The organism is Oceanospirillum sp., from assembly GCF_982874595.1.
In genome coordinates, this window is record NZ_CEYNZH010000024.1 from 1 (window position 1) to 46,472 (window position 46,472).

Consider the following 46,472-nt stretch of genomic DNA (forward strand, 5'->3'; position numbering starts at 1 on the left):
TGCCTTTATTTGCCTCTTCGTGGCTTCTAATGGCACTGTAAAGCGCCTTTAACAGGAAGGTCTTGCCGGTACTATTTTCCCCCATAATAAGGTTGATCTGACCAAGGTTTTGTCCCTTAGCGTTCAGTATTGGCCCATAATTGTCTAAATTGAAATCTTTGATCATATCTCCACCCTATAATGGCTGCGCTATTTTTCAACTCACACACCAACGCCCAATAGCTATCACATTTATTTTTAAGTTGCTGGTATTTTAACAGGATTACTTCACCTTCGGCGGCAACCTGCTCACAAATCCCAACACCTGATCCAGCCACCATTTAAGATCGGTATCTTCCGCAAAGCCCTGTGCTTCTACGATCAGCATGCCTTTCATCGGTTTGCCGGTGAAATCCATCTCGCGGGCGTTGGGCTTACCCAACAGCTCTTCGTAGAGATCAGGGCCAGTGCGTAGCATCAGCTCATCTTTGACAACGCCACACAGCATATTGCCATCATGGAGAAAACACAGCCCGCCGAACATCTTCTTCTCGGTGATATAGATATTGCCCGTCAGTTGCTCGCGAATACGTTCCGCCAGGCCTTCATCGTATGCCATAGTATTTTCCCTCAGAGATCAGATCCAGCGATGTACCTGCTGACAATAGGCCGGAAACTGATCCGGAAATTTCTCCCGCAAAATGCGTTCTTCCGGTTTGATCTGAAACAGGGTCACATAGGCGATAAACAGTGGCAGATCAATCAGCACCGCTGACGATGCCCAGTAACAGCTCCAGGCCAGTAGCAGAAACGCCAACCCCAGATACATAGGATTACGGGTAAAACGGTAGATGCCCGTTGTCACCAGCACCGACGACTTTTTTGGTGCTAACGGGTTGATGGTGGTATGGGCTTTTCGGAAGCTATAAAGCCCCGCTAGATCACAACTGATACCAACAGCGCCAAACAGAATAGCCAGTATCAACCGCCACGGGTCATTCAAAGGTAAGGCGGGGAATACCGGTGCCGCGTAATAGATAGCAGCGGCAAGAAGCAATGCAACAACCGGTGGCGGGATTTTCAGCTCAAGGGCTTTCATAGAGTTTCTCTCAGCAGTCAAAAAATCACGCCGGATAAGCGTGGTAGAAGCCATCCTGAACCATCAGTTTCAGCTTAACGCCGTACAGGTCGCTCAGATGCTCGGCAGTCAGCAAGGCGGCTTTATCACCATCTGCGATAATTTGTCCGTCTTTCATAAAGATGATGCGTTCGATCTCCGGCACCACCTCCTGAACATGGTGAGTGGCGATCAGCAGATTCGTGCCCGACTGCACCAGCTCACGCATAGTCGCGATCAGTTCAAATGACGCCTGCAGATCCAGACTGTTGGTGGGTTCGTCAAAGATCAGGGTAGACGGGTTATGGATCAGCGCCCGCGCCAGCAGAAGGCGACGCTGCTGCCCCGTGGAAAGCCGCTGAAACATAGTGTCATTCAGGTAAGCCAGCCCTAACTGTCCGATCACCTCGTCTACCCGTTGTTGCTGGCTCTCGGTCAGCTGCAGATGATCATGCGCGCCAATGGCTCCCAATAGGCCGGAAGCCACCACATCCCGTCCCTTGGTATAGGGCGTGTAAAACTCCTGCAGATCCTGAGAGACCACACCCAGCCACTCCCGCAGCTGCATCAGGTTGATACGATCCTGACCTTTAATGAGCAGGCTGCTTTCCGGTTTATCAACGTGATAGATCTCACGGGTGAGCAGTTTTAACAGGGTGGATTTTCCGCAGCCGTTCGGCCCCAGAATGGCAACACTCTCCCCTTCATGCAGGGTGAGGTTGAAGTTTTGGAGAACCTTACGGCCCCCGCGAAATGCTGTGATATTGTTCAGCTCTGCCAGTGGCGTTGAGGGCATATCCGTACCGCCTCTTCCGGTGACTTACTATTCTGGGGTTGGTGTTCAGTTTTAGTGTGCTTTTAAGCGATAACAGGCTGATATTTATACCAAATATCTTACCCAACACTTTATATTGTACCTAAAGCGTCACTGCGCACGATGCCGGGTTTACGGTTATTCTTCGGGTGTTGTCCAGACCGCAAACTCATTACCGGAGGGTTCTTTAAAGTGAAAGCGCCGCCCACCGGGGAAATCAAAGACAGGTTTAACGATCACACCACCAGCGGCCTGAACCGCTTCCAGAGTCCCTTCCAGATCCGTGCTGAAAAACACCAGCAAGGCAGAACCTGTGGCAGAATCCGACGCCATCTCGGCCTGATAAAAACCACCATCCAACCCCTGATCAGAGAAAGCGGTATATTGCGGGCCATAATCGACAAACTGCCAGCCAAAAACCTGCTGAAAGAAGACTTTGGTGGCTACCAGATCTTTAGCAGCAAACTCCACATAGTTCAGCTTGTGGTGCTGATTCGCCAACGTCTGTTCCATCTTTTGTTCACTCATAATCTATTCCTTTTATGCTCCATGTCGGTTTAACCCTCAGGCTCGGTTTTAGCTGGCTTCAATGGGTGTCTTCAAGCGCCGAAAGCAGATCCCGCAGGCTCTGATTCAGACTGGCCAGTGAATCACCATCAAGGCCGGCAATCAGATTCAGGCCATTCTCTACATGATGGGGCAATACCTGCTCGATCAGCTCAAAGCCCTTATCACTCAGCTTCACCAGTTTACTACGGGCATCGTCCGGATTGGGCAGACGCTCAATCAGACCTTTCTTTTCCAGCTGGGTCATACGGTTGGTCATGGTACCCGATGTTACCATCAGGGTGGAGAACAAGGCTGTCGGTGCCAGACAGTATGGCGCACCGGAACGCCGCAGCGTTGCCAAAACATCAAACTCCGGCTGATTCAGACCATGCTCCAGAAACACCTTATCCACTTTTGGTGCCAACACCGCTGAAGCCCGCTTCAGACGCCCCAGAACCTCCATCGCGGTCAGATCAAATTCCGGCTTCTCCTGCTGCCACTGGGCAATAATTTTATCGATGGCATCCGTGTCGTGACTCGTTTTTTTACTCATAGCTATGGGTTTCCTTTTAAATTTATCTTGACCTCAAGATAAATTATCGCCAACCTAATAATATCTTAACTTCAAGATAAATTGTTTTTCCCCCTGTGTCGATAGCTGCCGCCTCCCTGTCGGCAACCGCAAACCTTGCACGCCACAACGGGGATAACCGAGGTGAATTATGAATCCATTTGCATTGCTGTTACTCACAGCACTTGGCCCCGCCAGCTGGGGCAGCACCTATCTGGTGACATCCGAGTTTCTGCCGGAGGGGCTGCCCTTCACTGCAGCGGTGATCCGCTGCTTACCGGCGGGTTTGATCCTGATTGCGTTAAGCCATCTGCTCAGTAAGGGGCCAGCATCAAAAACAGGCAACGCCCAAGTTATACCCGCCAGAGGGTTATTGCCGACCAAAGAGCAATGGCCAAGACTGTTGTTGCTGTCGGCACTGAATATCGGTTGCTTTCAGGCGATGCTGTTTGTCGCTGCGTACCGTTTGCCCGGTGGTTTGGCTGCGGTGATCGGTGCGGTACAACCTCTGATTTTGCTGCTGATGATCTGGGCACTGCAAAAACAGCCACCAGGAAAAATCGCACTTATCGCCTGTATCACCGCCATTGTTGGCATGGCGCTGCTGATTCTGTCACCGACAGAGGGCGAAGTAAGCGGTGAACAAGTCAGCTGGGATCTGATCGGTATCGGCGCGGCTTCATTGGGGGCTTTGAGTATGGCGCTGGGGGTTTATTACTCCCGCTATGGTCAGCGTTCAAATCAAAACAATCAGAAAACACCCAACAGCACAGAACTCCCCCTGATTGCCCTCACCGGCTGGCAGCTGGCCCTGGGCGGTCTGATGCTGCTGCCCTTGGCGCTGATTCTGGAGCCTGCCCTGCCAGCCCTGACCACTGAGAATCTGCTGGGTTATAGCTATCTCGCTCTGTTTGGCACCCTGATCGCTTATCTGCTCTGGTTTCAGGGCATCCAAAAGCTGCCTGCGGTAATGGTTTCCACACTGGGGCTGTTAAGCCCGCTGACTGCAGTGGCGTTGGGCTGGGTCTTTCTTGATCAGGAGATTGAAGGCTGGGCACTGGCAGGACTGGTTTTAGTGGTACTCAGTATTCTGGCGGTGCAGCTCTCTCCCTGGCTACCGGAGCTCTTTAAAGCACTCAGTTCAGCACATAAGCACAGCAACAAGAACACAGTAAACGAGCACTAATAACGTCTATCAATACAGGCTAAAGAGGTAAGCACGATGACTTCGGTACAGGATGCAATTTTACAGCGCCGCTCTACCAGTAAATATCAGCCGGACTATGTGATCGGTCAGGAAACACTGACACAGCTGGTCAATCTGGCGGGGCATTCACCCTCAGCCTATAACCTGCAGAACTGGCGGTTTATCGCCGTCACCACACCAGAAGGGAAGATCCTGCTAAGAGAAGCTGCCTACGGTCAGCCTCAGGTAGAAGCGGCATCGGCCACCTTTATCGTATGCGGACAACTGGCTGCCCATAAAGCCTTGGAGCAGCGCCTGAGTGAGTCCGTTAGTGCCGGCATTATACCTCAGTCCATCGCGGATGGCTGGGTTGGCGCAGCCAGCCAGAGCCATGAGGGCAACGACCCGCTGCAGCGGGATGAAGCGATACGCTCCGCCTCTTTAGCGGCAATGACGCTGATGCTGGCAGCAGAAGAACTGGGACTGGCAACCGGTGCGATGGGAGGCTTTGACGGGGGGCAGCTGAAACGCCACTTCCCGCTGAATGAAGAGGATCTGCCGGTGATGCTGGTCACCATCGGCAAACCCGCCGAAGGCAACTGGGCACAGAAGGCCCGTCGCCCTGTCGATGAGATTCTTACCGTGATCTGATCCGTTTCGTCTCAGAACCAGCTACTAGAAATAGCTACTCCGACAGCGGCGAGATCTGATACAGCTCGCCACTGTCGGTAACAAAATAGAGCCAGCCTTCCGGACTTTGGGTCACATCCCGAATGCGTTCATTCAACGAGGTCAGCATTCGGGTTTCTCCGATAATGGCTCCTTCTTCACTCAGATGGATGTGATTCAGATGCTGTTTAGCCAGCGCTCCGGCAAACAGGTCTCCCTGCCATTCAGGAAAGGCTTCACCGCTGTAGACCATCAGGCTTGAAGGTGCAATGGAGGGAATATAGACGCGAACCGGATCAACCATCCCTTCTTTATGCTCGACACCCACGGAGATGGGCCCCCAATACTCTTTGCCCTGAGAGACTTCCGGCCAGCCATAGTTATTGCCCGGTTCGATCACATTCAGCTCATCACCGCCTCTGGGGCCGTGTTCAATCGCCCAGAGTCTTTCCCGATAGCTGTCATAGGCTAACCCCTGCGGGTTACGGTGACCGAAACTCCAGATCTCCGGCTGCACATCAGACTGACCGTAGAAGGGATTATGCCGGGATGGTTTTCCTGTAAAAGTCACACGAAGGATGCTTCCGGCATGATTCCGGCGGTTCTGCCCATTAGGACGCTCCCCCCGATCTCCTACAGAGAAGTACACATAGCGCCCCGGATCAAAAGCGATACGACTGCCAAAATGGTGATTCGCTGAAGTCGCAGATTCTGTCTCTACTAATACCTGCCACTGCTCAATCTGATACTGGGTAAACGTCTCGCCGGTCAACAGAAAGCGACTCAGCACCGTCACGGGACGATCATCATGTTCAGGCGATGCTTTCTGCGGGTAAGCGCTGTAGGTCACGTAAATCCAGGGTTCCTTCTCAAACTCGGGACTCGGCTTAATATCCAGCAGTCCTCCTTGCCCCTCAAAGTAGATATCCGGTAACCCTGTGAGGTAACGGGTTTTATCTTTAACACGGTAATACAAGCCGATGCGTCCGTCACGCTCGGTAAAGATCAGTGTATCCTGATCCACAAATTCAAACGCCCAGGGAAAGCGAATCCCCTCATGTATCTTCTCAACCTGATACGCTTGCCCGCGACTCCTATCGCTTAGCGATGGTGCCGCAAAAGCGATCGCAGAGAAGAACAACAGTAACCAACCCCCTGACTTTAACCTGCTCGCCATAAATCAGCCTCCTCCGGTACTCAATAACACCTGCCTGTCGACAACGTTTCCCAGAAATCATTCCAGTAATACCCTTACTAACCTTAGCAGATACTGTTATACCTTTTCAGGATGACACATTAACAGACGCTGCTACCCAGATGTCATTTGTACCCTGACAATCCAACCCGATCGCGCACCAAAAAGATGCACCAAAACCCGACAAAACACCAAAATAGACCACTAAAACCCAGTCAACCAGTAAAAACATCTAAAAAATCAGGCATAGGACTTGCATTTAACTGCTTACAACGTGACTATCGTTGCTCCTTATTACCCACCCCGGCGATCCCGGTGGTGGGGTTTTTTACGAGGCGGGCAATCCCTGCTAAGTGAGGTCATTATGTTATCTGCTTTGATGCGCCCTATTCGTCATACGGACACACTGTCTGTATTCAAACGTTATTACAGTCTTTTTGAAGGCTGCTTTCTGGTCGCCTTAGGTATCTGGTTTCTGAAAGCTGCCGGACTCATGGTCAGTGGCACCGCAGGTTTATCCCTACTTCTGATGCGCTGGGTTCCCGAACTGAGTTTTGGCCTGTTGTTTTTTATTATCAATCTGCCATTTTTTGCACTGGCCCTGAAAACCAAACCTCTGGCGTTTGCACTGAGAACCCTGCTGGCCATGACACTGGTTTCCGTACTGACCGACCTGATGATTCTGCATATTCAGCTGGAAACCCTGCCTGAGGTGATTGCAGCCTTTGCAGCCGGTGGGCTTGTGGGTGTGGGTTTGCTGGTGGTCTTTCGGGAAGGCAGTTCATTGGGGGGTATTAATATTCTTGCTCTCTGGCTTGAGGACAAATTCCAGATTCATACCGGTAAGTCTCTAATGTGGTTTGATATCGCTCTGCTACTATTGGCCGCTGCGACGATTACGCTGGAACAGATCGGCTATTCTCTGCTTTGTTTTGTGGTGATGAGTTCTGTACTGCGTCGTTACCATAAGATGAACCACACCTCAGCAAAGAATGTGAAAAAGCCGGTTGGAGAGCAGGCCTAAAGCCTGAACTCATGTCAGCCAGCACAAGAGAAACTAAATGCCAGAAATAAGAAAGCCCGTTGCAGTGTTTTACTGCAACGGGCTTTTTAGTAGCGGTTTGAGCTGCCGGTTAAGCGGCTACTAAACCTTTCTCCTGAATCAGAACACTTGCTGCAGCCAGTACCGCATTCAGGTTAGCAGCTACAGTATCTTCACTGATGGCAACACCCGCATTCACCGAATCACCAATCTTCACCTGTACGTAAGTGACCGCTTTCGCGTCGCTACCGGCAGACAGTGCATGTTCGGAGTATTCTGCGATCTGAACCGGCTGATCGATGTAAGCGGACAGCGCTTCGGTCAGCGCATGGATCGCACCCTTACCATCACCAGACAGTTCAATGGTCTGATCACCACAACGGATCACCGCATTCAGGAAGTCGTTATCGCTACGCTCCAGTTTGTAGGTTACCAGTTCAAACTGGTTCGCAGTATTCAGATAGTGCTGCTGGAACAGTTCAACAATCTCACTCTGCTTCAGCTCACGGGCTTCCGCTTCGGTGTGCTTCTGTACCTTACCGGCGAACTCAATCTGCAACCAGCGCGGCAGTTTCAGCCCCAGCTCAGCTTCCAGAATATAAGCCACACCGCCTTTACCGGACTGGCTGTTGATGCGGATAACCGCTTCGTAGCTGCGACCCAGATCTTTCGGATCAATCGGCAGATACGCCACTTCCCACGGTTTGGAGGCATCGTATTTGCTCAGACACTTCTTAATCGCATCCTGGTGACTACCGGAGAATGCAGTGTAAACCAGCTCACCGATGTAGGGGTGACGCGGGTGAACTTCCAGATTGGTGCAGGACTCATAAACCTGAATAATCTCGGTCACATCCGCCAGATCCAGCTCAGGATCAACGCCCTGACTGTACAAGTTCATCGCCATAGTGATCACGTCCATATTACCGGTACGCTCACCATTGCCCATCAGAGTACCTTCAACACGGTCAGCACCGGCCATAACACCCAGCTCGGCGGCCGCTACCGCACAACCCCGGTCGTTGTGGGTGTGCATGCTGATCTCCAGACACTCACGGTGTTTGATATTGCGGCAGAACCACTCGATCTGGTCGGCGAATACGTTTGGCGTCGACATCTCAACGGTAGCTGGCAGATTCAGAATAATCTTCTGCTCCGGGCTCGGGCCCCACTCTTCAACCACGGCATCACAGATCTCTACGGCAAAATCCAGTTCGGTGCCGGTGAAACTCTCAGGTGAATATTCAAGACGCCATTCGGTATCGGTGTGCTTCTCAACACGCTCTTTCACCATACGCACGCCGTTAACAGCGATGTCGATGATCTGGTCACGCTCCAGGCAGAAAACCTGCTCGCGCTGTACGGTAGAGGTAGAGTTATAAACGTGTACGATCGCTTTCTTAGCACCTTTCAGCGCTTCAATGGTACGGTCGATCAGTGCTTCACGGGCCTGAGTCAGAACCTGAACCGTGACATCGTCCGGAATCATGTTCTCTTCGATCAGGGCGCGTACAAAATCAAAATCTGGCTGAGATGCAGCCGGGAAGCCTACTTCAATCTCTTTAAAGCCCAGTTTAACCAGTAGCTGAAACAGTCGCTTTTTCTGCTCAACGGTCATCGGATCGATGAGCGCCTGATTGCCATCACGCAGGTCAACGCTACACCAGGTCGGTGCTTTGTCGAGAACCTGATTTGGCCACTGGCGGTCAGGCAAGTTGATGGTTGGAAAAGGACGATATTTCTTATGGTCAAAACGGCTCACGGTGAGCTCCTTACATAGGTTTGTCTGGTTATCGCGCCTTACAGTGTTGGCGGATTCCAGCCGTTCTTAATTCAGTTATCACGGGTTGTTTTGTAATCACTTTTTCGCTTTCAGGTTAAAAAGCGTTGGCAGGTGCAATACGCTGCCCTTAATCAGCTGGCTCTTGTGAAGCGCTGCATTGCACAAGGTGAGTTCCCTTTTGAGGTAAGTTCCTGATACGCCTAGCAATAAACGCTTAACAATAACAGAACGAGGCCCAGTGCTGCCAACGGAAACCAGTATATAAAAATTGTTCTGCATCAGGATTGCGAAAACGCGTCAAAAACTTTATATTTCGCAATATTATTCCAAATAAAACCAAAAGTGAGCAATTTTATTTTTCCAGCTAACTTTCAGGCTAAACTGAACATCAAGATTTACAATAACTCTGCAATTTTGCAGCACATTATTTAATGTGGGCATCATCTTTTAGCTACGCAACATTAAAGGAACACCCGAATGATCAAGCTCGACCGAACTGACCGACGTATTCTGGAAGCCCTGCAGGAGGACAGCCGGATCAGCAATCAGGATCTGGCAGAGAAGGTGGGCCTGTCGCCTTCCCCCTGCTCCCGCCGGGTGAAACAGCTGGAAGAAGCCGGTTTTATTGATCGCTATGTGGCGCGCCTGAACCGCTCCAAGCTGGATCTGAAACTGACCGCCTATATTCAGATCGCGCTGGATCGCCACACACCGGATCGCTTTGAAGCCTTCGATAAGGTGGTCAGCCGCTGCCCCGAGGTGGTTGAGTGCTATCTGGTGACAGGCCAAAGTGCGGATTACACCGTTAAGGTGGTCGTGCCGGATATGGAGTATTTTCAGGAGTTTCTGCTTAACACCATCACCCAGATCCCTGGGGTTACCGGTGTGCATTCCAGCTTTGTTATGAAGCGCGTGGTGGATACCACGGCTGTCTCCCTGCGGCATTTAGGCTGATTTTAAGGATCAGTAGGCTAACGGTAAGTAGCAACAGGCTAAAGGTAAGTACTAGGGATATCGAGCGCTGGGCTTGTGTTTGAGTACGGTTTTGGGTTTGAGTGCGGGAGTGAGCGCAAACGTCTTTGGCTCAGGCTTTTCTGGGGCAGGCGTGCAATTTAAGGTAGAATGCGCAGCCTTTTTTACACCCGCGTTTATGCTGTATTGATCAGCACTGTTTTATTTTCTTTTATCGTCAACGGAATCTGTCATGCCTGCATCCAAAAGCTCCGCCCCGTCTAAAAAAGTGAATCCCTGGCAGCAGGCTAAAGCCGCCAAAGAAAAAGCCATTAAAAAGCATCAGAAGAAGGTCTCCGGGCTGCACCCGCGTAATCCGCACCGCGGCACTGAAGGTAAAAGCGACAAGTACGACTTTGACCGCCTTTGTCAGCTGATGCCCGGCCTTAAAGAAAAGCTGACCACAACGCCCCGTGGCGATACCTCCATCGATTTCAGCGATCCGGAAGCGGTGAAGATGCTTAACGCCGGTCTCCTGTATCAGTTTTATGGCATTCAGTTCTGGGATATTCCACCGGGTTACCTCTGCCCTGCCGTTCCGGGTCGTGCGGATTATATTCATAACGTCGCGGATCTTCTGATGGCCTCCGGTCAGCGTAACGAGCCGCCTAAAGGTAAAAAGATCAGCGTGCTGGATGTTGGCACCGGTGCCAACTGCATCTATCCGATTATCGGCAGTCAGGCCTATGGCTGGTCGTTTGTCGCAGCAGATTCCAGTGATATCGCCTTTAATACCTCGAAACAGCTGGTGAAGATGAACCGTAGTTTGTCCGGCCGTGTGCGTTGCCGTAAACAGCAGGACGACGCCCATATCTTCCATGGCATTATCGGTAAAAAAGAGGTGTTTGATCTGACGATCTGCAATCCTCCTTTCCATGCCTCGGCCGATGACGCTCAGGCGGCCAGCCAGCGTAAGGTCGACAATCTGGCTAAGGACGATGCCGAGCTGAACGAAACCGGTAAAGCCTCGCTCAACTTTGGCGGCCAGCAACCGGAGCTGTGGTGCGAAGGCGGTGAAGTGGGCTTTCTGAAGACCATGATCGAAGAGAGTAAAGACTTTGCCGGTCAGTGCCTCTGGTTTACCAGTCTGGTATCCCGCAAAGAGAACCTACCGGAGCTGCAGCAGATGCTGGCGGATGCCGGCGTAGCGCAATCCAAGGTACTGGAGATGGCGCACGGCAATAAGGTGAGCCGTATTCTGGCCTGGAGCTACCTGACACCGGAAGAACATCTGGAATGGTCAGAGATCAGCTGGGATGTACCGGCGGATCAGGCACAGCTGCCCCGGGCAGAGGTTGAATCTGACGAGGACGCTGCAGATACTGAAGTACTCAGTGGCGCTCTGGACGACAATCTTGATGATGACCTGAATGACCAAACGCCAGAGGAGCTGGCAGATAAAGATCAGGATCAGAGCAAAGAGTAAGCATAGAAGTAAGAAGAGTAGACGCAAGAGTCGCCCTCATATCCGGGCGCTTTGATCGCACCCGGTTGATCCATTTCAGACCTGTTTCGTAAGCAGCTGAAATAAGATCAACCGGAGCGACACCCACCATGCAGGATACATCCTCAACAACTTCCCGCACTCACGACACATCAGAAGTAGTGTCTTTCACCCTCAGTTTCTGGCATCGCTGGGGCGGTTATACCGGCCTGATCCCCTTCGTGGGTCTGAGTCTTCTGAGTATTGCTGGTTTTAGTTTTGCGCCAGCAGCGCTGATCAGCTATGCCGCCCTGATCTTCAGCTTTCTTTGTGGCGTGGTCTGGTTTGTCAGCCTGAAACGCCCGCAAACCGGCCATATCGCATTAGTGGCGCTGGGTGGTATGCTCTGGAGCTGGTGTTGGATTCTGTTTCCCGCCATTGATTGGACCGCAGCCGCTGGCTTATCCTTCGCCCTGCTCTGGCTTTATGAACGTCGGGTGCTGAGTCGCGATTATGGCGATCAGTTTATACAGTTACGTCTCTGGCTCTCCTCCGGCGCAGCTTTAAGCTTACTGCTGGCTTTTATCCTGACCGGATAGCACCTCCACCATCTTCAGAAAGGGATATCGATGTCTGATCTGCAACTGCGTTATTTTCTGGCCTGTGCTGAAGAAGGCAGCTTTACCGGCGCTGCAGATCGACTGGGATTGTCTCAACCAGCGCTAAGCCAGCAGATCCGCAAGCTGGAACAGGAGATGGGCATCGCGCTCTTCTCCCGTATCGGCCGGGGCATTCAGCTGACTGCAGCAGGCCGTCAGCTCTGGGGCAAGGTTTACCCCCTGTTCAGCGACGTGGATCAGGCGATCCGTGAGCTGCAGTTTCAGGAAGGGGTTATCGAAGGCACCATCGCCATCGCAGGCCCACATACTGCCCTTTCCTACCTACTAACACCGCTTATCAGTCAGCACGCCTCAGAAAAACCGGATGTACGCTTTCAGCTGCATGCCCGCAGCAGTCAGGAAGTGATTCAACTTACCTATAACCGTACTGTGGATTTCGGACTGGTGCACAGCACCATGGTCTTGCCGCCAGAGCTGGATGGAGAACTGATCCACGATGAAAAGCTGGTGGCGATTTTTGCGGAACATCATCCCGCAGCTAAGACGCTGCTGAATGATGGCGAACTACCGGCCAACACACCAACCCTGCTTTTCCCCAAGGGCTATGCCCTGCGCCGGGCCGTCGATATCGCCTTTGCCGACCAGCCGTTACATGTCGCTATGGAGGTGGAAACCGTCGACGCCATGCTCAATCTGGCTCGCCGCGGATCTGGGGTCTGCTTCGCGCCCCGTTACGTAGCTGAACAGCAACCGGGACTGGCTTTCGCCGAGGTCAACAATCTGGATATCACCCTGTCGCTGATGCTGGTTACCCGCTATGGCAAAGCGATCCAACCGATCACCCAGTGTTTTATTGATCAGCTGAAAAGCTACTGTAACCGAAGCTAACGCCACTCCTCTTACACTCCCCTCCATATTCATAAGCTTGACTTATAGTTTATATAGTTTGCCCCGTCTACCTTCCCGCGGTTCTGCTCTCTAAACTGATCGTCAATTGGTATCCCCCATTCGCCATCAAGGACACTTTATGATCGATGATCCTCTGTTTTATCTGGTTGCTATTCCTGCGGTGCTGATCGTCGGTATCTCGAAAGGGGGAATGGGTGGTGGGCTTGGTATGCTGGCGGTGCCGATTATGTCACTGGCGATTCCGCCCTTTCAGGCAGCGGCGATTATGCTGCCGATTCTTTGCGCGATGGATCTGATTGGCCTTTGGGGCTTTCGGGGAAAATACGATAAGACCAACCTCAGGATTCTGCTGCCCGCAGCAGTGCTGGGGATCGTGCTGGGAGCACTCAGTTTCAGCCACCTGACCGAACAACACATTAAGCTGATGATCGGCCTGATCGCGACCCTGTTTACCCTGAACTACGCCTGGCAGAAACTGCACCGTAAACCGGAAAAGATCACTCAGGCAGATGCGGTAAAAGGCTCTTTCTGGGGGGCTTTGGCAGGTTTTACCAGCTTTAGTGTTCACGCCGGTGGCCCACCGATGAATATCTACATGCTGCCCCAGAAGCTGGACAAAACCCTTTTTGTCGGCACCACCATTATCTTTTTCGCGGTGGTGAATTTTACCAAGCTGATCCCCTACGTCTGGCTGGGTTTGTTTAACCCGACCAACCTGATGACCTCATTGGCTTTGGTGATCTTTGCCCCGGTCGGGGTTTACTTTGGCATGTACCTGCATAAACGGATCAACGATTTCTGGTTCTATCTGGCCTGTTACGGCCTGTTGTTTGTGACCGGAGTTAAGCTGATAGCGGAAGGGATTGTGGGAAGTTGATAATCCAGCAATCCATTGAAGTGAACGACTATTTTTTCACCCTATGACTACCCACCAAAAATGCCCACCAAAAACGCCCGCCAGTCATTATCTAGCGCCTGCATATTACTATGGCGGCGCGATTCAAGGTGTCCCTGACGATCTTCGGCTGAGGCAAACGGCCCGGTTTTGCACCAGTTGCAGTAGTGTTCGGATACCGGCTCACCGACGGGGTGGCTTGGCGGAATTAACTGCTCAATCAGCTGCTGATCGGGGTAGGAAGCCGCAGGCTTCACACTCCAATAGTAAGTGGTGCCTTTGGTGCCACGGATCTGTTTATCACGATCGACATTACGAATCCGGTAGCCATCAAAGTCGCTTTGCAGAAACGGCCGCATGCCCAGCAGCTGAACCGGCTGGCCTTCATGCTCCAGATCCAGATGGATACCGCATTCCAGATCCCACTGACTGTAGGGTTTCAGGTCTTTAGAGCTGATCAGCGCCAGTTGCGCCCCCTGGGGGTCAAGAAAGAAGCTGAAGGCGTGTTGCAGATAAAGGCGCAACAGACGACGGTTGAGAAGATTGGTCGTCAGGCCACCAGCCTGTTCAAATTCTTCTTTGCTGGTAAAGGAAGGGATCAGGGGAAACTGGAAAATCAGCGCATCAAAACGGCCTTTCAAGCTTTCAGGCCATGTCTCACTGTTGGTGATATCCAGACCGGTTACCACCTCACTACCCTGCTGTTTCAGCTCATGAAAGGCACAATCCTGATATTTACCAAGCAGTTCCGTCTCCTGATCCAGCACACTGGCCGTCACAGAACCCTGACAACCGGTGGTCTGCGCCTGCATCTGATTCAGTGACAATGAAAAGGAGAGATCGCCATCCCCTACGGTGAGAATGCGCCAGTTTGGATCGAGATACATGAAAGAGCCCTTGCTGAAAACCCCGCGCCCGTCAAAGTTATGACGTCAACGGACACCCGAAAAGGGCGGGATTCTAACAGCTATCGGGCAACGATGGGATAAAAGCGGATGTCCCAATCAGTAATATCTCCCTGCCAGTAGGGTAGCCATTGCTGATCGGCTTCGATCCAGCCAACTTCAGCGCGGTGAGGCAACAACATACCCTCAACATACTGATAGTCCGAGAAGCGCCCCTGCCAGGGCGCATAAATTGATTCGCCATCAGGGTTCTGACGGTAACGTTTTTCAGCCCGGACAGTGTCAATCAGTCCCTGATCGTTGAAGCTAAAGGTTAGCTCCACCCTCTGCCCCGCCACCTCAATACTTGCCAAAGCCTGGGTATCACCCAGGGCTTGCCAGGTCACCCCCTGAGAGGGTAGCAAACGGGTAGGATACCAAGGGCTTTCTGCCAGAAAACGCATCAGTTCACCTTCAGCAATGTCACCACGACCCTCTTCTTCCGCAACAGTAATCAATCCCATCACCTTAGCCTGTAACCGACCATACCCCTGATTGTAGCTGTCAATCACATAGGCATGGATACCGGGAGCCATAGCAACCTCAGCCTGCCAGATAAAACGCGGTGCATGCATCACCGCATCCTGCTGAGCAGAAAAACGCTTCCAGGAGCCCTGCTCAGGAGACAGATTGATCTGTCCTTTTTGCTTAAACGTGATATCGGAAACGAGAGCCTGTTGCGGAGTAAGAGCCGTCTGAAAAAAACGCTGAACGGGTTCCGGCAGGCCCTGCAGCTCTTTTTCGGGATCATACCGGATCGGCTTTGAGAGGGTTGCAGCCGACTCTGCCTGCAGTGTCGCGTCGGACTGATAAAAATCCTGCACCAGTTGCTGAGTTCGCCTTTGCCACTGAGACTGACAGCCCAACACAAATACGAAAACAACAAACACAATGGCAAAAAATATTCCCGCTGCCTTAACCCACATCCTTTGCGTCCTTATGATCCGTCACATAACAATCGAAGGCAGGCCAGAGCCTGCCTTCAGGTAGAACAATGATAGTTCAGATTAGCCAGTGGCTATCGGGACAACCTGAAACTTTTTGTAGCTTTTCGTGAAAAAGTTCTGCGGAACAGCCTGAAAACACGGTTATTCGCAAAACCATCACCTAACACCAACATACAAGGCGTCAGGAACAGCGTCAGTACCGTGGCGAAAGCCAGTCCACCGGCAATGGCACTGGACAACTGAGTCCACCATTGTGTCGATGGCGCGCCCCAGCCCAGGCTGTGTTCCACCAGATTAACGTTCACGCCCAGTACCATCGGCATAAGCCCCAGCACCGTCGTCAAAGCCGTTAAAAGTACAGGTCGCAGACGCATACAGCCGGTTTCCAGGGCCGCTTCGAAGGCTGAGAATCCTTCTGAGCGAATCCGGTTATAGGTATCGATCAGAACAATATTGTTGTTCACCACGATACCGGCCAGAGCGATAATGCCCATACCCACCATCACGACACCAAAGGGCTGACCATTAACCAGCAACCCCAGCAGAACACCCGCTGTTGAAAAGATAATCGCAGAGAGCACCAGCAATGTCTGATAGATATTATTGAACTGAATAATCAGAATCAGCATCATCAGCAGAATCGCTACAACAAAGGCACCGATCAGAAATACCATGGACTCTTTCTGATCCGCATCCTCACCGCCAAAGGTGACAGATACTGTATCCGGTAGTTCATCCAGACGACCTTTCAGGGCGATCAGGCGCTCGTTGACCTGTTCACCTTCTGCCACATCACCGGAAATAGTAATGGTTCGCTTACCGTCCAGACGACGGAGAATACCGGTCTTAGGTGCAGGTGTCAGAGTGACAAAGTTACTCAGCGGTACCTGACCGTAGGGCGTGTTCAGACTCTGACGATTCAGCTGATCCAGTGTACGGGCGTATTCCGGCAGGCGGATACGAATATCCACTTCATCGCTGGCATCTTCCGGCCGATAACTGGCCAATTTCAGACCGTTACTCACCAACTGAACCGCATTGCCGACGCTGGCAACCGTTGCCCCGTATTGTGCAGCCTTGGCACGATCCACTTCGAAGCGCCATTCGATACCGGGCAGGGCACGATCATCATTAACATCGGCAAAACCGCCCAACTCATCCATGATCTCACGGGTTTGCTCAACGGCAGAATTGATCTGTTGAGGGTCATTACCACTGATACGCAGCTCTACCGGCTTACCGGATGGCGGACCGCCCTCCTGCTTGCGGAATTCAAAAACCACACCGGGTATATCCTTGGTACGCTCCCGCATATCGTCCAGAATCTGATTCGCCGGACGCCGGGTTTCCCAGTCCGTAAAGCGGAACTGAATCACCCCGATCACATCTTCGGCCAACTGGCCACCAGCGGCAGCAAAGGAGCGGGCGTACATCGCTTCAACTTCCGGCATACCGTACAAACGACTCTCGATCCGCTGCAAAAGGGCATCTTTCTCATAAACCGAGAAGTCTCCCAGAGTACGCACCTGTAGCTGTGCGGATTCCGGCTCAACCGCGGGGAAAAATTCCACACCATGATTAAACTTATTATAAGCGGCATAGATGCCCCCCATCAGAGCCAGCATCAGTACCAGCGTTGTTCCGGGGAAGCGCAAACAGCGATTTAATACCTGACGATAGGCCTTACCTCCCGCAGACTGATTCTGAACGTGATTCATATCGATATCACTGACCGCTGGGCGCTCTTCTGCATTCAGTTTTTCACGCTTACCAAACACCTTACCCATCACGGGCAGAAAGATAAGAGCCATCGCCAGAGAAGCAAACAGACAGATCATCACCGTAGCAGGCAGATACTTCATAAACTCGCCCATCACCCCCGGCCAGAACAGCAGCGGCAGGAACACCATAATCGTGGTCAGGGTCGATGCGATGATCGGCCAGGCCATACGACTCGCCGCATGTGCCCAGGCATCTTTACGGGAGAAGCCCTCTTTCTGATGACGATCCGCCAGCTCTGAAACCACAATGGCGCCATCCACGAGCATCCCCGCAACCAGAATCAGAGAGAAAAGCACGATAATATTCATGGTAAAGCCCAGGGAGGACACCACCAGAATACCGGTCAGGAAAGCACCGGGAATCGTTAGTCCCACCAGGAAAGCCGCACGCGCCCCCATCGCAGCTAACATGATAATGAGCACCAGAATCACGGCGGTCATCACGTTGTTCAGCAGATCCGACAGCATGCTCTTCACTTCCGAAGACTGGTCCATCAGATAGCGGACTTCCAGATCCGGTGGCAACTGAGATTCTGCTGCTTTAAAGAGCCCGCGTACCTTATCTATGGTGTCAATGATATTGGCACCGGCACGTTTTTTAATCTCCAGCACAACGCCCGGTTGGCCGTTAATACGGGCAAAACCGCCGGGGTCTGTGAAGGTACGGCGAATAGTGGCAACCTCTTTAAAGGTCACAACTGTCTGATCAGACACCTTGATTGGCATATTCATAACATCGTCAAGGTTCTCAATAACACCTGGGATTTTCAGGGTCATACGACCCGCACCGGTATCCAGACTCCCCGCAGCGACCAGTTTGTTGTTATTGCTCACCAAAGCATACAGATCAGAGTAATCCAGGTTATAGCTGTCCATCGCCTGGGGATCGACGACAATCTCCAGCAGATCTTCGCGATCACCGGCGATATCCACCTCCAGCACTTCGGGAATACCTTCAATCTCCTGTTGAAGACGACGGGCGATATAGACCAGCTGTTTCTGGTTAATCGGCCCGGAAAGCCCCACGGAAAGCACCGGGAAAAGCGCTACGTTAATTTCATGAACGGTTGCTTCATCCGCCTCAGCGGGCAGCTTGGCCTGAGCGCTGTCAACCTTCTCACGAACATCCTGCAGAGCAGTTTTAGGATCAAAGCCCGCATCAAACTCCAGTGTTACAGAGGCATGTCCCTCACCGGCGATGGAGGTCATTTTCTTGATGCCTTCCAGCGAGCGCAGCTCCTGCTCCATAGGCCGCGCCAGAAGGCGCTCAGAATCTGCCGGGCTGATACCGCTAAGCCCCATAGAGACATAGATAATTGGAATAGTGACGTCTGGGTTCGCTTCTTTGGGGATCGTCTGATAGGACGCCAAACCACCAACAATCAGCATGATAAGCACAAAGAGCGTGGCCCTGCTTCGGTCCATCGCTGCCCGGATAATGGTTTCCATATCAGTTAGCTCCGCTCACTACCGCAGCAACAGGTGTGTCAGAAGCTTGCTCTGCCACCGGGTGGTCAGCACCATCAGCACTGATCACCGCCACTTTCTGTCCCGGCTGAACAAACCCACCACCCAGACTGATTACTGCAGCATTGTCTGGCAGGCCAGTTACCCAGGCCCCATCGGTACCCGTGCTCAATAGCTCAACAGGCTGGAAAACCACTTTATCCTGAGTGTTAACCCACTTAACGCCCAGCTCACCTTTGTCGTTGAGGCTTAACAATGCCGGTGATAATTTATGGGCAGAAACATTACCCAAATGCACATTCAGAGTCGCACTGGCACCCGCAATTCGCAGGTGCCGCGGATTTTCCAGCGTCACTTCAATCGGAAAACTACGGGTCGCAGCATGAGCGGCACTGGCGACAAAGCTGACACGCCCTTCCATCTGGCGACCATCAAGCAGAGTAATCTCCACGGGTTGGCCCACAGCAACATTAGCGACATCCTGCTGAGGCACCTGAGCGGTTACTTTAAGACGATCAATGTTGACAAGGCGACCCCAGACCTCACCGACCGTCATATACTGACCCAGCTCTGCATCCAACTGATCCACCACGCCATCAAAAGGCGCTTTAGGTACCGCATGGTTCAGCTGCTGCTGCGCCATCACGAGGCTGGACCGGGCACTTTCAAGCTCACTTTCAAGACGAAGAACAACTGTTTCTGTTTGCAGGTTGGTCTTGTAAAGCTTACGGGCACCTTTCAGCTCAGACTCTTTCAGACGCACACTGGCTTTAGCGCTTTGCAGCTGCGCCTGATATTCATTCTGCGACAGACGGATCAGAGGCTGACCCTGAGTAATTCTCGCCCCTTGCTCCACCTGAAGGGATTCGACAGTACCGGCAACCTGCGACCGAAGCTGAATACTGCGCCAGGGCTCAATCTGGCCCTGCAGAACTGTTTGACGCTCATAGAGTGTTGCTTTTGAGTGCAGAACCTCAACCTTAGGCACACTAATCGAAGGTTTGGAGTCCTCAGTCGCTTCAGGGGCTTCTGCCAAAGCCTTATCCACCCGGGCACTTGACGCCCAGCCAACGAAACCAACTACAGCAACGGCTGCAGCGACTTGCGAGAATGTAATTTTCACAGAATGCCTCTATCGTCCATAAATCGCAGTGTTATACCCCCAAAGCAGGGTATGAAAAAGATAACAAAGATTAACAAAAGCCAGTGACAAGCGTAACCGGATCAAGCTGATTTTTAGAGCAATTCATCCAGCCAGATCCGGAATAACTTTCAGGTAGATCATGACAAATATCACATGATCCGCCTGACCGGTTTTGCTTTTATTCCTCAATAAGAGCCGAGCAATAAAATTGCACCATTGCAGCCTCTTCCCAGAACGACCTATCATTCAAAAAATCGATAACCAATATAGATTTAATCCACTTTTCAGATTTTATTGCAGCGCCATAATAGCCCCACATTTCTTGTGATTCAGGGCGCTACTCATGCTACATCTGCTGATCATTACCTTGTTAGCGATTGTTATCGCAAAACAGCCACTCTTCGCTGAAATTGGCCTTGGCAGTCTGCCATTGGCGATTTTGATCGGCATGATCTCAGGCGCTTTTTTTCGCGGTCTCGGTTTTGCCGGAACCGACACAGCCCCCTCCAAAAGCAGCCTTTTCTGTCAGCAGAAACTACTGCGCCTTGGCATTATTCTGCTGGGTTTCGGGCTCACATTTCAGCAGGTGATTCAGCTGGGCTGGCAGGCTCTGATGATCGATCTGGTGGTGATCAGCCTGGTTCTTCTGATCGGTATTAACGTGGGGATTCGTTTTCTGGGAATGAGTCGGGAACTGGCAGTACTGACCAGTGTTGGCAGTGCTGTGTGCGGAGCAGCCGCCATTATGGCCACTGAACCAGTCGTTAAAGGTGGCCACCGGCAGGTATCCGTTGCCGTCGCAACGGTGGTGCTGTTTGGCAGCCTGTCCCTGCTGCTTTATCCGGTGCTTTTTAATGTTCTGCATATCGCACCGGAGCAGTTCGGTATCTTTATCGGTAGCACCGTGCATGAAGTGGCTCAGGCCGTTGCCGCAGGTCAGACCATCAGCCCTGAAGCTTTACAGACGGCCATCATGACCAAGCTGATCCGGGTATTGTGTCTTGCACCTGTGGTGATCGCATTAGGTTTGCTGCTGTTCAGGGACAAACTGACGTGTCATGAAGGTGCAGACCAAAGACGAAAGCTACCGGTGACCTTCCCTCATTTTATCGGTTTTTTTATTCTGGCGGTGCTGGTTAACAGTTTTTTCCAGCTTCCTGAAACAGCGCATCAGGCAATCAGTTTTATCAGCCAGTTCAGTCTGACCATTGCGATGGCAGCAATGGGCTACAACACCCGCTGGAGTACCCTACGACAAGCCGGTATCAAGCCCATTCTGTTGGCTTCTATCCTCTTTGTCGTCTTGATCGGAACAGGGCTGGGGTTGAATCTTCTACTGTATGTCTGACGGTCTGTTCATAGGCCTGACGCTAACCGGCATCAGCTGAGAATATGCCTGATCGGCTGCAAGGCTTCCGGAGGCTCTTCTCCAAGGGCTTCCGCCACTGAGATCTCATTGACCCGACACATCGCTTCCAACGGCAAATGATTTGCCCCTTCTTTGGTGAAGGGGTACTCCAACTCTTCAGACAGAGCATCTAACCCAAAAAAACAGTAAGCCACCAACGCGGTAAAAAAAGGCGTCAGCCAGAGTGCATTACTCACCAACCCCAAGGGCAACAGGAAGCAGTAGATGTATGCCGTGCGATGTGCCAGCAAAGTGAATGCAAAAGGTAAGGGTGTATTCGACAACCGTTCAAGCCCCGCCTGAATACCAGCCAGAGAAGTCAGATGCTTATCCAGCATACTTACAGCAACGGTATCCAACCCACCTTGTTGATGCACTTTGGCGATAATTGCGGTCATCTCCCTGAGAATCGCATCTGATGGATTCGCTGTCGCCATGAGCCGGGCGGTGGTCTTTGCATCAAGCAGATCTGCGATAGCCGGGCCGGAATCTGAGCCAGGGCGTAAACTCTGGCAAAGCGTGTGCGAAAAGGCAGCGGTCAGTTTCAAGAGAGGTTTACGGGATTCTTCCGGCAGCAAAAGCAATTCTGTGGCCCTGCCAATCGCGCGGGTTTCATAAACAAGACTGCCCCATAATTTACGCCCTTCCCACCAACGATCGTAGGCTGCGTTATTGCGAAAGCCCAGAAACAGCGACAGTGCGATACCCAATAAGGTAAAAGGAGTCAGGCTGAATTCAGGCAGTTCAACGGTGTGATACTGATAGATCAGAACGATGCCGGATGAAAACAGCGCTAATAGGATCATCTGCGGCAAAACCCGGGGAACAACAGAGCCCCGCATCGTCAGCAATAACGTAAGAAATCCGGCTCTTTTATGAATAATCACGACGCATCCTCAACCCGGCAGTAACCTAAAGAGCCAGCATCTTAGCACTAAACACAAGGTAGCCCTATGTCAGACGCTGAAGCAGTTTAACCTTCAGGAAAGATGCTGTACCGTGAGCCAACACTTTTATCATTAAGGCTGACTATGCCACGGATTGCTATCTTTGCGGATATCCAGAATATTTATTACACCACCCGACAAGCCTACGGGCGCTCTTTTGATTACCGGCGCTTCTGGCAGAAGATACAGCACGAGGGCGACATTGTGCACGCCACCGCTTACGCCATCAGCAGTCAGGATATCGGCCAACAAAAATTTCAGCAGGCGCTAAAACATATTGGCTTTGAGGTTAAGCTCAAGCCCTTTATCCAGCGTAGTGATGGTTCAGCCAAGGGTGACTGGGATGTCGGTATCACCTTAGACCTGTATGAACAGGCATCCGACGCGGACAAGGTGATTCTGCTTTCCGGTGATGGTGATTTTGATCAGCTGCTGGAGCGGGTAAAGCACAGATTTGGCACACAAACAGAGGTTTATGGTGTTCCATCCCTGACCGCGAACAGCCTGATTCAGAGTTGCGACCGGTTTAATGGGATAGATAATCACCTTCTTGTTGGTGGGTAATAGGCCGAAAAAAGCCCTGTTACCTCAAGTGATAACAGGGCGCTTGTCAACCAAGCGAGGACACCACCGACTACCGTAATCCACTCAGCTGGCGTTCAATATCAGAGAACACCTGATCATAAATACCGACAAGGGCTTCCCGGTCTCTACTCTCTTTTGACCAGCGTCCCTCTTCAGCTAAATCGATCGCTTTCTGTTCAATATCCGACAGGTTACGAATCTCAATCGGTTTGCCGTTCAGAATCGCATTAACATCAGCACGAGCCTTCTGCGCGCTACGCAGAAGTTTCATAGAGCCGCTCATCACATCCGCCAGCTGATTGATCTGATTAGCCTGATGATCAACGGCATTAGCCGACTCTGCAGACTGTTTCAGTGTTTCACCAAAGATACCCGAAGTCTCTCGCGCCTCATCAACTGCCACGCGCAGAGCTTCAAATCGGGTTGCCATGGAAGACAGCGTATCCATCATAATTTTAATGGAAGAGGATATCTGCTGAGCAGTCCCCTGAGACTGATCCGCGAGACTTCGTACTTCATCTGCAACGACAGCAAAGCCCCGTCCGACTTCTCCGGCCCGGGCTGCTTCAATGGCAGCATTCAATGCCAACAGATTGGTCTGCGAAGCCAGTTCATCAATCTGTGAACTTCGATTACGGATATCTGCCGCGGCATCTGTCAGAGCCTGCAAGGCTGAGAAACTCGATTCCGCCGACTGCCCTGCTTCCATCAAAGCCTGCGACATTTTCTCTGCAGCATCCACCATCTCTTGCGCTGTCTCAGAGAAATTGTGCGAGAAACTGGCGATATGCCCCGCTTGCTCATTCACATTCTCCAGTGTTGCATTGGTGGTATCCATTGCCGAAGACATGCCCCGCTCTGACCGAAGAAAGATACGTGACAGCAGGGATTCCCGGTCGACAATCTCCTGAGTTCTGTGTACCTCATCCAGTACCAGCTGGATTTCTGACAACACACTCCGGAAGGTGCCATGCAAGCCGGTCACCTGAAGTTTACGAAAATAGTGACCGTTGCCCGAGGCCTGAATCGCCCCGAGAATCTCACGGAAGGCGGTTTCGGTCTGATCCAGTGCAGAATTAATACTAATGCGTAGCTGGTCCAGTTCAGGATCAGCCATAGACTGCGGCAAACGCTGCTCCAGTTGCCCGTCAGCAACCTTTTCAAAAAGTGTTCGGATCTGGGTGACTTCGGGATTCTTACGGGGATTAAATGCCAGACCAACTAGCCAGACTGCAGCCAGAAGGCCGGAAATCATGGCCGCTGACGAAAACCATAACGAAAGCACACTGCCCGCAATCAGAAGAATTGCCGGTAAAAGATAACGACTAGATTGTGAGAACCAGTTCTTCATAACTTTTACCCTCCTGTTTCAATACATTGTTCAGCAGCTGAAGACCAGCATCCAAAGCACTTTTGGAACCCGCAGCCTTCTCTGCAGCGAGGAGCTGCTCATAAACAGGTTCAATAGCCTCTATCGCTTCACGACGGGGACAACGGCGTACAGAGGTATAACCGTTAGGCTGCCCATTCGGGCCAATATCCGGTGTCATATGGGCAAGCACCCAGTAGAAACTGCCGTCTTTACTCATGTTCTTCACATAAGCAAAAAACTCCTCACCGTTCTGGATTGTATCCCAAGCCAGTTTGAAAGTTGTTCGGGGCATATCGGGGTGACGAATGATGTTGTGCTGAACACCTAACAGTTCCTGCTCGGTGTATCCGGAAAATTCAATAAAGATCGGATTGCAGTAGGTAATTCTGCCTTTAGCATCAGTTTTAGAGACAATAAAATCTTCCTGACGCATTTTTCGTTCGATCTGTGTGGGCTGGATCGATTTCGATTTCAAAGTAACCTCACTTCTTTTACCCGACTCTTAGAATCGGTCCTGATTGGTCGCCTGAAGGGTTGTACTGAATTAGGGGGCCGAAGCTGGAGCCACGGAAAGTCATATCAGGGGATACAAAAGGAAAGCAAGAAAAATTAAAACCGTTGCCGTCCCTGCAAATCAGAACATAGCTTCCGTTGCCGATGAAACCAGCAGACTATGCCCGCCCCATTGGGCAGGCATTAAACTATCTGAGCCTCTAAGAAGCAACGTTAATGTCATATTTCTTAAGTAAAAACTGATTCAGGAACCTGCCGCCTGTTAACGGGCAAGGGCCTGAAATCATTCAGGCTGCCTTATGACTACCTTCCCCCGGAACCATCGCTTCTGCAGAAACAACGGGAGCCGCATTCTGAATCGGTGTCGTCTCTGAAGTCACAGGTGCGTGAGCGCGCTCATTCACTTTGTCACTTAAAAAGATAAAAACACCCAGAGCGATCAGCAGAAAGGCGGTACTGGTAATAATCGCCACCGGATAATAGAGGTTACCAGCCAGATCAAACTGACTGTATTTGATCACCATAATCAGCCCTTCCAGAGACAAGGCCACACAAACTGTTCCGATAAAGCGGGGAATAGTCCGCTTTAAAGCAGCGACCGGGTCTTCGTCTTCTGCTTCTTCACCGGAGTACTCCTTATGAATCACCAGTGCAAGCTCGAATACAGCCAAGGCGATCACCCCGGTATTGATACTGCCCAGGAAAATCTGCATAAAACCGATGCCCTTAAGCAGATCATCAACAATGTCAAAAATCAGCGAGATTACAATTGAAAGGGCGAGCACCAGGAAAATAGCAGAGAATAATTTGGCGAAATAGGAGCGGATCAAAAGATTTGTTCGGGAATTCATCAGGGCACCTTGTTATTCAACTTAAGTCTTAAGTCCGGGTACCCTAACAAGTTGATCGGAAAAAGAAAAAATCTCATTCAGTTAAAGGTTTAAACGGCTCAGGCCAAATTAACCCCATGATATAAAAGGCATTACAATAAAAACCCAACAAATCAGTCAGTTATAAAAGCTGCGCTAAAACACAACTTAAGAACTGGCCGGTCACCTTCAACCCCCTCCGGGTGATATCCGCAAACTCAGGGATACATCAGATGTACAATTGTCTTCTTGATTGACCTGAGACCTTCCTGCAACTCTTTGATAGTCACCGATCCTAATGCTATCCGCAGCGCATGAGGAACATGTGCACTGATCGTAAAGGGCTCTGCAGTTGAAACCAGCACCCTTTCCCGTTTCAATCCAGCTACAACCTGATCGGCTCTTACCTCTTCCGGCAGCGGCAACCAAAGATGATAAGCATTCGGATGGCCAGTTAGATCAAAGTCAGCCAGTTCATCGTTTGCCATGTTTTGCCGGATAGCAGCATCCAGACGTTTGCCGGACTCAAGCCGCGATAATGTCCCATCCTGAATCCACTGGCAGACCAAGGCGACCATAAGAGCAGGCGTATTCCAGATACTGATCCGTATGGCTCTTTCCAGCCGGGGGATCCATTCTTCCGGAGCCGCCACATAACCAACCCTTAAGCCGGTTGCCGCACTTTTTGAAAACCCGGAAACGTAGAGGGTGCGCTCAGGAGCCAGCGAGACGATGGGGGCCGGCGCCCCCTCATGCAAAAATGCATAGACACCATCTTCAATGATGATCAGATCATGTTTGCGGGCTACCGCTACCAGGCTTTCTCTTTCGGAATGCGATAGCACCCAGCCCATCGGATTGTGCAGCGTCGGCATTAGATAAAGCCCACAGACCCGTCTGCGGGCGCATAGCTGCTCCAGAACCGATAGATCAGGGCCGGATGCCTTCGCTGGAATAGCAACTAACTCAATTCCACGCTCTTCAGCAGCAACCTTAAAACCCGAATAGGTGAACTGATCTGCGGCAATCACGTCACCGGGTTTAAAGAGGGATTCAAGGGCCACTGACAACCCGTGCTGAGCACCGGAAACGATCAACAACTGCTCCGGCTTCACAAACACACCGTGCCGCTGGATATACGCTGAAATGATGCGTCTGTCGCGCATTCGCCCACCGTGAGGCTGATAATGCAGTAACGCCTCAAGCTCTCCGGAAGCCGCCAGCTGTCTGAGCCCCAGCCTCAACAGCTGGGTCTGGTCGGATAAAAGTGCTGAATTAAAATTCAGATCCAGAGCGCCTTCAATTTTCTCAGGCTGATCAATCCCGTGCCCCGGAGCCAGCTCGGTATCGCGGACAAAAGTCCCTCTGCCCGCTTCACCACTGACAAGACCCATTTTCTCAAGCTCCTGATAACCCCGTGAAGCCGTTACCAGAGCAACCCCTTTTTCTCTTGCTAATGCCCGATGGGTTGGCAGGCGGGTTCCCGGCGGCAGTATTCCACACCGAATCTGTTCGATGTAGTCATCCACTATCGCTTTATAACGAGGCTCAGCCATCTCAATACACCCATGACAATTTTTTTATTGTCATTATTTTGTGATTTAGCATGACGAGCTGCAACCCTAATTCAGTACAAGGAATATCCCGCTATGCATATCGCAATCCTGACATTGGACGGCTTCAACCCCCTCGACTCCCTCATTGCACACAGTATGCTCAGTCGGCTCAATGGCAGCTCCAGCTGTGTCTCCATTGCCTCGCCGGAGCCTGTGATCAGGTCCATGACAGGGCTAAAGCTTGAGCGTCAGATAGCGCTCAACGAAATTGCGACCGCTGATGCAGTACTGATCGGCAGTGGTTCAAAAACCCGCGAGCATCTGCTTAACCCTCATCTGATGTCCCAGCTCAGACTAGACCCGACACAGCAACTTATTGGTGCCCAATGCTCAGGGGCGCTGATATTGGCACAATTAGGCCTGCTTGAAGGCATCCCTACCTGCACTGATCTGACGACAGCCCCCTGGCTCTCTGAATCCGGCATCGAGATTCTGGATCAGGCCTTCAGCGCACACGGAAATATTGCGACATCCGGAGGATGTATGAGCTCTTTCTATCTGGCCTGCTGGATCGCCGCCAAACTGAAAGGAATTGAGGCGGCCAAGGAGCTGCTTCACTATGTCGCTCCGGTAGGTGAAAAGGAAGAATATCTGACGAGGATGATTGCCAATATCGGCCCCTATGTATAACGAGACAAAAAAATCACGGGAATCGAATGCCTGGAAATATTGGGTCAGAAATAGAGACGAAGCCGTGCCGACAGGGAAGTGGGCAAAGGCCCAAACTCTGAAGCCCCTGAACCAAAACCGGAGAGCAGGGACAACATCAGGTCGCTTTCATCACTGAGGGAATAAACCCCGCTGATCTGATGCAGTTGAGATGCACCACCGGACAAGGAGCTGAACAGACCGGTGTAATTGCCCTGCCAGAGGGGCGACAGGGTTTTGCCCAAACCCAGCCCCATCACCTGTTGCGACAACTGCGGCTGAATGCCCTGTTTCACTAACGCGCTCTGCCGGACAGGTTCAAGCTCCGACGGCGTTTCGGCACCGGATCCGCTGTGCAGATACTCAAGCGTGATAAGAATGCCGTCGGTGAGCGGGTTATCGGTCTGAGTCTGGTAATCAACACCAGCGATCATCTGGACGCTACGCTCTTCTGTTTTGCCTTGAGAGTTGGATAAAGACGCGTCCGGCTCATAAACCACCGCCTCGATCCGGGAGCCGATTCCGGTGAGCGTCTCCCCCAGATCAAAACTGCTCTCCCACGCGCCCCCCAGAGCAGTGCGCTCAAGCACTCTGCCGGTCAGCAGAGTCAGTTCATCACCGGATTCCAGCAGCGTGCGGTAATGCAACGCCAGGGAATCCTCAGCGGATCGGTTATCCGACATAGCATGAGAAGTGGGCAAATAAGCCAGAGTCAGTGTTGAGAAGAAGCCGGGGTAATACTCAGCGACCAGGCCATCAAGCCCGGCTTTATAATCGGTATCCAGATCTGTCGGAGCAAAGCTGCCAAACAGGTTTAACGGCTGCCAGAAGCGCCCCGTACCCCAGTCAATGGCCTGCCGCCCAAGGCTCACCCGATACTGACCGGAATCCGGTTGGTAGCGATAGAGAAGCCGATCAACCTCATAACCGCCCTGAAAGCAGGTGATTCCGTTTGACACCTCATCGCAGGAGTTCCAGAGCCGATTGTCACTCATCTCTGCGGCACGAAAGTAATCGATGGCTGGCTCAGATGCACCGTGAGCGATCGCCGGTGAGGAAAAGGTCTGATGCCGGAGTTTCAAATGTCCGCTTAGGGTGTGCTGCTGATCAGGTGAGCTTCCCGTACTCATCAGGCGCAGACTGAGCTGCTGTTGGCGGTTATCAAACAGTTCGGAGCTGTCTGCACCGTAAAACCCGCCGTAACCGGACAGGCGGGCGCTGTTCTCAAAAGACCAGCCAGCCCCATCTGATACCGCCGCCTGATCCGCCATCCTGTTATCAGCAAGTGCCGTCTGAGCAGCGGTTAAACTACCAGCCAGAACAAGTGCTATAAGTCTTCCTGCCGTTCTCTTAAGCTTCATCAGAGACAATCCGACCGTCCCGCAGGGTGATTATGCACTTGGCGCGCTCCATTACCCGTGGATCATGAGTAGAAAACAGAAAGGTGGTTTGCAGCGCTTTGTCCTGACTCAGGGTGTACATAATATCCAGCAGAGCAGTAGCATTTTCAGAGTCCAGATTCGCCGTTGGCTCATCCGCCAGCACCAGACGCGGCCCTGCCGCTAACGCACGGGCAACCGCGACCCTTTGCTGCTGGCCACCACTCAAACCGGAAGGACGCCGATCCATCTGATCTGCCAGACCGACTAAATTCAGAAAGTGCTCTGCCCGCTCACGCCGCTCTTTTTCCGGTCTGCCCTGCAGCACCATAATCAGCTCAACATTTTCCAGCGCGGAAAGCACCGGCACCAGATTATAGGCCTGAAAGATAAAGCCCAGTTCAAACAGGCGGAAATCTGACAGCTCGCTCTCGCTGAGTTGCGTCATATCCCGACCATTTAGCATCACATCACCCTCAGAAGGGGTATCCAGCCCGCCGATAATATTCAGCAGGGTGGTTTTACCGGAACCGGAGGGGCCAACCAGAGCGGCAAACTCCCCCTGCTCCAGTTGCAAATCCACATTCTGCAGCGCAGGAACTGTCAGCTCGCCCTGCTGATAAATTTTGCTGATATTGCTCAGGCTTAACAGTGCCATGGGATATCCTTATAAATTCGATTCGATACTGGAACCTGTATAGATGTCATCAATCGCATCAGGTCTTGAGTGCATCAGGTCTTAAGTGCATCAACGGGTGCGACCCGACTGGCTTTAATCGCCGGATACAGACCAGACAGCAAGGTCACCAGAAAAATACCGCCACTAAGCTGCAACACCCGATCGGTCGACAGTTCCGGCCGGATCACAGGATCCATATAGGTACCCATAATGGCGGTGCTATCCCCCATCATGCCGGAGAGATCCAGACCATTGGCGGACAACGCCAGATGCAAACCGCCTCCCAACAGCCAACCAAACAGCAGCGCCAAAAGGCTTAACAGAAAGGCTTCACAGCAGACCAGCAACATCAGCTGAATCCGCGCCAGCCCCAAAGCCCGCAAAAGACCAAACTCGCGGGTGCGCTCCAACACGCTCATCAGTACCGTATTGATGATGCCAAACAGCACCATAATCAGAATCAGCAGGAGTAAGACATAGTTACCGGCATCATCCAGCGCGACAAACTGCACCAGATCCGGCATCAGGGTTTGCCAGTCCAGCAGCGCCAGATTCTGCGCTTTTAATTCCGCACTCAAAGCGTCATTGATCTGCTGTTGCGCCAGATCGGCTCCATCGGCAGGGGCGACAAAAAGTGCGATTCGGGTTAGTGGCTGAGCGTTTTCGGTTTCAATTTCAGTGCCTGTTGCCGTTATCTCTGCCTGCAGAAACAGTCGGCCGAGTTCCAGGGGGGCGAGAATCAGATAACTGTCCAGCTCATCCATTCCGGTCTGAAAGATGCCCCGCACACGACCCAATTGCGCCGTCGTATCGCCGCCCTGCGTCCCCGCCATCAGCACCACCTTGCTGCCGAGGCGAACTTTCAGTTTATTCGCCAGTGCCTGCCCAAGTACGATGCCATTGGTTTGCTCATCCGCCAGCCACAGGCCTTTGATCAACCCCTTCTTCAGCTGTTCAGATCTTGGGTCGACTACCTGCCCCGATACCGCTTCCAAACCAACGCCCACCGAGTTATTGGCGGTACTGGCCAGCAACTGCAGGGAGATTCGGGGAATTGCGTTGACCTGCACACCCTGACGGTTTAGCTCAGCCATCGGCTTATCAAGGCGATCCATCAGTTTTTGGCTATCCGGGATCATCAGATTGTTGGAGGGTGCTTCAAGATAGCGTTCCGGCTGAATCGCCAGATGGCCATTTCCCAGGGTGATCGCATTGCGGATCATGCTGTTGTGACTGCCATCACCAATACCGATGGAGATCACCGCCAGTGCAAAACCAATGGCGATGGAGGTCAGCGTAATCAGTGTGCGCTTACGATGCCGCCATAGATTGCGCCACGCCAGCCGTAGTAACAGTTGCAGCGGCAAGCCCGCCGAACGGCCTTTTCCCACCTTGTTTTGAACATCATAAGACATCAGCGCATCACCTCCGCCGGTTTCAGCCTGATCAGCTGCCAGCTGGGAATCAGAGAACTCACCACGGCGACCACCACCATCAGCAAGCTCAAACCCGCCACCTGAGACAGATCAAGATAAGCATTCATCACCGGCTCAAACACCATGCCGCCCCAGTCATACCCATCGGGCATACGGCTACTGAAGTCGATACCGTGCGCCTCCAGCCAAAGTCCCGCCAGTGAACCTAACCCCGCCCCTAGCACAGCGGCTAACAAAGCAAGAAAGAAGGATTCGATCAGCACCAGCAACATCAGATGCCGTCCCTTCATTCCGATCGCCCGCAGAATACCCAACTCATGACGTCGCTCATGCAGTGCCATCAAGAGAGTATTCACCAGCCCCATAGACGCCAGCCCGACAATAATAAAACCGATCACCGACAGCATGGACTGGCTCATCTGCATCATATTCGCCACCATGGGCGTCAGCTGTTTCCAGCTGCGTACAGCCGCAGTGCCACCCCACTCATCCAGCGGCTTCTGTTGCTGCAAGTCAGTCATGGCCTGAATCAGCTGTTTCTGAATCTGAGGCAGCTGCTCAGTCTGTGCCAGATGGACCGCAAGTTCATGAAAACCGTTATCCAGCACCATCAGCTGCTGAAAGTTTTCAATGGACATCAGGATTCCGGCGCGATCAAAACCGGGCTCCAGAGGCTTCAGGATACCGGCAACATGATAAATCGCGTTACCGATACTGCCATCGGCGGCCTGAGTCACCAAAATCAGTTCACTGCCGGGTTTTAGGGCCAGCTTTTTCGCCAGGCTCTTGCCCACCAGCACCTGATAACCACTCAGATCAGAGCGCCCTTCTGCGATCTTATCCAGCTGAACCGTTACCTTGCTTTCCCGCTCAGGATCAACGGCACGCAGCATGACGCCAGTAGAACTGTCCTTACTACTTGCCAGTGCCGCTGCCTGCAAACGGGGCGCAAATGCCAGCTCGGGGAAGCGCTGTTCCAGTTCAGCCAGATAGTCCCAGGGCAAGGTGGCATAAAGATCCTGATCATCGATATAAGCCTGCCGGTGCAGCTGAATATGGCCACTGCTGAGATTGGTGGCGTAATGCACCATCTGGCGCGCCATCCCCTCCAGCAAAGCGGAGAAGAGAATCACAATAATCAGACCACCCGCGAGTGCAGAAACCGTCAGCAGACTGCGCACGGGATTGCGCCAGATATTGCGCCACCCCATAAAGATCAGCATACGGGGATGACTCAAAACGGAAGATGAAACGGCAGGGCCCGTTTTTTTAGCAAGAGACTCACGGGTCATATCAGCGGCCACGCTTCAGGTTTTGCAGGGAGAAGAAACGGGCATTCAGTGGCAGATCAAACTCGATGGATTTATAGGTGATCACGGTGGATTCACCGGGTTTATATTCCGGTATCAGCCGCATCACCATAGGCACCTGATAACGCCCGATCTGCTGAAGCTGTTCAAACAACATGGAACGGATCAGAGACTGCTGCTCATCGAAATAAAGTGTACGGATCGGAGCCAGTGTCTGCTGATCGATCTCTATCACCACCTTACCCCAGACCACCGCCGCATCCGGCTTAGGAATCGCGGTAATCTCGTACAGGGCGCGACCATTCCGCGTACCGTTAAAGGTGATCTCGGAGCTGTAATCCTCGGCAAACTGGCTCTCTTTCACCAGATCATCATTGGTGAAATGGCTGCCCATCCAGGAGCCGGACATCATGCTGGCGGGCACCTTGGTCACCCGGTTGATCTTCGGCAGATAGTTCCAGATATTCTCTTCCACCTTGAGGGTGGCAATGCCTTTGTCCTTAACGGGTTGCTGAATCACCACTAACGAATGCTCATCCCCCATGGACCAAGCTTCCATCTCCATCGTCCTTTGATAACGACGGGTTTTCACCTGCATCTGCATCAACGTGTGAGAGGTATTCCCCCGCCAGAGCTGATCGATATGATCCAGCAGCTGTTTGGCGGTCAGCGGATTACTTTGGGAAGTATCAGCCGATGCGCTCTGAAACCCAGCCAACATGAGCAAGGCTGTTACCAGCATCAGCCTGAACGCTTTTAAAGCGGGTCGTGATGTGTTGATTCGACGGCGACGTTCCATTCTGCTCTCCTGCATACCGGACTCTCTGGGGGAACTCAATGAGATCATTCTATCCCCTTGGGATAAAGGGTTACATCCGATAGGTCAACACCAATCCTAATGACTGTTTATTTTTCTCATCAACGATGGGGCTGTCAGTAATAGTCCCGTCCAGATGCTCAAACCGGTAGAAGCCGTGCAGCCCCCACTGGCGATCAAAGATATAGCTGGTGTTGATACCCACAAAGGAGTTCAAAGCACTTTCCGGCGCATAAGCCGTTCGCCCTTTGGCTGCATCAATATTGCTACCGGAGATACCGTACAGATGCTGCACATAATCTTCACTTTGCCAGTAGATGCCACCATGAGCCTTCAGGTTCCAACCCAGCCCCCGACCGAATAACGGGTGCTCTATTTTAGCCTCTGCTGTCAGGCCGTTGGAGTTATCGGAAATATCCTGTTCCAGCTTTAAGGCAAGGCGCTGATAACGCACGCTCGCCAAAAGCGTAAAATCGCCACCGCCGGATTTATAACCATCAAGTTCAGGAGTATCTGATGTTTTAAAACCCGGGATCCAGTCACTCTGATAACTCTCATCCCGATAACCCAGCCCAATCCCGTACTGAACAGAATCCAGTCTCATCAGGTATTGAGCCACACCGTACTTAGGACCAAAACGCCAATTGCCCACTTCCGCGTTAATAAAAGGTAATGCTGTTGACTGAGCGGATAAGTCCTTCCACGGCGTCTCCAGAAGGCTTGTCATTATTCCAAACTCCCAGCGTACCTGATCCGAGGCCTGCGGTTGCCCCATCGGCTGAGCACTGGCCGTTGAACTGCCTATCGTAAGAATAAGCCCGCTTAAAGCTATGGATTGAATAAACGCGGCGGGTTTAGACACTCCCCGGGACAAAATCATGGGCGTCGCTTCCTATATGATTGGTACTGACAATGAGTTGGAAGCAAGTATAGGGACGTAAAAAAACTGTGACTTGTGGCAAATGTCATGATGGGGATCGTGACATTTATCACATCGCTTTAAGCGTCTAAAAAGGCTACAGTTTCTGTCCGATCTTCAGATAGAAACAGCCCGGATATCACAGACCCGATGGATCAACCCCATAAGAATCAGCCTCTGCTGAAGCTTCAGTCAGGCGCTGTCCCTAAGGCTGCGGCAGAACAAAAAAGCCTCTTTCACCGGCTGAAAACTAAGCTGAAAAACCATTACGAGTTTCTGCTGGCGCTTTTCACCTGGGACTTCGTCGGCTTTTACACCTTCGACAGCTGGGTTATTGCGGACATCAGGCCTGACAATCTGCCGGAACCGAATCCACTGAATATCACACTGGTATGCGGGGCCTTTACTCTCTTTTTGCTGTATATGGTCTATACGGAATTTTTCCGGCAGCGATGGCCTGGGTTGCAAAAACCAGTACTGATCGGGACTCTTCTGGTTCTGTGCAGCCTGCTTCTCTTGTTTCATATTGGGCTGGTGGCTATTCTGCTGATTATCTATCTGGTAGCGCTGGTGGATTACGGCTTAAAACCGATACAGATCATTCCTGTGATTCTATTACCACTTTTGATCGCCCTCTGGGATGCCGGAGCCAGCGGCCAAAACCATGTCCTGATCAACGGCCTTGCCTTTACCCTCTACAACATCTTTGCCTATATGTTTGCCATTCGCCTGCATTCTGAACGGGAAGCCCGCGCCCAGTCGGCGAACCTGCTGCGGGAACTGAAAGCCACTCAGACCCTGCTCCATGACACCGCCGCCCGGGATGAACGCCTGAGAATCGCACGGGATCTGCACGATACCTTAGGCCATCACCTGACCGGCCTGAGCATTCAGCTGGAAGTGGCCAGCCACTGCAAAACCGAGCAAGCCCCGGAACATATCGCCAAGGCACAGCAGATCACACGGTTACTGTTGAGTGATGTTCGCAGCTCCGTCAGTACCCTGAGGGAACAACGCCGGATCGATCTGGCAACCGCTCTCAGAACCCTGTGCAGCAACCTGCCCAAACTTGAGGTGAATCTTGATCTCGAACCGGACCTGACCCTCTGCAATGCCCAGCTTGCGGGGGCGCTCTTTCATACGGTTCAGGAAGCCCTGACCAACTGTATGAAACACAGCGCCGCAGACCGGATCAGTATCCGGCTTCAGCAGGAACCACAGGGCCTTCGCCTCAGAATTCAGGACAACGGTAATCTCAAGGCCAGACAACCGACCCACAGTCACCAGACCGGCAATGGACTTAAGGGCATGGCCGAGCGCTTTGCGCCGTTTTCCGGTGAATTAGAGGCCGGGCACAACGCCGAGGGCTTCTTAATAGAGGTTGCACTGCCCGCGACTGAAAGCGACCTGTTTTAAGGTCGCCAAAGGCAATATTCAGATAAGGACTCGCCTTATGATCAAGGTATTACTGGTTGATGATCAGACGCTGTTACGGGAAGGGCTGAAAAGCCTTCTCGCCCTGAAAGAGAATATTCAGGTGGTGGCCGAAGCGGCTAACGGCGAGGAAGCCCTTGAGGTGTTAAGGGATACCTCTTTTGAGATCGATGTCGTACTGCTAGATATCCGTATGCCGGTTCTGGATGGCATCGGTGTTTTAAAAGCGATGCGGGAAGCACAGCTACTACAACCGGTGCTGGTGCTGACCACCTTTGATGATACGGAACAGGCACTGGAATGTATTCGACAGGGGGCAAAGGGCTATGCCCTGAAGGATATCAATCTGGAACGTCTGACCAGCGCCATTGAAACACTGGCCAATGGCGGCACGGCACTCTCCCCCGGTATTACCGACCGGATTCTGACCGCAGCACCTAAACAAAATACCGATCAGAGTCCCCTGATGGAACCCCTGACCAGCAGCGAACTCAAGGTACTGAGCCTGATCGCCGCCGGTTATTCCAACGGCGAGATCGCCAACGCCCTCTGCCGGTCAGAAGGCACCATCCGCAATCAGGTCTCCTTTGTGCTCCGAAAACTGGATGTGCGGGATCGCACCCGGGCGGTACTTAAAGCGATAGATCTGGGGCTGCTTTGAAATTAAAGGTTAAGCAAGGGTTTGCATAGCTCAACAGACACAAATCCGTTATGATGCCCGCGCAATTCAGGGGATCAGCAAAATACTGCGTGTAAAAAGCTGATCACCCATTTCAAGCCTCAGGATTCCAATGAAAAAGACATTTAAGCTTTCCCACCCGAAGATCAAATATCCTCGTCTGATTGAAGCCGCCAAAAACGAAGCCAAAAAGTATCAGAAACGTGAACGCAACAAACCCCTGCCGAAAGGCGCTGATTTCTGGGCGTTTGAGTGTAAATTCGGTGCCGATGCCGACAACGCTGAAGTGATTCGCGCCGCCGAGATCAATGAAAAGATCAGCTTTGCTGAGTCTCAGGAATGGCAGAGTTTCTATCTGGAAATCATCGCCGTACCGGCAAACCGCGTGTTTGTAGAACGTGAAGAAGAGCCGGAAGCAGAGCTGGACGACGAAGATGCCGCCGATGCTGAAACAAACGGCACGGTGCAGCAGCGCGATATGGAAGATCCGTTTGCTGATGATGATTCCTAACTTTAACCTAAGAACAAAAAAGGAAGCCCATTGAGCTTCCTTTTTTTGCATAATTCAGCGAATCATAAACGAGTGACGTCAGCCTGATTTGTAATAGCAGTTCGTAATTGCTGCGTAGTATTACGAGCCTGCGACAAATGAATAGCCTGCTCGTAGAAAGCAACAATCTCTTCTGACATCTCAGGCTGATCAACTCCGGTTACCTCAACCAGATAAACAGTGTCGCCTGCAACAATCTTTTCTACCGAACCCTGAGGTTGAGCAAAGGCTTGCTGAACCACTGCTCGCGGCACATCCTGAGAGACACGGGAGACTCCTTTCGCGGACTCAACATCCAGTTTAGAAGCTTTAGCGGCTGCCTCGAGGTCTGAATTTTCAGACTGAGCAATCAGCTCAGCAGCTATAACCTCAACGGCTGCAACCTGCTTCTCAACAGTCAAAGCCTGACGGATTTGCTCAGCAACTTCATCCAGAGGACGAACAGAGGGTTCTTTTACATCAACAGCACGTATAACAACTGCGTTGTGATCATCCAGCTCAATCAGATCACTGTTAGCTTCTTCCTGCTTAACCAGATCAGAGAAGGCCGCACGTACAACTGCCGGATGAGAAGCGATACCTTCACCACCTTGTGCTGAGAAATAGTCAGTACTCTGAACCGTCAGTTTCAGTTCTTTAGCAGGCTCCTGAAGATCCGCTGATGCGAAGCTCGCATTCGCCAGTTCCTCAGTAAGAAGCAGGTACTTTTCAGCAGCTCTTTTAGCTTTCAAATCAGCTTCAAGAGTTGGCTTTATTTCTTCAAAAGAGGACAGAGCAACAGTCTCTTTATTATTAAGATAAATCAGATGGGCGCCAAATTCAGTTACGACTGGTGCAGAAACCTCACCCTCATTCAGAGAGAAGAGCGCATTTTCGAAATCCGCATCGAAACTATCAGGCTCAACAAGCCCCAACTTACCGCCATCTGTAGCAGAACCTACATCTTCAGAAAACTCTTTAGCAAGCTCAGCAAAAGACTCGCCCTGTTCAACTCTAGCTTTAATTTTTTCAAGCTCAGCAACTGCTTCTTTTTCAGAGCGACTTTCTGTATCTAACAGAATATGAGAAGCATAATAGCTTGCCTGACTGGCACTTCGCTGCTGGTAACTGGCGTAAGCACTCTTCAAAGCTTCTTCAGTAACCTCCACATCAGCTTCAAAATCATCCTGACTGATCTGTATATAGTTCAGTTTTACACGTTCAGGCAATGCAAAAGCTTGCTGATTCTTATTATAGTAAACTTCAATCTCTGCATCAGAAACAGTGATGCCTTCTTGCTGATCGGCCTTTAATGCGATGAAACGCAGATCGCGGGTCTGACTGTCAAGAGCAACTACCTGTCGGATATATTTCTCCGGCATAAACTCACTCAGGCTCATGCCGCCCTGAAGCTGATTGATCAAAACATCCTTACGCAGCTCTTCACGGAACTGGCGAGGGGCCATGCCGACATTACTCAGCATGACCTTGAACTGATCAGCACTGAACTCACCATCTGAACCTCGGAATTCCGGTGTCGACAGGATCAGGCGATCAATCTGAAGTTCACTTACCGTCAGACCGCCCTCTTTAGCAGCCTGTAACGCCGCTTCACGATTAATCAGCGTTTGTAGTGCGCGTTGACGAATCAGGTTTTCGTTCAGGGCAGAAGGATCGGCATCGGGGCCCATTTCAGCCAAAGCCTGACGCACCTGACGTTGTGTGGATATCTCCAGCTCGTAACGGCTGATCTTTTTGTCATTAACAGTGGCAACCTCATCGCCACCTCCGGTAAACGCACCAACAATGGCGTCAAGACCAAACATCGCAAAGGTCAGAATAATAAAACCTACGATGACTTTTACCACCCAGCTGGATGACTTGTCCCTGATGTTCTGAAGCATTTAAATGTCTCTTGTGGGTTTTAATTGTGAATGGTTATTCAAAAATTGATTTGATTATAACTGTCTGAGCAGCAATACAAAATGCTGTGACAATAAATAGAATGACAAATTCAGCGGAATGTTACGCAGCGAGCAGAAGAGTAGTGTACAAGCGAGAAATCATAAAATCAGACGTAAAAAAAAAGCACATCTTGAGATGTGCTTTTTTTCAACTTGGCGGACCGGACGGGACTCGAACCCGCGACCCCCGGCGTGACAGGCCGGTATTCTAACCAACTGAACTACCGGTCCAAACCTTTTACGCTAAGATAAATCTTAGTTTACAGCGTCTTTCAGAGCTTTACCTGGCTTGAAGCTAGGTACTTTGGCCGCTTTGATTTCGATCGGAGCACCCGTTTGAGGATTACGACCGGTGCGCGCAGCACGCTCTTTCACAGAGAAAGTACCAAAGCCAACCAATACTACTGAATCACCCTTTTGCAGAGACTCAGATACAGTTTCGATCATTGCATCCAGCGCACGGCCTGCTGCAGCTTTTGGAATATCAGCAGACGCTGCAATCGCATCAATCAATTCAGACTTGTTCACTCTTCACCCCTTAACAATACGGCCAAATCGGCCAAAAACAAATGCGTAGATTATTGGTGGCTTACGCAGAAAAAAACAGGCGCAATTTATACCAATAGACCCTCTAAGCGTCAAGTAATCTAATGAGTACTTGCCTGAGATCCTTTATCTTTTCCTGAAGCAGCATCATCCTTGGCTATCGGCGCTACAAAAGGGACCGGAGTGTCTGCAAGAGCAATCTCTAAAACTTCATCAATCCACTTAACCGGGCGAATATCCAGTTCGCCTTTGATGGAGTCCGGAACCTCTTTCAGATCTTTACGGTTCTCCTCCGGAATAACAACCGTTTTTATACCACCCCTGCGGGCAGCCAGCAATTTTTCTTTCAGCCCACCGATGGGAAGCACTTCACCGCGCAGGGTAATCTCGCCAGTCATTGCAACCGTACTCTTGACCGGAATACCGGACAAAACTGAGATCAAAGCGGTCGCCATACCGATACCCGCACTTGGACCATCCTTCGGCGTAGCCCCTTCAGGAACATGGATATGTACATCTTTCTTTTCGTAGAACTCCGGATCGATTCCCCAACCCTGTGCACGGCCACGCACGACCGTCATTGCAGCCTGGATCGACTCTTTCATCACATCGCCCAGAGAACCGGTCTGAATCGTACGACCTTTACCCGGAACGGCCGCCGCTTCAAGATTAAGAAGCTCACCGCCAACCTGAGTCCATGCAAGCCCTGTAACCCGGCCAACCTGATTGTCTTCATCAGCCAAGCCATAGCTGAACTTACGAACGCCGCAATATTCTTCGATCTTTTCCTGAGTCAGCTGAATCGGATCGCTGAAACCTTCGGAACCACGCTTGATGATTTCGCGCACCGCTTTACGACAGACCTTTGCGATCTCTCGCTCCAGGCCACGTACACCGGCTTCCCGGGTGTAATAACGGATCAGCTCTAACAAAGCGTCTTTATCAAAAGTAACCTCTTTGTCTGTCAGGCCGTTCTGCTCAAACTGTTTCTTAACCAAATAGCGCTCAGAGATCGCCAGTTTTTCATCTTCCGTATAGCCCGGCAGACGAATCACTTCCATACGATCCAGCAGAGGACCCGGGATATTCATGGAATTCGACGTACAAACGAACATCACATCGGAGAGATCGTAATCCACTTCCAGATAGTGATCATTAAACTTGCTGTTCTGCTCGGGATCTAACACTTCAAGCAGGGCTGAAGCCGGATCACCACGGTGATCCATACCCATCTTGTCGATCTCATCCAACAGGAAAAGCGGGTTTTTTACACCGACTTTAGACATCTTCTGCAGCAGTTTGCCCGGCATAGAACCGATATAGGTGCGGCGATGACCACGAATTTCAGATTCATCACGTACGCCACCCAGCGCCATACGCACATACTTGCGGTTAGTCGCTTTAGCAATAGATTGACCCAAAGAGGTTTTACCGACGCCAGGAGGACCAACGAGACACAGCACAGGGCCTTTCAGCTTTTTAACGCGCTTCTGAACCGCCAGATAATCCAGAATACGTTCCTTCACTTCTTCCAGACCATAGTGATCTGCCTCAAGAACGTCTTCGGCCTTCTCCATGTCGTGAGAAACTTTGGACCGCTTCTTCCACGGCAGGCTTACCATCCAGTCGATGTAGCTGCGGACCACGGTAGCCTCAGCGGACATGGTAGACATCATCTTCAGCTTTTTAAGTTCTGCTTCCGCTTTGTCCTTAGCATCTTTAGGCATACCGGCTTTTTCAATGCGTTCAGCCAGTTCATCTGCCTCAGATGCACCATTATCCAGCTCACCCATCTCTTTCTGGATCGCTTTCATCTGCTCATTCAGATAATACTCGCGCTGGTTTTTCTCCATCTGCTGCTTAACACGACCACGAACACGCTTCTCAACTTCTAGCAGATCGATTTCGGTTTCGATAAAGGTCATCAGCTGCTCAATACGGTCCCGCACATTGGCGGACTCCAACAGCTTCTGTTTCTCTGCAACATTCAGGGAAAGATGTGCCGACATGGTATCCACCAGTCGGCTTGGGTCTGTAATATTTTTCAGAGACGTCAGGACTTCTGCAGGAACTTTTTTACTCAGCTTGGTGTACTGTTCAAACTGATTCATCAAAACATGGCACAGGCTCTCTGATTCTCGCTCTGAGAGGTCATCCTGAACACTCGGTGTGACTTCAGCTTCAAGAAAGTCACCATTATCTTTGATTTCATTCAGCTCCGCACGTACGTCACCTTCAATCAGAACCTTTACAGTGCCATCTGGCAGCTTCAGAAGCTGCAATACAGAGGCTACGGTACCAACACTGTACAGATCGTCTGAAGAAGGCTCATCAACGCCTGCTTCTTTCTGGGCCGCAAGAAAAACCTTCTTACCGTCAGCCATAGCTGCTTCCAGGGCAAGAATAGAGCGCTCACGACCAACAAATAAAGGCAGCACCATCTGTGGGAAAACAACCACATCCCGCAAAGGCAACAGCGGCAGGGTCTGCGTTTCTAGAATTTCGTTTGCTTGTTTCTGCTCCATAGCAGAACCACCTCTAAACCGGAACGTACCGGCCAATCCAATACGTTGAAAACTTATCTTTTGCAGATGGGGACATAAAAAAATAATACAACCCCTTGATCTGGCGTGAAAAAACAATCGCTAGATCAAAGTGATTTACCAACAGCCCACTAAATGGCATCCGCAAAATCAATTCAAAAAAAAAGGGCCATACAGGCCCCTTCTTCTATACAGAATTCAGCCTTTGTCTCCAGAGGCCAAATCTGCACTGTCATTACTGTATATCAGCAGAGGATCAGACTCACCTCGAATGACATTGTCATCGACGACAACTTTACTTACGCCTTCAGATGAAGGGATATCATACATTGTCGGCAGCAGAACTGACTCAAGAATAGATCGCAAACCACGAGCTCCAGTTTTACGCTCCATCGCTTTCTGAGCAACTGCCAGAAGCGCTTCATCACGAAACTCAAGTTCAACATCTTCCATCTCAAACAGCTTAGCATACTGCTTAGTCAGAGCGTTCTTGGGTTCGCGCAGAATCTTAACCAGAGCATCTTCGTCCAACTCCTGAAGTGTTGCCACAACAGGCAGACGACCAACAAACTCCGGAATCAGACCAAAACGAACCAGATCTTCAGGCTCAACATCCTGCAGCATAGCGCCAACAGACTTATCCAGCTCTTTGCTCTGTACTTCTGCCGAGAAGCCAATACCGCCTTTAGAAGAACGATCCTGAATCACCTTCTCTAGACCGGCAAAAGCACCACCACAGATAAACAGGATGTTAGAGGTATCAACCTGCAGAAACTCCTGCTGAGGATGCTTACGGCCACCCTGAGGCGGTACCGATGCAACCGTACCTTCGATCAGCTTCAACAGTGCCTGCTGCACACCCTCACCCGATACATCACGGGTAATGGATGGGTTATCAGACTTACGGGAGATCTTGTCAATCTCATCGATATAGACGATACCGCGTTGTGCTTTCTCTACGTCGTAATCGCACTTCTGGAGCAGTTTCTGGATGATGTTTTCAACATCTTCACCCACGTAACCGGCTTCGGTCAGCGTGGTCGCATCAGCAATAGTAAAGGGCACATTCAGCAATCGGGCCAATGTCTCCGCCAGCAGAGTCTTACCGCTACCGGTTGGTCCAATCAGAAGAATATTACTTTTACCCAACTCAACATCAGTCTTAGTCCGTCCGCCATGACGCAGACGCTTGTAGTGGTTATACACCGCTACCGCCAGAGTCATTTTGGCTTTAGGTTGACCGATGACATATTCATCCAGAGTTGAACGTATCTCTTTAGGCACAGGTAAACGCTCAGATTCAGCCTCTGGCTTATCTTCAGCAATCTCCTCCTGAATAATGTCATTACAAAGATCGACACATTCATCGCAGATATAAACAGAAGGGCCGGCAATCAGCTTGCGAACTTCATTCTGATTTTTTCCGCAGAATGAGCAGTACAACAGCTTGCCGCCATCATTACCGGAATCATTTTGGCCCATTCGTTACCTCGGTTACTCAATCGCAGTAGCCCGTAGGCTACTGCTAAAATTCAACAGCGCTCAATCAGCCCTGCGTTCGCTGATTCAGTACTTTATCAATCAGCCCATATTCTACTGCGGTCTCACCATCCATAAAGTTATCACGGTCGGTATCTTTTGCGATCTCGTCGATCGGCTTACCGGTATGATGAGCCAAAACTTTATTCAGCTTCTCGCGGATTGTGAGAATCTCGCGGGTATGAATCTCAATATCAGAAGCCTGCCCCTGGAAACCACCCAATGGCTGGTGGATCATCATACGGGAGTGAGGCAGACAGTAACGCTTACCTTCAGCACCGCCAGCCAGTAGAAGCGCGCCCATACTTGCCGCCTGACCGATACACATAGTGCTTACATCTGGTTTGATAAACTGCATCGTGTCATAGATCGACATACCTGCAGTTACAGAGCCACCCGGAGAGTTTATGTAGAGATGGATATCTTTATCCGGATTTTCGGACTCTAAAAACAGCAATTGAGCGACGACTAAATTTGCCATGTGATCTTCAACAGGACCAACCAGAAAGATCACACGTTCTTTTAAGAGACGTGAGTAAATATCGTATGCACGCTCGCCCCGTGATGATTGCTCAACAACCATTGGCACCAGGCCAGAATTTATAATCTCGTGCGGATTGCTCATATGCATATTCCCTTAGTAAAAATGCCTGACCCCCATAATAGAGGTCAGGCCATGAAGTCGTCAAAACGATATTTGCAGATTAAGCAGCTTCAGCGTTTTGCTCGGCAGGCTTAATGGCATCGTCGTAAGACATTTCAACTTCATTTACAGATGCTTCATTCAGTAGGTTTTCAACAACCTGCTCTTCAAGCACTGCAGACTCCAGCTGCTGACGCATCTGATCATTGTTCATGTAGTAATCAACAACCTGCTGAGGATCCTGATAAGACTCAGCCAGTTTTTCTACATAAACACGGATTGCTGCATCGTCAGCTTTCAGTTCTTTCGCTTCAACAACAGAAGCCATCAGAAGCCCCAGTTTAACACGCTTCTCAGCCTGTTCCTGGAACAGTTCTGCAGGCAGTGCAGACGCATCAAAATTTGATGGACCACCGAACTGCTGAACCGCCTGCTGACGCAGAGCATCAATTTCATTGCTGATCAGAGCTTTAGGCACATCGAACTCGTTACGCTCTACCAGAGCAGATACGATCTGTTCTTTAACCTTGTTCTTGATAGTCTGTTCCAGTTCGCGCTCCATGTTTTTCTTTACATCAGCGCGGAATGCTTCCAGACCACCTTCTTCAACACCGTAAAGCTTGAAGAAGTCTTCATCCAGCTCAGGCTTCTGCTGCTCAGATACTTTATTCACCTTAACCTTGAATACGGCATCTTTACCTTTCAGCTGCTCAGCCTGGTAATCTTCTGGGAAAGTCACGTTTACGTCTTTCTCGTCACCGGCTTTAGCACCAACCAGCTGTGCTTCGAAACCAGGGATGAAAGTGCCTGAAGACAGACCCAGATCATGACCTTCTGCTTTACCACCTTCAAATGCTTCACCGTCGATGAAACCTTCAAAGTCGATATTAACCTGATCCTGCTCCGTTGCAGCGCGGTCAACTTCGTTCCACTTAGCTTGCTGCTCACGCAGAACTTCGATCATTTTGTCCAGATCTTCATCTGACACAGAAGCAACTGGCTTCTCAACAGACAGGTCAGATACAGAACCAACTTCAACTTCCGGATATACTTCCAGAGTTGCAACAAACTCCAGGTCTTTACCTGCTTCGTTAACAGAAGCATCAATTTCAGGATAACCAGCTGGGTTCAGCTTTTCCTGAGTGATAGCCTCAACGTACTTAGTACGCATAACTTCGGAAACAACCTCTGCACGCACTTCGTTGCCATACTGACGACGAACAAAGCTCATTGGCACCTTGCCACGACGAAAGCCGTTGATACGTGCGCTTTTAGCAGTCTGTTTCAGACGCTCCTCAACTGCTTCATCAATTTGCGCTGCTGGCACCTGAATTGTGACGCGACGCTCAAGACCAGAAGTCGTTTCAACGGAAACTTGCATGAAAAATCCTCGCAATACTTTTAATGCTTCTTTATAGATAAGCCGAAAGAATGAGATTTTAAGAGCAGAAACACTCGCAAGCAAGCGGTTATCGCTCTTTCAGGGCATCTGAAGGGAAAAGAAATAGCAAAAACATTCAGACTTCAGATATCTGACGGCCAGGCTCACAGAAAACGTGCAAAGACGATAAAAATCAAGACGTTACTATTAAGAGAAAATAAAGAAGGGATCTAAAACAAAAGGAATGGTCGGGATAGAGGGATTCGAACCCCCGACATCCTGCTCCCAAAGCAGGCGCGCTACCAGACTGCGCTATATCCCGACATATAAAAACTGTTTCTGCAGAAGAGAAACTGGGGTGAACGATGGGACTCGAACCCACGACAACCGGAATCACAATCCGGGGCTCTACCAACTGAGCTACGCTCACCACAAAACATGCAGATGCATGGGTAGAAAATGGTCGGGATAGAGGGATTCGAACCCCCGACATCCTGCTCCCAAAGCAGGCGCGCTACCAGACTGCGCTATATCCCGACTTACAAGCACAACCTTAACCAAGATTGCTTAAAACACTCTGCCGAAGCAGAAACTGGGGTGAACGATGGGGCTCGAACCCACGACAACCGGAATCACAATCCGGGGCTCTACCAACTGAGCTACGCTCACC

42 protein-coding genes and 5 tRNA genes are annotated in these 46,472 nt (G+C 51.1%); 14 read left to right on the forward strand and 33 right to left on the reverse strand.

Going from position 1 to position 46,472, the window contains the following annotated elements; genetic code table 11:
• Window positions 1-262: 262 nt before the first annotated feature.
• From AC4GL5_RS11180 to AC4GL5_RS11200, 5 genes are all read right to left on the reverse strand, one after another.
• Window positions 263-598 carry a TfoX/Sxy family protein gene (locus AC4GL5_RS11180; protein WP_490382870.1) on the reverse strand — a complete coding sequence of 112 codons (336 nt, stop codon included), beginning with the start codon at window positions 596-598 and terminating at the stop codon, window positions 263-265.
• An 18-nt stretch (window positions 599-616) separates the two neighbouring features.
• On the reverse strand, window positions 617-1,099 hold the full coding sequence (locus tag AC4GL5_RS11185; protein ID WP_490382871.1) for a methyltransferase family protein: 483 nt from the start codon (window positions 1,097-1,099) through the stop codon (window positions 617-619).
• Between the two features lie 4 nt (window positions 1,100-1,103).
• Window positions 1,104-1,892 carry an ABC transporter ATP-binding protein gene (locus AC4GL5_RS11190; RefSeq protein ID WP_490382872.1) on the reverse strand — a complete coding sequence of 263 codons (789 nt, stop codon included), beginning with the start codon at window positions 1,890-1,892 and terminating at the stop codon, window positions 1,104-1,106.
• A gap of 156 nt (window positions 1,893-2,048) precedes the next feature.
• Window positions 2,049-2,438, reverse strand: coding sequence for a VOC family protein (locus AC4GL5_RS11195; protein WP_490382873.1), 390 nt, complete (start codon window positions 2,436-2,438; stop codon window positions 2,049-2,051).
• 58 nt (window positions 2,439-2,496) lie between these two features.
• On the reverse strand, window positions 2,497-3,012 hold the full coding sequence (locus AC4GL5_RS11200; RefSeq protein WP_490382874.1) for a MarR family winged helix-turn-helix transcriptional regulator: 516 nt from the start codon (window positions 3,010-3,012) through the stop codon (window positions 2,497-2,499).
• Window positions 3,013-3,181: 169 nt separating this feature from the next.
• On the opposite strand from AC4GL5_RS11200, the gene AC4GL5_RS11205 reads away from it, so the two are divergent.
• Both AC4GL5_RS11205 and AC4GL5_RS11210 read left to right on the forward strand, forming a co-directional pair.
• Window positions 3,182-4,216 (forward strand): EamA family transporter, encoded by a 1,035-nt coding sequence (locus AC4GL5_RS11205; RefSeq protein ID WP_490382875.1) that lies wholly within the window; start codon window positions 3,182-3,184, stop codon window positions 4,214-4,216.
• A 36-nt stretch (window positions 4,217-4,252) separates the two neighbouring features.
• Complete coding sequence (locus AC4GL5_RS11210) at window positions 4,253-4,867, forward strand: nitroreductase family protein (RefSeq protein WP_490382876.1); 615 nt, start codon at window positions 4,253-4,255, stop codon at window positions 4,865-4,867.
• Between the two features lie 34 nt (window positions 4,868-4,901).
• Here the strand turns inward: AC4GL5_RS11210 and AC4GL5_RS11215 are convergent, their stop codons facing one another.
• The gene (locus tag AC4GL5_RS11215; RefSeq protein ID WP_490382877.1) at window positions 4,902-6,062 is read right to left on the reverse strand and encodes a PQQ-dependent sugar dehydrogenase; all 1,161 of its coding nucleotides are present in this window, start codon (window positions 6,060-6,062) and stop codon (window positions 4,902-4,904) included.
• A 382-nt stretch (window positions 6,063-6,444) separates the two neighbouring features.
• Between AC4GL5_RS11215 and AC4GL5_RS11220 the strand changes: the two genes are divergently transcribed.
• Window positions 6,445-7,104, forward strand: a complete 660-nt coding sequence (locus tag AC4GL5_RS11220) for a DUF6198 family protein (protein WP_490382878.1) — start codon at window positions 6,445-6,447, stop codon at window positions 7,102-7,104.
• Between the two features lie 109 nt (window positions 7,105-7,213).
• On the opposite strand, the gene leuA is transcribed toward AC4GL5_RS11220, so the two are convergent.
• Complete coding sequence (leuA, locus tag AC4GL5_RS11225) at window positions 7,214-8,884, reverse strand: 2-isopropylmalate synthase (protein WP_490382879.1); 1,671 nt, start codon at window positions 8,882-8,884, stop codon at window positions 7,214-7,216.
• A gap of 498 nt (window positions 8,885-9,382) precedes the next feature.
• Here leuA and AC4GL5_RS11230 point away from each other — a divergent pair, with 498 nt between their 5' ends.
• The 5 genes from AC4GL5_RS11230 (at window position 9,383) to AC4GL5_RS11250 (ending at window position 13,745) form a co-directional block, all read left to right on the forward strand.
• Window positions 9,383-9,859, forward strand: coding sequence for an Lrp/AsnC family transcriptional regulator (locus AC4GL5_RS11230; protein WP_086479144.1), 477 nt, complete (start codon window positions 9,383-9,385; stop codon window positions 9,857-9,859).
• A 250-nt stretch (window positions 9,860-10,109) separates the two neighbouring features.
• Window positions 10,110-11,342: a 23S rRNA (adenine(1618)-N(6))-methyltransferase RlmF gene (rlmF, locus tag AC4GL5_RS11235; protein ID WP_490382880.1), complete on the forward strand. Its 1,233-nt coding sequence runs from the start codon at window positions 10,110-10,112 to the stop codon at window positions 11,340-11,342.
• A 128-nt stretch (window positions 11,343-11,470) separates the two neighbouring features.
• Entirely contained in the window at window positions 11,471-11,938 is a 468-nt protein-coding gene (locus AC4GL5_RS11240) for a DUF3429 domain-containing protein (RefSeq protein WP_490382881.1), read from the forward strand.
• A gap of 30 nt (window positions 11,939-11,968) precedes the next feature.
• Window positions 11,969-12,847 (forward strand): LysR family transcriptional regulator, encoded by an 879-nt coding sequence (locus tag AC4GL5_RS11245; RefSeq protein ID WP_490382882.1) that lies wholly within the window; start codon window positions 11,969-11,971, stop codon window positions 12,845-12,847.
• A 139-nt stretch (window positions 12,848-12,986) separates the two neighbouring features.
• Window positions 12,987-13,745: a sulfite exporter TauE/SafE family protein gene (locus AC4GL5_RS11250; protein ID WP_490382883.1), complete on the forward strand. Its 759-nt coding sequence runs from the start codon at window positions 12,987-12,989 to the stop codon at window positions 13,743-13,745.
• 47 nt (window positions 13,746-13,792) lie between these two features.
• On the opposite strand, the gene AC4GL5_RS11255 is transcribed toward AC4GL5_RS11250, so the two are convergent.
• The 4 genes from AC4GL5_RS11255 to AC4GL5_RS11270 all read right to left on the reverse strand — a co-directional run bounded on the left by AC4GL5_RS11255 (window position 13,793) and on the right by AC4GL5_RS11270 (window position 20,025).
• Window positions 13,793-14,650, reverse strand: a complete 858-nt coding sequence (locus AC4GL5_RS11255; RefSeq protein ID WP_490382884.1) for a Rossmann-like fold-containing protein — start codon at window positions 14,648-14,650, stop codon at window positions 13,793-13,795.
• Window positions 14,651-14,730: 80 nt separating this feature from the next.
• Window positions 14,731-15,633, reverse strand: coding sequence for a DUF6920 family protein (locus AC4GL5_RS11260; protein WP_490382885.1), 903 nt, complete (start codon window positions 15,631-15,633; stop codon window positions 14,731-14,733).
• Between the two features lie 92 nt (window positions 15,634-15,725).
• Entirely contained in the window at window positions 15,726-18,884 is a 3,159-nt protein-coding gene (locus AC4GL5_RS11265) for an efflux RND transporter permease subunit (RefSeq protein WP_490382886.1), read from the reverse strand.
• Window position 18,885: 1 nt separating this feature from the next.
• Window positions 18,886-20,025: an efflux RND transporter periplasmic adaptor subunit gene (locus tag AC4GL5_RS11270; protein ID WP_490382887.1), complete on the reverse strand. Its 1,140-nt coding sequence runs from the start codon at window positions 20,023-20,025 to the stop codon at window positions 18,886-18,888.
• 364 nt (window positions 20,026-20,389) lie between these two features.
• Between AC4GL5_RS11270 and AC4GL5_RS11275 the strand changes: the two genes are divergently transcribed.
• Window positions 20,390-21,394, forward strand: a complete 1,005-nt coding sequence (locus tag AC4GL5_RS11275; protein WP_490382888.1) for a YeiH family protein — start codon at window positions 20,390-20,392, stop codon at window positions 21,392-21,394.
• 32 nt (window positions 21,395-21,426) lie between these two features.
• On the opposite strand, the gene AC4GL5_RS11280 is transcribed toward AC4GL5_RS11275, so the two are convergent.
• On the reverse strand, window positions 21,427-22,341 hold the full coding sequence (locus AC4GL5_RS11280; RefSeq protein ID WP_490382889.1) for a bestrophin family protein: 915 nt from the start codon (window positions 22,339-22,341) through the stop codon (window positions 21,427-21,429).
• 144 nt (window positions 22,342-22,485) lie between these two features.
• Between AC4GL5_RS11280 and AC4GL5_RS11285 the strand changes: the two genes are divergently transcribed.
• Window positions 22,486-22,965 (forward strand): LabA-like NYN domain-containing protein, encoded by a 480-nt coding sequence (locus tag AC4GL5_RS11285; protein WP_490382890.1) that lies wholly within the window; start codon window positions 22,486-22,488, stop codon window positions 22,963-22,965.
• A gap of 70 nt (window positions 22,966-23,035) precedes the next feature.
• Here the strand turns inward: AC4GL5_RS11285 and AC4GL5_RS11290 are convergent, their stop codons facing one another.
• The 4 genes from AC4GL5_RS11290 to AC4GL5_RS11305 form a co-directional block, all read right to left on the reverse strand.
• Complete coding sequence (locus AC4GL5_RS11290; RefSeq protein WP_490382891.1) at window positions 23,036-24,337, reverse strand: methyl-accepting chemotaxis protein; 1,302 nt, start codon at window positions 24,335-24,337, stop codon at window positions 23,036-23,038.
• Window positions 24,312-24,833, reverse strand: a complete 522-nt coding sequence (locus tag AC4GL5_RS11295; RefSeq protein ID WP_490382892.1) for a PAS domain-containing protein — start codon at window positions 24,831-24,833, stop codon at window positions 24,312-24,314. Before AC4GL5_RS11295 ends, AC4GL5_RS11290 begins: the two co-directional genes overlap by 26 nt.
• Before the next feature lie 325 nt (window positions 24,834-25,158).
• Window positions 25,159-25,722, reverse strand: coding sequence for a hypothetical protein (locus tag AC4GL5_RS11300; protein ID WP_490382893.1), 564 nt, complete (start codon window positions 25,720-25,722; stop codon window positions 25,159-25,161).
• A 236-nt stretch (window positions 25,723-25,958) separates the two neighbouring features.
• Window positions 25,959-27,296 (reverse strand): aminotransferase-like domain-containing protein, encoded by a 1,338-nt coding sequence (locus AC4GL5_RS11305; RefSeq protein ID WP_490382894.1) that lies wholly within the window; start codon window positions 27,294-27,296, stop codon window positions 25,959-25,961.
• A 93-nt stretch (window positions 27,297-27,389) separates the two neighbouring features.
• Here AC4GL5_RS11305 and AC4GL5_RS11310 point away from each other — a divergent pair, with 93 nt between their 5' ends.
• Window positions 27,390-27,986 carry a DJ-1/PfpI family protein gene (locus tag AC4GL5_RS11310; RefSeq protein ID WP_490382895.1) on the forward strand — a complete coding sequence of 199 codons (597 nt, stop codon included), beginning with the start codon at window positions 27,390-27,392 and terminating at the stop codon, window positions 27,984-27,986.
• Between the two features lie 44 nt (window positions 27,987-28,030).
• Here AC4GL5_RS11310 and AC4GL5_RS11315 read toward each other — a convergent pair whose 3' ends face one another.
• The 6 genes from AC4GL5_RS11315 to AC4GL5_RS11340 form a co-directional block, all read right to left on the reverse strand.
• Complete coding sequence (locus AC4GL5_RS11315) at window positions 28,031-29,365, reverse strand: hypothetical protein (protein ID WP_490382896.1); 1,335 nt, start codon at window positions 29,363-29,365, stop codon at window positions 28,031-28,033.
• On the reverse strand, window positions 29,355-30,041 hold the full coding sequence (locus AC4GL5_RS11320; RefSeq protein WP_490382897.1) for an ABC transporter ATP-binding protein: 687 nt from the start codon (window positions 30,039-30,041) through the stop codon (window positions 29,355-29,357). The genes AC4GL5_RS11315 and AC4GL5_RS11320 overlap by 11 nt, the downstream gene beginning before the upstream one ends.
• A gap of 74 nt (window positions 30,042-30,115) precedes the next feature.
• Complete coding sequence (locus tag AC4GL5_RS11325; RefSeq protein WP_490382898.1) at window positions 30,116-31,477, reverse strand: FtsX-like permease family protein; 1,362 nt, start codon at window positions 31,475-31,477, stop codon at window positions 30,116-30,118.
• A complete protein-coding gene (locus AC4GL5_RS11330) occupies window positions 31,477-32,790 on the reverse strand; it encodes an ABC transporter permease (RefSeq protein WP_490382899.1) in 1,314 nt (437 codons plus the stop codon). The genes AC4GL5_RS11325 and AC4GL5_RS11330 overlap by 1 nt, the downstream gene beginning before the upstream one ends.
• 1 nt (window position 32,791) lies before the next feature.
• A complete protein-coding gene (locus tag AC4GL5_RS11335; RefSeq protein ID WP_490382900.1) occupies window positions 32,792-33,655 on the reverse strand; it encodes an outer membrane lipoprotein-sorting protein in 864 nt (287 codons plus the stop codon).
• A gap of 22 nt (window positions 33,656-33,677) precedes the next feature.
• Window positions 33,678-34,352 carry a MipA/OmpV family protein gene (locus AC4GL5_RS11340; protein WP_490382901.1) on the reverse strand — a complete coding sequence of 225 codons (675 nt, stop codon included), beginning with the start codon at window positions 34,350-34,352 and terminating at the stop codon, window positions 33,678-33,680.
• A gap of 342 nt (window positions 34,353-34,694) precedes the next feature.
• Here AC4GL5_RS11340 and AC4GL5_RS11345 point away from each other — a divergent pair, with 342 nt between their 5' ends.
• From AC4GL5_RS11345 to AC4GL5_RS11355, 3 genes are all read left to right on the forward strand, one after another.
• On the forward strand, window positions 34,695-35,960 hold the full coding sequence (locus AC4GL5_RS11345; RefSeq protein WP_490382902.1) for a sensor histidine kinase: 1,266 nt from the start codon (window positions 34,695-34,697) through the stop codon (window positions 35,958-35,960).
• 37 nt (window positions 35,961-35,997) lie between these two features.
• Entirely contained in the window at window positions 35,998-36,639 is a 642-nt protein-coding gene (locus tag AC4GL5_RS11350; protein WP_490382903.1) for a response regulator, read from the forward strand.
• 130 nt (window positions 36,640-36,769) lie between these two features.
• A complete protein-coding gene (locus tag AC4GL5_RS11355) occupies window positions 36,770-37,168 on the forward strand; it encodes a DUF6172 family protein (RefSeq protein WP_490382904.1) in 399 nt (132 codons plus the stop codon).
• Between the two features lie 62 nt (window positions 37,169-37,230).
• On the opposite strand, the gene AC4GL5_RS11360 is transcribed toward AC4GL5_RS11355, so the two are convergent.
• The 11 genes from AC4GL5_RS11360 to AC4GL5_RS11410 all read right to left on the reverse strand — a co-directional run bounded on the left by AC4GL5_RS11360 (window position 37,231) and on the right by AC4GL5_RS11410 (window position 46,471).
• Entirely contained in the window at window positions 37,231-39,090 is a 1,860-nt protein-coding gene (locus tag AC4GL5_RS11360; RefSeq protein WP_490382905.1) for a SurA N-terminal domain-containing protein, read from the reverse strand.
• Window positions 39,091-39,304: 214 nt separating this feature from the next.
• Window positions 39,305-39,381 (reverse strand) — tRNA-Asp (locus AC4GL5_RS11365).
• A 24-nt stretch (window positions 39,382-39,405) separates the two neighbouring features.
• Entirely contained in the window at window positions 39,406-39,678 is a 273-nt protein-coding gene (locus tag AC4GL5_RS11370; protein WP_028303739.1) for an HU family DNA-binding protein, read from the reverse strand.
• 119 nt (window positions 39,679-39,797) lie between these two features.
• Window positions 39,798-42,221, reverse strand: a complete 2,424-nt coding sequence (gene lon, locus AC4GL5_RS11375) for an endopeptidase La (protein WP_490382906.1) — start codon at window positions 42,219-42,221, stop codon at window positions 39,798-39,800.
• A 216-nt stretch (window positions 42,222-42,437) separates the two neighbouring features.
• Window positions 42,438-43,721, reverse strand: a complete 1,284-nt coding sequence (clpX, locus tag AC4GL5_RS11380) for an ATP-dependent Clp protease ATP-binding subunit ClpX (RefSeq protein WP_490382907.1) — start codon at window positions 43,719-43,721, stop codon at window positions 42,438-42,440.
• Between the two features lie 64 nt (window positions 43,722-43,785).
• Window positions 43,786-44,403 carry an ATP-dependent Clp endopeptidase proteolytic subunit ClpP gene (clpP, locus tag AC4GL5_RS11385; RefSeq protein WP_490382908.1) on the reverse strand — a complete coding sequence of 206 codons (618 nt, stop codon included), beginning with the start codon at window positions 44,401-44,403 and terminating at the stop codon, window positions 43,786-43,788.
• 79 nt (window positions 44,404-44,482) lie between these two features.
• On the reverse strand, window positions 44,483-45,802 hold the full coding sequence (tig, locus tag AC4GL5_RS11390) for a trigger factor (protein ID WP_490382909.1): 1,320 nt from the start codon (window positions 45,800-45,802) through the stop codon (window positions 44,483-44,485).
• A 245-nt stretch (window positions 45,803-46,047) separates the two neighbouring features.
• Window positions 46,048-46,124 (reverse strand) — tRNA-Pro (locus AC4GL5_RS11395).
• A 32-nt stretch (window positions 46,125-46,156) separates the two neighbouring features.
• Window positions 46,157-46,232 (reverse strand) — tRNA-His (locus AC4GL5_RS11400).
• Window positions 46,233-46,262: 30 nt separating this feature from the next.
• A tRNA-Pro gene (locus AC4GL5_RS11405) sits at window positions 46,263-46,339 on the reverse strand.
• 56 nt (window positions 46,340-46,395) lie between these two features.
• Window positions 46,396-46,471 (reverse strand) — tRNA-His (locus tag AC4GL5_RS11410).
• Between the last annotated feature and the right edge of the window lies 1 nt (window position 46,472).

Excerpts from the sequence above, each read along its gene's own strand:
- AC4GL5_RS11255 (WP_490382884.1), bottom strand. The coding sequence starts at position 14,650 with ATGTATCTCGATCCAAACTGGCGCATTCTCACCGTAGGGGATGGCGAT.
- AC4GL5_RS11205 (WP_490382875.1), top strand. The coding sequence starts at position 3,182 with ATGAATCCATTTGCATTGCTGTTACTCACAGCACTTGGCCCCGCCAGC.
- AC4GL5_RS11310 (WP_490382895.1), top strand. The coding sequence starts at position 27,390 with ATGCATATCGCAATCCTGACATTGGACGGCTTCAACCCCCTCGACTCC.
- AC4GL5_RS11315 (WP_490382896.1), bottom strand. The coding sequence starts at position 29,365 with ATGAAGCTTAAGAGAACGGCAGGAAGACTTATAGCACTTGTTCTGGCT.
- AC4GL5_RS11355 (WP_490382904.1), top strand. The coding sequence starts at position 36,770 with ATGAAAAAGACATTTAAGCTTTCCCACCCGAAGATCAAATATCCTCGT.
- clpX (WP_490382907.1), bottom strand. The coding sequence starts at position 43,721 with ATGGGCCAAAATGATTCCGGTAATGATGGCGGCAAGCTGTTGTACTGC.
- AC4GL5_RS11360 (WP_490382905.1), bottom strand. The coding sequence starts at position 39,090 with ATGCTTCAGAACATCAGGGACAAGTCATCCAGCTGGGTGGTAAAAGTC.
- AC4GL5_RS11265 (WP_490382886.1), bottom strand. The coding sequence starts at position 18,884 with ATGGAAACCATTATCCGGGCAGCGATGGACCGAAGCAGGGCCACGCTC.
- AC4GL5_RS11200 (WP_490382874.1), bottom strand. The coding sequence starts at position 3,012 with ATGAGTAAAAAAACGAGTCACGACACGGATGCCATCGATAAAATTATT.
- AC4GL5_RS11250 (WP_490382883.1), top strand. The coding sequence starts at position 12,987 with ATGATCGATGATCCTCTGTTTTATCTGGTTGCTATTCCTGCGGTGCTG.
- AC4GL5_RS11240 (WP_490382881.1), top strand. The coding sequence starts at position 11,471 with ATGCAGGATACATCCTCAACAACTTCCCGCACTCACGACACATCAGAA.
- rlmF (WP_490382880.1), top strand. The coding sequence starts at position 10,110 with ATGCCTGCATCCAAAAGCTCCGCCCCGTCTAAAAAAGTGAATCCCTGG.
- AC4GL5_RS11340 (WP_490382901.1), bottom strand. The coding sequence starts at position 34,352 with ATGACAAGCCTTCTGGAGACGCCGTGGAAGGACTTATCCGCTCAGTCA.
- AC4GL5_RS11345 (WP_490382902.1), top strand. The coding sequence starts at position 34,695 with ATGGATCAACCCCATAAGAATCAGCCTCTGCTGAAGCTTCAGTCAGGC.
- AC4GL5_RS11300 (WP_490382893.1), bottom strand. The coding sequence starts at position 25,722 with ATGAATTCCCGAACAAATCTTTTGATCCGCTCCTATTTCGCCAAATTA.
- AC4GL5_RS11290 (WP_490382891.1), bottom strand. The coding sequence starts at position 24,337 with ATGAAGAACTGGTTCTCACAATCTAGTCGTTATCTTTTACCGGCAATT.
- clpP (WP_490382908.1), bottom strand. The coding sequence starts at position 44,403 with ATGAGCAATCCGCACGAGATTATAAATTCTGGCCTGGTGCCAATGGTT.
- lon (WP_490382906.1), bottom strand. The coding sequence starts at position 42,221 with ATGGAGCAGAAACAAGCAAACGAAATTCTAGAAACGCAGACCCTGCCG.
- AC4GL5_RS11220 (WP_490382878.1), top strand. The coding sequence starts at position 6,445 with ATGTTATCTGCTTTGATGCGCCCTATTCGTCATACGGACACACTGTCT.
- AC4GL5_RS11230 (WP_086479144.1), top strand. The coding sequence starts at position 9,383 with ATGATCAAGCTCGACCGAACTGACCGACGTATTCTGGAAGCCCTGCAG.
- AC4GL5_RS11325 (WP_490382898.1), bottom strand. The coding sequence starts at position 31,477 with ATGTCTTATGATGTTCAAAACAAGGTGGGAAAAGGCCGTTCGGCGGGC.
- AC4GL5_RS11210 (WP_490382876.1), top strand. The coding sequence starts at position 4,253 with ATGACTTCGGTACAGGATGCAATTTTACAGCGCCGCTCTACCAGTAAA.
- AC4GL5_RS11260 (WP_490382885.1), bottom strand. The coding sequence starts at position 15,633 with ATGTGGGTTAAGGCAGCGGGAATATTTTTTGCCATTGTGTTTGTTGTT.
- AC4GL5_RS11285 (WP_490382890.1), top strand. The coding sequence starts at position 22,486 with ATGCCACGGATTGCTATCTTTGCGGATATCCAGAATATTTATTACACC.
- AC4GL5_RS11245 (WP_490382882.1), top strand. The coding sequence starts at position 11,969 with ATGTCTGATCTGCAACTGCGTTATTTTCTGGCCTGTGCTGAAGAAGGC.
- AC4GL5_RS11275 (WP_490382888.1), top strand. The coding sequence starts at position 20,390 with ATGCTACATCTGCTGATCATTACCTTGTTAGCGATTGTTATCGCAAAA.
- AC4GL5_RS11350 (WP_490382903.1), top strand. The coding sequence starts at position 35,998 with ATGATCAAGGTATTACTGGTTGATGATCAGACGCTGTTACGGGAAGGG.
- AC4GL5_RS11195 (WP_490382873.1), bottom strand. The coding sequence starts at position 2,438 with ATGAGTGAACAAAAGATGGAACAGACGTTGGCGAATCAGCACCACAAG.
- AC4GL5_RS11180 (WP_490382870.1), bottom strand. The coding sequence starts at position 598 with ATGGCATACGATGAAGGCCTGGCGGAACGTATTCGCGAGCAACTGACG.
- AC4GL5_RS11190 (WP_490382872.1), bottom strand. The coding sequence starts at position 1,892 with ATGCCCTCAACGCCACTGGCAGAGCTGAACAATATCACAGCATTTCGC.
- tig (WP_490382909.1), bottom strand. The coding sequence starts at position 45,802 with ATGCAAGTTTCCGTTGAAACGACTTCTGGTCTTGAGCGTCGCGTCACA.
- AC4GL5_RS11305 (WP_490382894.1), bottom strand. The coding sequence starts at position 27,296 with ATGGCTGAGCCTCGTTATAAAGCGATAGTGGATGACTACATCGAACAG.
- AC4GL5_RS11335 (WP_490382900.1), bottom strand. The coding sequence starts at position 33,655 with ATGATCTCATTGAGTTCCCCCAGAGAGTCCGGTATGCAGGAGAGCAGA.
- AC4GL5_RS11330 (WP_490382899.1), bottom strand. The coding sequence starts at position 32,790 with ATGACCCGTGAGTCTCTTGCTAAAAAAACGGGCCCTGCCGTTTCATCT.
- AC4GL5_RS11320 (WP_490382897.1), bottom strand. The coding sequence starts at position 30,041 with ATGGCACTGTTAAGCCTGAGCAATATCAGCAAAATTTATCAGCAGGGC.
- AC4GL5_RS11215 (WP_490382877.1), bottom strand. The coding sequence starts at position 6,062 with ATGGCGAGCAGGTTAAAGTCAGGGGGTTGGTTACTGTTGTTCTTCTCT.